The organism is Chitinophaga niabensis, assembly GCF_039545795.1.
GTDB classification, from domain to species: Bacteria; Bacteroidota; Bacteroidia; order Chitinophagales; family Chitinophagaceae; genus Chitinophaga; species Chitinophaga niabensis_B.
The window spans coordinates 6748348-6806018 of record NZ_CP154260.1 but is presented as its reverse complement, the minus strand read 5'-3'; the positions used below and the strand labels follow the sequence as shown (position 1 = coordinate 6806018).

54 protein-coding genes (2 of these 54 only partly in view) are annotated in these 57671 nt (G+C 45.6%); 19 read left to right on the top strand and 35 right to left on the bottom strand.

Annotation, left to right across the window (positions count from 1 at the left end; all coding sequences use genetic code 11):
• The 3 genes in view from AAHN97_RS27485 to AAHN97_RS27475 are tightly spaced (at most 42 nt apart) and all read right to left on the bottom strand, a layout consistent with a single transcriptional unit that may run on beyond the window.
• Positions 1 to 1414 carry the 5' portion of a RecQ family ATP-dependent DNA helicase gene (locus AAHN97_RS27485; RefSeq protein ID WP_343305270.1) on the bottom strand. It extends 500 nt beyond the left edge of the window, so 1414 of the gene's 1914 nt are visible here — the first part of the coding sequence; its start codon is at positions 1412 to 1414; its stop codon lies off the left edge, out of view.
• 2 nt (positions 1415 to 1416) lie between these two features.
• Complete coding sequence (locus AAHN97_RS27480; protein ID WP_074240913.1) at positions 1417 to 2022, bottom strand: trimeric intracellular cation channel family protein; 606 nt, start codon at positions 2020 to 2022, stop codon at positions 1417 to 1419.
• A gap of 42 nt (positions 2023 to 2064) precedes the next feature.
• A complete protein-coding gene (locus tag AAHN97_RS27475; RefSeq protein ID WP_343305269.1) occupies positions 2065 to 4170 on the bottom strand; it encodes a heavy metal translocating P-type ATPase in 2106 nt (701 codons plus the stop codon).
• A gap of 172 nt (positions 4171 to 4342) precedes the next feature.
• On the opposite strand from AAHN97_RS27475, the gene tsaE reads away from it, so the two are divergent.
• Together tsaE and AAHN97_RS27465 are read left to right on the top strand one after the other, a co-directional pair.
• Positions 4343 to 4804 (top strand): tRNA (adenosine(37)-N6)-threonylcarbamoyltransferase complex ATPase subunit type 1 TsaE, encoded by a 462-nt coding sequence (tsaE, locus tag AAHN97_RS27470; RefSeq protein ID WP_343305268.1) that lies wholly within the window; start codon positions 4343 to 4345, stop codon positions 4802 to 4804.
• Between the two features lie 43 nt (positions 4805 to 4847).
• A complete protein-coding gene (locus tag AAHN97_RS27465) occupies positions 4848 to 6065 on the top strand; it encodes an alanine dehydrogenase (RefSeq protein WP_343305267.1) in 1218 nt (405 codons plus the stop codon).
• Here the strand turns inward: AAHN97_RS27465 and AAHN97_RS27460 are convergent.
• From AAHN97_RS27460 to AAHN97_RS27445, 4 genes are all read right to left on the bottom strand, one after another.
• Positions 6062 to 6667, bottom strand: coding sequence for a hypothetical protein (locus AAHN97_RS27460; RefSeq protein ID WP_343305266.1), 606 nt, complete (start codon positions 6665 to 6667; stop codon positions 6062 to 6064). The two genes, AAHN97_RS27465 and AAHN97_RS27460, sit on opposite strands and share 4 nt — an antisense overlap.
• A gap of 37 nt (positions 6668 to 6704) precedes the next feature.
• Positions 6705 to 7499 (bottom strand): undecaprenyl-diphosphate phosphatase, encoded by a 795-nt coding sequence (locus AAHN97_RS27455; RefSeq protein ID WP_343305265.1) that lies wholly within the window; start codon positions 7497 to 7499, stop codon positions 6705 to 6707.
• A gap of 63 nt (positions 7500 to 7562) precedes the next feature.
• Positions 7563 to 7814, bottom strand: a complete 252-nt coding sequence (locus tag AAHN97_RS27450; RefSeq protein ID WP_074240919.1) for a DUF3098 domain-containing protein — start codon at positions 7812 to 7814, stop codon at positions 7563 to 7565.
• Between the two features lie 20 nt (positions 7815 to 7834).
• Entirely contained in the window at positions 7835 to 8707 is an 873-nt protein-coding gene (locus tag AAHN97_RS27445) for a cell division protein FtsX (RefSeq protein WP_074240920.1), read from the bottom strand.
• 167 nt (positions 8708 to 8874) lie between these two features.
• On the opposite strand from AAHN97_RS27445, the gene leuS reads away from it, so the two are divergent.
• Positions 8875 to 11652, top strand: a complete 2778-nt coding sequence (leuS, locus tag AAHN97_RS27440; RefSeq protein ID WP_343305264.1) for a leucine--tRNA ligase — start codon at positions 8875 to 8877, stop codon at positions 11650 to 11652.
• 129 nt (positions 11653 to 11781) lie between these two features.
• Here leuS and AAHN97_RS27435 read toward each other — a convergent pair whose 3' ends face one another.
• Entirely contained in the window at positions 11782 to 14172 is a 2391-nt protein-coding gene (locus AAHN97_RS27435; protein WP_343305263.1) for an outer membrane beta-barrel protein, read from the bottom strand.
• 171 nt (positions 14173 to 14343) lie between these two features.
• On the opposite strand from AAHN97_RS27435, the gene AAHN97_RS27430 reads away from it, so the two are divergent.
• From AAHN97_RS27430 to AAHN97_RS27420, 3 genes are all read left to right on the top strand, one after another.
• Entirely contained in the window at positions 14344 to 15369 is a 1026-nt protein-coding gene (locus tag AAHN97_RS27430; protein ID WP_343305262.1) for a sensor histidine kinase, read from the top strand.
• A gap of 4 nt (positions 15370 to 15373) precedes the next feature.
• Positions 15374 to 16099, top strand: a complete 726-nt coding sequence (locus AAHN97_RS27425) for a LytR/AlgR family response regulator transcription factor (protein WP_343305261.1) — start codon at positions 15374 to 15376, stop codon at positions 16097 to 16099.
• A gap of 142 nt (positions 16100 to 16241) precedes the next feature.
• On the top strand, positions 16242 to 19388 hold the full coding sequence (locus AAHN97_RS27420; RefSeq protein WP_343305260.1) for a S41 family peptidase: 3147 nt from the start codon (positions 16242 to 16244) through the stop codon (positions 19386 to 19388).
• Positions 19389 to 19392: 4 nt separating this feature from the next.
• Here the strand turns inward: AAHN97_RS27420 and AAHN97_RS27415 are convergent, their stop codons facing one another.
• On the bottom strand, positions 19393 to 19677 hold the full coding sequence (locus tag AAHN97_RS27415; protein ID WP_343305259.1) for a hypothetical protein: 285 nt from the start codon (positions 19675 to 19677) through the stop codon (positions 19393 to 19395).
• Between the two features lie 45 nt (positions 19678 to 19722).
• Positions 19723 to 20097: a type II toxin-antitoxin system HicB family antitoxin gene (locus tag AAHN97_RS27410; protein WP_343305258.1), complete on the bottom strand. Its 375-nt coding sequence runs from the start codon at positions 20095 to 20097 to the stop codon at positions 19723 to 19725.
• A 137-nt stretch (positions 20098 to 20234) separates the two neighbouring features.
• On the opposite strand from AAHN97_RS27410, the gene AAHN97_RS27405 reads away from it, so the two are divergent.
• Positions 20235 to 21098, top strand: a complete 864-nt coding sequence (locus AAHN97_RS27405) for an endonuclease/exonuclease/phosphatase family protein (protein ID WP_343305257.1) — start codon at positions 20235 to 20237, stop codon at positions 21096 to 21098.
• 52 nt (positions 21099 to 21150) lie between these two features.
• Here AAHN97_RS27405 and AAHN97_RS27400 read toward each other — a convergent pair whose 3' ends face one another.
• A complete protein-coding gene (locus tag AAHN97_RS27400) occupies positions 21151 to 22149 on the bottom strand; it encodes a M20/M25/M40 family metallo-hydrolase (protein ID WP_343305256.1) in 999 nt (332 codons plus the stop codon).
• 68 nt (positions 22150 to 22217) lie between these two features.
• Between AAHN97_RS27400 and ruvB the strand changes: the two genes are divergently transcribed.
• The gene (gene ruvB, locus AAHN97_RS27395; RefSeq protein ID WP_343305255.1) at positions 22218 to 23243 is read left to right on the top strand and encodes a Holliday junction branch migration DNA helicase RuvB; all 1026 of its coding nucleotides are present in this window, start codon (positions 22218 to 22220) and stop codon (positions 23241 to 23243) included.
• Between the two features lie 36 nt (positions 23244 to 23279).
• Here ruvB and AAHN97_RS27390 read toward each other — a convergent pair whose 3' ends face one another.
• From AAHN97_RS27390 to AAHN97_RS27380, 3 genes are read right to left on the bottom strand one after another with little or no spacing between them, the layout of a single operon-like run.
• Positions 23280 to 23981, bottom strand: a complete 702-nt coding sequence (locus AAHN97_RS27390) for a response regulator transcription factor (RefSeq protein WP_343305254.1) — start codon at positions 23979 to 23981, stop codon at positions 23280 to 23282.
• 33 nt (positions 23982 to 24014) lie between these two features.
• Positions 24015 to 24809, bottom strand: coding sequence for a DUF3108 domain-containing protein (locus AAHN97_RS27385; protein ID WP_343305253.1), 795 nt, complete (start codon positions 24807 to 24809; stop codon positions 24015 to 24017).
• Between the two features lie 10 nt (positions 24810 to 24819).
• Positions 24820 to 25872 carry a lysylphosphatidylglycerol synthase transmembrane domain-containing protein gene (locus AAHN97_RS27380; RefSeq protein ID WP_343305252.1) on the bottom strand — a complete coding sequence of 351 codons (1053 nt, stop codon included), beginning with the start codon at positions 25870 to 25872 and terminating at the stop codon, positions 24820 to 24822.
• Here AAHN97_RS27380 and ruvC point away from each other — a divergent pair.
• Together ruvC and AAHN97_RS27370 are read left to right on the top strand one after the other, a co-directional pair.
• On the top strand, positions 25841 to 26404 hold the full coding sequence (gene ruvC / locus AAHN97_RS27375) for a crossover junction endodeoxyribonuclease RuvC (protein ID WP_343305251.1): 564 nt from the start codon (positions 25841 to 25843) through the stop codon (positions 26402 to 26404). The genes AAHN97_RS27380 and ruvC overlap by 32 nt on opposite strands.
• Before the next feature lie 166 nt (positions 26405 to 26570).
• Positions 26571 to 27272 carry a response regulator transcription factor gene (locus AAHN97_RS27370; RefSeq protein WP_074240929.1) on the top strand — a complete coding sequence of 234 codons (702 nt, stop codon included), beginning with the start codon at positions 26571 to 26573 and terminating at the stop codon, positions 27270 to 27272.
• Here the strand turns inward: AAHN97_RS27370 and AAHN97_RS27365 are convergent.
• The 4 genes from AAHN97_RS27365 to rsmA all read right to left on the bottom strand — a co-directional run bounded on the left by AAHN97_RS27365 (position 27267) and on the right by rsmA (position 30020).
• Positions 27267 to 27656: an HIT family protein gene (locus AAHN97_RS27365; protein WP_343305250.1), complete on the bottom strand. Its 390-nt coding sequence runs from the start codon at positions 27654 to 27656 to the stop codon at positions 27267 to 27269. The two genes, AAHN97_RS27370 and AAHN97_RS27365, sit on opposite strands and share 6 nt — an antisense overlap.
• A 66-nt stretch (positions 27657 to 27722) precedes the next feature.
• A complete protein-coding gene (gene greA, locus AAHN97_RS27360; protein WP_074240931.1) occupies positions 27723 to 28199 on the bottom strand; it encodes a transcription elongation factor GreA in 477 nt (158 codons plus the stop codon).
• A 145-nt stretch (positions 28200 to 28344) separates the two neighbouring features.
• Positions 28345 to 29271 (bottom strand): NAD(P)-dependent oxidoreductase, encoded by a 927-nt coding sequence (locus tag AAHN97_RS27355; protein ID WP_343305249.1) that lies wholly within the window; start codon positions 29269 to 29271, stop codon positions 28345 to 28347.
• Positions 29268 to 30020, bottom strand: coding sequence for a 16S rRNA (adenine(1518)-N(6)/adenine(1519)-N(6))-dimethyltransferase RsmA (gene rsmA / locus AAHN97_RS27350; RefSeq protein ID WP_343305248.1), 753 nt, complete (start codon positions 30018 to 30020; stop codon positions 29268 to 29270). The genes AAHN97_RS27355 and rsmA overlap by 4 nt, the downstream gene beginning before the upstream one ends.
• Before the next feature lie 97 nt (positions 30021 to 30117).
• Here rsmA and pdxA point away from each other — a divergent pair, with 97 nt between their 5' ends.
• Positions 30118 to 31194, top strand: a complete 1077-nt coding sequence (gene pdxA / locus AAHN97_RS27345) for a 4-hydroxythreonine-4-phosphate dehydrogenase PdxA (RefSeq protein WP_343305247.1) — start codon at positions 30118 to 30120, stop codon at positions 31192 to 31194.
• Between the two features lie 2 nt (positions 31195 to 31196).
• On the opposite strand, the gene AAHN97_RS27340 is transcribed toward pdxA, so the two are convergent.
• The 11 genes from AAHN97_RS27340 to AAHN97_RS27290 form a co-directional block, all read right to left on the bottom strand.
• Complete coding sequence (locus tag AAHN97_RS27340; protein WP_343305246.1) at positions 31197 to 32042, bottom strand: class I SAM-dependent methyltransferase; 846 nt, start codon at positions 32040 to 32042, stop codon at positions 31197 to 31199.
• A gap of 59 nt (positions 32043 to 32101) precedes the next feature.
• Positions 32102 to 32398, bottom strand: coding sequence for a winged helix-turn-helix domain-containing protein (locus tag AAHN97_RS27335; protein WP_074240936.1), 297 nt, complete (start codon positions 32396 to 32398; stop codon positions 32102 to 32104).
• A gap of 68 nt (positions 32399 to 32466) precedes the next feature.
• Positions 32467 to 33114, bottom strand: coding sequence for a hypothetical protein (locus tag AAHN97_RS27330; protein WP_343305245.1), 648 nt, complete (start codon positions 33112 to 33114; stop codon positions 32467 to 32469).
• 34 nt (positions 33115 to 33148) lie between these two features.
• Positions 33149 to 35305, bottom strand: a complete 2157-nt coding sequence (locus AAHN97_RS27325; protein WP_343305244.1) for a TonB-dependent receptor — start codon at positions 35303 to 35305, stop codon at positions 33149 to 33151.
• A gap of 236 nt (positions 35306 to 35541) precedes the next feature.
• Positions 35542 to 37119, bottom strand: coding sequence for a F0F1 ATP synthase subunit alpha (gene atpA / locus AAHN97_RS27320; protein WP_343305243.1), 1578 nt, complete (start codon positions 37117 to 37119; stop codon positions 35542 to 35544).
• 88 nt (positions 37120 to 37207) lie between these two features.
• A complete protein-coding gene (atpH, locus tag AAHN97_RS27315) occupies positions 37208 to 37768 on the bottom strand; it encodes an ATP synthase F1 subunit delta (protein WP_343305242.1) in 561 nt (186 codons plus the stop codon).
• Positions 37769 to 37790: 22 nt separating this feature from the next.
• Positions 37791 to 38285, bottom strand: a complete 495-nt coding sequence (gene atpF, locus AAHN97_RS27310; protein ID WP_343305241.1) for a F0F1 ATP synthase subunit B — start codon at positions 38283 to 38285, stop codon at positions 37791 to 37793.
• 90 nt (positions 38286 to 38375) lie between these two features.
• A complete protein-coding gene (gene atpE, locus AAHN97_RS27305) occupies positions 38376 to 38621 on the bottom strand; it encodes an ATP synthase F0 subunit C (protein WP_343305240.1) in 246 nt (81 codons plus the stop codon).
• A gap of 99 nt (positions 38622 to 38720) precedes the next feature.
• Entirely contained in the window at positions 38721 to 39854 is a 1134-nt protein-coding gene (atpB, locus tag AAHN97_RS27300) for a F0F1 ATP synthase subunit A (RefSeq protein ID WP_343305239.1), read from the bottom strand.
• A 170-nt stretch (positions 39855 to 40024) separates the two neighbouring features.
• Positions 40025 to 41800 (bottom strand): ABC transporter ATP-binding protein, encoded by a 1776-nt coding sequence (locus AAHN97_RS27295; RefSeq protein ID WP_343305238.1) that lies wholly within the window; start codon positions 41798 to 41800, stop codon positions 40025 to 40027.
• A gap of 273 nt (positions 41801 to 42073) precedes the next feature.
• Positions 42074 to 44257 carry a hypothetical protein gene (locus tag AAHN97_RS27290; RefSeq protein WP_343305237.1) on the bottom strand — a complete coding sequence of 728 codons (2184 nt, stop codon included), beginning with the start codon at positions 44255 to 44257 and terminating at the stop codon, positions 42074 to 42076.
• A 270-nt stretch (positions 44258 to 44527) separates the two neighbouring features.
• Between AAHN97_RS27290 and AAHN97_RS27285 the strand changes: the two genes are divergently transcribed.
• From AAHN97_RS27285 to AAHN97_RS27255, 7 genes are all read left to right on the top strand, one after another.
• Positions 44528 to 45217 carry a response regulator transcription factor gene (locus AAHN97_RS27285; protein WP_343305236.1) on the top strand — a complete coding sequence of 230 codons (690 nt, stop codon included), beginning with the start codon at positions 44528 to 44530 and terminating at the stop codon, positions 45215 to 45217.
• Between the two features lie 129 nt (positions 45218 to 45346).
• Positions 45347 to 46399, top strand: a complete 1053-nt coding sequence (locus AAHN97_RS27280; RefSeq protein ID WP_343305235.1) for a sensor histidine kinase — start codon at positions 45347 to 45349, stop codon at positions 46397 to 46399.
• A gap of 60 nt (positions 46400 to 46459) precedes the next feature.
• Positions 46460 to 46912, top strand: coding sequence for a hypothetical protein (locus AAHN97_RS27275; protein ID WP_343305234.1), 453 nt, complete (start codon positions 46460 to 46462; stop codon positions 46910 to 46912).
• Between the two features lie 14 nt (positions 46913 to 46926).
• Positions 46927 to 47391: a hypothetical protein gene (locus AAHN97_RS27270; RefSeq protein ID WP_343305233.1), complete on the top strand. Its 465-nt coding sequence runs from the start codon at positions 46927 to 46929 to the stop codon at positions 47389 to 47391.
• A gap of 16 nt (positions 47392 to 47407) precedes the next feature.
• Entirely contained in the window at positions 47408 to 47794 is a 387-nt protein-coding gene (locus AAHN97_RS27265) for a hypothetical protein (RefSeq protein WP_343305232.1), read from the top strand.
• 20 nt (positions 47795 to 47814) lie between these two features.
• A complete protein-coding gene (locus AAHN97_RS27260) occupies positions 47815 to 48180 on the top strand; it encodes a hypothetical protein (RefSeq protein ID WP_343305231.1) in 366 nt (121 codons plus the stop codon).
• Between the two features lie 18 nt (positions 48181 to 48198).
• Positions 48199 to 48555: a hypothetical protein gene (locus tag AAHN97_RS27255; RefSeq protein ID WP_343305230.1), complete on the top strand. Its 357-nt coding sequence runs from the start codon at positions 48199 to 48201 to the stop codon at positions 48553 to 48555.
• 50 nt (positions 48556 to 48605) lie between these two features.
• On the opposite strand, the gene AAHN97_RS27250 is transcribed toward AAHN97_RS27255, so the two are convergent.
• From AAHN97_RS27250 to AAHN97_RS27225, 6 genes are all read right to left on the bottom strand, one after another.
• On the bottom strand, positions 48606 to 49910 hold the full coding sequence (locus AAHN97_RS27250; RefSeq protein ID WP_343305229.1) for a porin: 1305 nt from the start codon (positions 49908 to 49910) through the stop codon (positions 48606 to 48608).
• An 87-nt stretch (positions 49911 to 49997) separates the two neighbouring features.
• Positions 49998 to 51080 (bottom strand): M57 family metalloprotease, encoded by a 1083-nt coding sequence (locus tag AAHN97_RS27245; RefSeq protein WP_343305228.1) that lies wholly within the window; start codon positions 51078 to 51080, stop codon positions 49998 to 50000.
• A 200-nt stretch (positions 51081 to 51280) separates the two neighbouring features.
• Positions 51281 to 52681 carry a hypothetical protein gene (locus AAHN97_RS27240; protein ID WP_343305227.1) on the bottom strand — a complete coding sequence of 467 codons (1401 nt, stop codon included), beginning with the start codon at positions 52679 to 52681 and terminating at the stop codon, positions 51281 to 51283.
• Positions 52682 to 52797: 116 nt separating this feature from the next.
• Positions 52798 to 55632, bottom strand: a complete 2835-nt coding sequence (locus AAHN97_RS27235; RefSeq protein WP_343305226.1) for a TonB-dependent receptor — start codon at positions 55630 to 55632, stop codon at positions 52798 to 52800.
• A gap of 238 nt (positions 55633 to 55870) precedes the next feature.
• The gene (locus AAHN97_RS27230) at positions 55871 to 56269 is read right to left on the bottom strand and encodes a hypothetical protein (RefSeq protein ID WP_143197516.1); all 399 of its coding nucleotides are present in this window, start codon (positions 56267 to 56269) and stop codon (positions 55871 to 55873) included.
• A 163-nt stretch (positions 56270 to 56432) separates the two neighbouring features.
• The gene (locus AAHN97_RS27225) at positions 56433 to 57260 is read right to left on the bottom strand and encodes a UDP-2,3-diacylglucosamine diphosphatase (RefSeq protein WP_343305225.1); all 828 of its coding nucleotides are present in this window, start codon (positions 57258 to 57260) and stop codon (positions 56433 to 56435) included.
• A 254-nt stretch (positions 57261 to 57514) separates the two neighbouring features.
• Here AAHN97_RS27225 and AAHN97_RS27220 point away from each other — a divergent pair, with 254 nt between their 5' ends.
• A protein-coding gene (locus AAHN97_RS27220; protein ID WP_074240958.1) for a DUF47 domain-containing protein crosses the window boundary here: on the top strand, positions 57515 to 57671 show its beginning. 494 nt of this gene lie beyond the right edge of the window; the window shows 157 of its 651 coding nt (coding positions 1-157); its start codon is at positions 57515 to 57517; its stop codon lies off the right edge, out of view.

Here is a 57671-nt window from a genome sequence, read left to right as displayed (position 1 = left end):
GTTCATCTATCTGCATCAGCTTAGCCAGCTGCCGTTCAAAAATGGGCACTGCATCATCAAAGATGCCGCCATAAGTACGCAGTAATGTTTTAAGCAATGGTTCCATGGCTGGGTTCAGCTGCTCGTATTCATATAACCGGTCCCTGCCGGTTACAAATTCAAGCTTTGAAGGGATGAATATACTTTCACTGAGCTGCCATACACCTTCCTGTTCCAGTATACGTAATGTGCTGAATGCAACGGTGATATTGAGGGAAAAGCGTTTTACAAAATCATTGATGTCAAAATCATAGTACACCCCTTCTATACTGCCTACCGGTACCTGCAGGTAATTGACCACCCCCTGATAAACTTCTTTGATCTGCTCCAGCGAAGGGAATTGCAGGGCAATCCGTTCTTTCATTTCCGTAATATCCCTCTCCTTGTACAACAGTACGGCATAGGCTTTCTGTTCATCCCTTCCCGCACGGCCCGCTTCCTGGTAATAGGCTTCAATACTATCCGGTACATCCGCATGGATCACCATACGCACATCCGGTTTATCGATGCCCATGCCAAAAGCATTGGTACATACCATTACACGAATTTCATTATTGATCCAGGCTTCCTGCCTTGTATTACGTTCTGCAGATGATAAACCGGCATGATAATAACTGGCGGTGATCCCCTGGTTACTCAGTAATCCGGCGATCTCTTTTGTTTGCCTGCGGTTCCGGCAATAAATAATAGCGCTGCCGGGTACACGGTCCAGTATCTGGCGGATGCGGGTGAGTTTACCTTCTTCTTCCGCTACGCTGTAAGAGAGATTAGCACGTGCAAAGCTTTTCACAAAAATAGCCGGGTCATCCAGTTGCAAGCGCTCGCAAATATCTTCTTTTACTTTAGGTGTGGCCGTGGCCGTTAGTGCAAGAATAGGAGCTTCAGGGAAAAGCTCGCGGATAGTGGCCACCTGCAGATACGCAGGGCGAAAATCGTAACCCCATTGGGAGATGCAATGTGCTTCGTCAACAGCAATGAGCTTAACCGGCAGTACTTCACAGAACCATCTGAACCGCCTGCTCTGCAAACGTTCCGGGGAAACATAGAGGAACTTTATTTCTCCTTCCCGTGCCATGATCATCACTTTCTCCACATCCTTTGCATGCATGCCGGCATAGATGGCAAAAGCGGGAATACCTCTTTTGTTCAGATTCTCCACCTGATCTTTCATCAATGCAATGAGTGGCGTGATCACCATGCAAAGCCCATCGTTCATCATAGCCGGCACCTGGAAGCAAATGGATTTACCACCGCCGGTAGGTAAGAGCGCAAGTGTATCCCGGCCACTGGCCACAGATGCAATGATCTCTTCCTGCATGGGCCGGAATTGCTGGTGCCCCCAGAATTTTTGTAATATGGAAAGTGCGGACGACATGTTTATTCTTTCTGTAAATAGGGTAAAGACCAGCCTTTACGTAAGGCAGTTAACCGGATGGCGATCACCAGCAGAATGCTGGCCACCATGTTCCAGTCCTCATCCACACCTGCATAACGCAACCCGATATATAATGCTGCACCCGCCAAACAAGCAGTGGCATAGATCTGGCGGCTGAAGATCAAAGGTATTTCATTCACCATCATATCCCTGATCACCCCGCCAAAAATAGCAGAGATCATACCCAGGATCACAGCAGCCCAGGGATGTACTCCATAAAACAAGGCCTTCTGTAATCCTATCACGGTATAAAAACCAATACCAATGGTATCGAACACAAAGATAGACCGGCGGAAACGCAGCAGGCGTGCGCGAAAAAGGATGGTTACCAATACTCCCAGGGCAATGGCCACTATATAATTCTTATCTCCCACCCATACAGGTCTTACCCCCAGGATCAGGTCCCGCAGGGTACCACCACCAATGGAAGTCACAAAAGCGGTAAAGCTCACCCCAAAGATATCGTGGTACATTTTCTTATCCCAGGCTGCGAGTGCGCCGGATATGGCAAATACGAATGTGCCGATAAGGTCTAACCAGTATATCATTTCCTGAACGAATTATGATATACGAATTAACGATAAAAATCCTTACAGCACTTTTTTAAATCTCAAACGTACGGAGTTAATAGCCAGTACCACATCAGATAATCCCATAATGAGGGCGCCGATGATGGGATTGAGGTATCCTAGGGCTGCCACAGGAATGGCCACCACATTGTATATAAATGCCCAGAAGAGGTTTTGTTTGATGGTAAGATAGGTATGTTTACCCAGGCCCATCGCCAATGGCAAAGCCCCGAGATGGTTGTTCAGCAATATCACATTGGCACTTTGCATGGCCACTTGTGTGGAATCGCTGAGGGAAATACCAATGCTGGCTTTGGCTAGTGCAGGTGCATCATTGATGCCATCTCCTATCATAGCGGTAGGAGCTGTTTGCATGAGGCCGTCTATTTTATTCAGCTTTTGCTGTGGCGACTGTTCCGCATATACTTCATCAATACCCAACTCTTTCGCGATCTGTTCACATTTGCGTTTCATGTCACCGCTGAGCAGGATGGTGCGGATGCCATGCTGTTTCAGCTGTTCAATTACATTCTTTGCTTCAGGGCGCAGTTCGTCAATGAAATCTATCCAGCCTGCCAGCACACCATTCTTCAACAGGTAGATGTTATGTGCATCGTCTGTTGTAGCGTTCTTTGCCATGATATAAGAGCCCAGCTGCCATTCGTCCCCCTCTTTATCCACGGCTTTCATACCAATGCCCTTCTGTTCTCTGATCTGCTGCAAAGCCACTTCCGGCAGGCCTTTCCATAAAGCAGTAATGGAACGGGCAATAGGATGGGAAGAGAATTTTTCCAGGCTCAGTACAGTAGATCTAAAGACCGTTTCGTCCATATCGATCGCTTTCCATGCTCCTAATTGCAGTTTACCCGTAGTAAGTGTACCTGTTTTATCAAATACGATCTGGCGGATGTTGCGGAACATTTCCAGCGTATTTGCTCCTTTTATAAGGATGCCGTTTCTTGCGGCACGGCCAAGACCTACCATTACAGCCGCCGGTGTAGCCAATCCCATTGCACAGGGGCAGGCAATAACCAACACGGCTACACTTCGCATGATGGCAACATCCAGCGTAGTGTTTCCAACAAAGTACCAGACCAGGAAAGTGACCAATGCAATTCCCAGCACCAGGGGTACAAAAATGGCGCTGATCTTATCCGCCAGTTTCTGCATGGGCGGTTTATTGCTCTGGGCCTGTTTTACCAGGTCAATAATATAAGAGAGCACCGTATCCTTGCCAATGGCGGTGATATACATTTTGAGGCTGCCATCTTCCAGGATAGTGCCGCCTATTACTTTGTCCTTTTCATTTTTAGCCACCGGCTCGCTTTCCCCGGTGATCATAGATTCATTCACATGCCCGCTGCCCCAGTAAATGGTACCATCCATGGGAATTTTATCTCCGGTATTCACCAATACCCGGTCTCCCGTGCGGAGGTCATTATTGTCCACTTCATCTATATGCTCCACTCCTTCCGCATTGGTATGAATACGGCGGGCCATGGTATGCTGCATCTTTGCCAGTTCCGCAATGGCCGTGGTGGTAGATTTAACAGACCTTTCCTCCAGCAGGTTACCCAGAAAAACAAGGGTAAGGATGGCTGCCGTGGTTTCATAAAAGAGGTAGTCTGCTCCCAGATGCTGCAATGTACCGGTAAGGCTGTAGGCAAATGCTGCCGTAGCCCCGATAGTGATGAGTACATCCATATTGGCCATCCCGTTCCGCAGGGAGCGGAAAGCGCTGCGGCCAAAATGCGCCATGCCTACCAGGTATACCGGCGTGGTTAAAGCTAATTGTACCCATGCATTATGCAGCCAGTGCCAGTTCACCCACATATGCAACAGCAAAGGGGCTGTGAAGATGGCGCAGAATATGAATTTAAAAGTAAGTGTAGTATACACGGGGCGCTTTTTGGCCCCCTGGTTGGGAAGGATCACCTCATACCCCAGGTTATTGATCCCGTTGATCACATCCCCTGCATCTGTACCCTGGGGCACATTAAAGCTCAGCTCTTCCGTAGCCACGCTGATGGCTACATCTTCCATGCCTTTTTTTTCCAGGTATTTGGAGATGGTAAGCGCACAGCTGGAACAGTTCATTCCTTTTACTCTACAACTGATCGTTTCCATATCCCAAAATTACCACATAGCTGATCTTTTCATAATGAAATTAATGCAACGGAGGTGCTTTTTACCCATACTGGCAGCGGCATTCAGGGCCATGGCGGCCATTTAAGAGGAAGCAGGACTTTTAATGCAACGGAATTGCTAATTTTAGCCCCTTGATCAGGCATTATCGTTTATGAGACTGACGTTTTCACATGCAGAGCTTGCCCAGACGGCGGAACGCTTCTGGGAAACATTCCCACGCCAGCAGGTATTTGCCCTTAACGGAGAAATGGGCGCGGGAAAGACCACTTTCGTAAAAGCTTTATGCGCAGCCAAAGGGGTGGAAGATACCACCGGCAGCCCTACTTTTTCTATCATTAATGAATACCGTTTTAAAGATGGGGGCTCCCGGGAAAGGATCATTTATCACCTGGACCTCTACCGGCTAAAAAGCCTGCAAGAGGCTGTGGAGGCTGGCGTAGAAGATTGCCTTTATCATCCGGATGCCATTTGTTTTGTAGAATGGCCGGAGATGGTAGCCCCTCTTTTACCTGCAGACACGGTACACCTCTTCCTATCGGTTACACCTGACCATAAGCGGAAACTCATTGCCGGTTCTGCCAACCCGGGTGAATTTGATCTATCCCTTCAATAATAAATGTATCTTTGAAAGAGACCTAACACAATTGTCTACGATTATGGAGCAAAGGCAAAAACCTGTTGTGAGTGCCGGTTTTACTTATTCACCACTGGAAGAAACGCTGGATTATCCACAAAAAAATTCCCGTTTATTCATCGGAATTCCAAAGGAAATTTCTTTCCAGGAAAGCCGGATAGCCCTCACACCGGATGCCGTGAGCATACTTAGCAATAACGGCCATCACATTGTGGTAGAGCATAAAGCGGGGGATGGTTCCCACTTTTACGATACAGACTATTCGGAAGCAGGTGCGGAAATAGTGTATGATAAAAAAGAAGTGTTCAAAGCGGATATCATCGTTAAATCAGCCCCGCTGAATGATGAAGAGATAGAACTGCTACACCCTCACCAGATCGTTATTTCCCCCATCCATCTCTCCATGCTCAAAGTAGAGCAGTTGCAGCAGATGATGAATAAAAGGATCACCCTGCTTTCCTTCGAGAACCTGAAAGACGATTCAGGCACTTACCCCATTGTACGGGCCATGAGTGAAATTGCAGGAGGCGCTGTGATGCTCATCGCAGGCCAGTACCTCAGCAATAGTAATAAAGGCAAAGGCATCCTGCTGGGTGGTATCACCGGTATCCCTCCTACCAAAGTAGTGATCATAGGTGCAGGCATTGTTGGGGAGTTTGCTGCCCGCACGGCATTAGCCCTTGGTTCTTCCGTAAAGGTGTTCGACAATAACATCTATAAACTGAAAAGGCTGCAGAACAACATAGGGGTGCGGATCTTCACTTCCGTGATCCAGCCCCGTGCACTGGCAGAACAATTGCGCAATGCAGATGTAGCCGTGGGAGCCCTTTCTTCCCAAAGCGGGCGTACCCCCATTGTAGTAAGTGAATCCATGGTGAGCAATATGAAAGCCGGTGCCGTGATTGTAGATGTAAGTATTGACCGGGGGGGCTGCTTTGAAACCTCTGAGGTAACCACCCACGAAAATCCCATTTTCAAGAAATACGATGTGATCCACTATTGCGTGCCCAATATCCCTTCCGGATTTGCAGGTACCGCTTCCCAGGCCATCAGTAATGTACTGATGCCTTTGCTGCTGGAAGCTGCAGAGGATGGCGGATTTGAAAACCTGGTATGGATCAAGAGAGGTGTACGCAACGGTATCTATCTCTATAAAGGAGCGCTCACTAATTATCACCTGAGCGAGAAATTCAAACTGAAGTATACAGACCTGGAACTGCTGCTGGCTGTAAAAGGTTAGGGCGCCATTTCTTTCAGGTCCTTTTCCAGTTTCTGGAATACCTTATACATCTTCACATATGGGGATTGCCCTTCTGCGGCCTTGAGACATAACATGCTCCTGAAACGTGCATATAACTCCTTATAACGTGCATCCCCTTCCAGCCGCAGGATCACCAGTTCCCGCATAGTAGCGGTATTGCCATTATTGCCTATTAATTCCGGATGTAATGCTATGGGAGTAGCGGATAACCAGCTGTTCACCTCTTTTAAAGAAGGGAATTCTGCCAGTACCGGCAAGTGATCCTGTACAAATTGCTTCACCTCTTCAGGTGTGCTGAGCTGGATCATTTCCGGCTGCACACGCAGAAGGGTATAGAATTGCTCAGGGTCTCCACCCATAATTTCGATAAAGAACCTTTCTACCCGGGAAAAGCGTTTGAAGAAAGTCAGCCCCTGCAACAGGAAAGCCGTATCGTATTTGAAGAAAACACCTTCAGTTACTTCCTCCCCCTCTTTGATAAGCCTGATCTGCCCTTTTGCTGCCTGCAATTCATAACCTTCTTTCAGCTGAACAGCCTGCTTCAGGGATTCGAGGAATGCATCGTTTTTCATAGGATTCATCACCTGCAATATATAAAAATAATTTATATATCACTCCCTATACGCTCATTTTATAGCCGGCAAAAAAGCCCACTAGGATGATAACACCTACTATAATGCGGTAATAACCCCAGATTTTAAATCCGTATTTCTGTAAAGCACCGATGAAGAACTTGATAGCCAGCATGGCTACAATAAATGCCACCACATTGCCGATCAGCAGGAGTTTGATATTCTCGCTGGAACTCAGCAGCAGGTCGTGGTGTTTTAATATCTTATACCCTGTGGCAGCTGCCATGGTAGGTACGGCCAGGAAAAAGGAAAATTCTGCCGCGGCATGGCGGGTAAGTTTTTGCTGCATACCACCAATAATAGTGGCTGCACTTCTGCTAACGCCTGGGATTAATGCAATACACTGATAGAAACCAATGCGGATAGCCTTGAAATAATCCATCTTTTCATCTGAATCGATGGTAGGGTTCTGGAACCATTTATCCACGAACAGCAGCACAATCCCTCCCAGCAACAGGGCCAGCCCTACTACCTCCGGCTTTTCGAGCATACTATCTATCTGGTCCCCGAACAGGTAACCCAGGATCAATGCGGGTAAAACACCCAGGAACAATTTAAAATAGAAAGCAGGTTTGCTGAAGTTGAAGAACTTTTTCCAGTAAAGTACTACCACCGCCAGGATGGCTCCCAGCTGCACGCACACTTCAAATAATTTGGTGAATTCGTCTTTATTGATGCCCATCAGGCTGCTGACAATGATCATATGCCCGGTGGAAGACACCGGGATAAATTCCGTTAATCCTTCTACTATCGCAATGATAATGGCTTCTGTTGTGCTCATGGTGCTTACAAATAAGAAAAGCGATGAGGAACCCATCGCTATGTTTAAGTTATTTTTTTAACATTATTGTTTTGGCTTGCGCATGATGGCAAAGATCTCTACCACCAGGCCCAGCAGGATTACGATGGGAGCCAGGGTAATACGGCGGAAGCTGTATACTTCCTTAGGATCAAAACGGGTGGGATCATCTCCGCCGCCGCCCATCATCAACAGGAAACCGATCACGATCAGTACCACCCCTGCCAGCATCAGCTGATAATTGCTTTTGCCGAAAAGGCTGCGTTCTTCTGTTGTGTGTTTAATTTCTTTAGACATATCTGCAAATTAACTTTTAATCAATAAAGATCATCCAGTTTCAGTTTCAGGTATTTCATCACGGAGCGGTGTGTGCTTACCAGTGAAATACCAATACCTATCACAATCAGCCCCAGGAACAATAACCCGGTGATGAAGTAATCCCGCATCCCCCTTAAACCGATCAGGCTGGATTCCGCATAGTAGATCAGTACCACCAGGCCGGCAATAGCCAAAAGTGCGCTGAGACCGCCATTAATGATACTCCTTATATCAAAAGGTTTGGCAATAAACCAGCGGGTAGCCCCTACCATTTGCATGGTTTTGATGAGGAAACGGTTGCTGAACATCGCCAGGCGGATGGTGTTGTCGATCAGGAATAATACCACAATGGCCATTACGATACTGATCACCAGGATCACCAGTCCTATCTGTTTGGCCTTATCCAGCACCTCGCTCACCAGGGTACGCTGGTAATAAAGTTCCCGGACCATACTGCGGCCTGCTATATTTTGCTCGATCATCTTCAGACTGTCCGGATGTACATACCGGGCATACAGGCTGATATCGATGCTGGAATATAAAGGATTGAAACCCAGCACGGCGAAATTCTCGTCCGGGTTCTCTTTTTTGAATTTTTCAGCCGCCATCTCTTTGGACACGTACTGGATCTTTTTCACGGCTGGCAGAACGGCCAGTGAATCTTTTAGTAACAAGGCCTGGTTTTCCTTCACATTATCCCGCAGGATCACCTGCAGCTCAATGCTTTCCTTGTAATAATCGCTTAGGTTTTTGGCGTAGATCATGAACAGACCAAGAACCCCAAGCAACAGAAGCACGAGGGTGATGCCTATGATGGAATACAAATAAGAAGGCTTCGATTTCTTAGCTGACGATTTCCCTGATTGAGCCATTCATCTATAGTTTATGGGCGAAAATAATAAAAATTGGCAGTTATGTTTACTTTTGCCCTCCCAAACGGTATTTTAACATTTTTTATTATATAGGTTTTGCGCCGCTTTGGAAATTGAGGAACAAAGATTTAAATTACTGAAAGCGCGCGACAATCAAAGATTTTAGTATGGAATACAATTTCAGGCAAATAGAAAGGAAATGGCAGCAACGCTGGGTGGACACCCAGGCTTATCTTGTCAGCAACAGCAGTACCAAACCAAAGTGTTATGTGCTGGACATGTTCCCCTACCCCTCCGGGGCTGGTTTACATGTGGGGCATCCCCTGGGCTACATTGCCTCAGATATCTATGCCCGTTTTAAACGCCTGAAGGGCTTTAACGTGTTGCACCCCATGGGATATGACGCATTTGGCCTCCCTGCGGAACAATATGCCCTGGAAACCGGTCAGCATCCCGCGGTAACAACAGAAGAAAATATCCAGGCCTTCCGGAAACAACTGGATAATATCGGGTTTTGTTACGACTGGAGCCGGGAAATTCAGACCAGCCAGCCAGCTTATTATAAATGGACCCAGCATATCTTCCTCCAGCTGTTTGACAGCTGGTATAACCGCCATGCCGGAAAAGCAGAGCCAATAGACCTGCTGGTACGCATCTTTGAAGCCTCCGGTAACCATCATCATGAATGCCCCGGAGACCGCAGCATCCGTTTTAGTGCTGAAACCTGGAATGAATCCACTTACGAGCAGCAACAGGAGATCCTGATGCAATACCGCCTTGGCTATCTCGCCTATGCAGAAGTGAACTGGTGCCCTGCATTGGGAACCGTACTGGCTAATGACGAAGTGATCAACGGTGTAAGCGAACGCGGCGGCCATCCCGTACAGAAAAAGAAAATGCGTCAATGGTTCCTGCGCATCACAGAATATGCAGACCGTTTGCTGAAAGGCCTCGATGAGATCACTTTCAGCGATGCCATGAAAGATATGCAGCGCAACTGGATCGGCAAGAGCCAGGGCGCAGAGATCAAGTTCAACATAACTGGTTCCCTCGAAAGCGTGGTAGTATACACCACCCGCCCGGACACCATTTTTGGCGTAGACTTTATGGTAGTGGCCCCGGAACATGAGCTGGTAGACAGTATTACTACTGACGAACAAACAGAAGCAGTCACCGCTTATAAGGAATATGTGCAAAGCCGTTCTGAAAGAGAACGGATGGCAGAAGTGAAACAGATCACAGGTTGCTTTACCGGCGCTTATGCCGTAAACCCTTTTGATGGCCGTAAAATTCCCATCTGGATCTCTGAATACGTACTGGCCGGATATGGCACTGGTGCCATCATGGCTGTGCCATGTGGTGATCAGCGCGACTTCAACTTCGCCAACCACTTCTCCATTCCCATCACCAACATCCTGGGTGATGCGTTTGATGGTAAAGAAGCCAATCCAACAAAAGAAGGCAAACTCTTCAACAGCGATTTCATTACCGGTATGGAAATGAAAGAAGCCATGGAAGCAGTGATCACTAAAATAGAAAACCTGGGGATCGGTAAAAGGCAGATCAATTACAGGATGCGGGATGCCGGATTCAGCCGTCAGCGTTACTGGGGAGAACCTTTCCCCGTAGTATTCCGCAATGGTATTCCGGAAGCGATGGATGTAAAAGACCTTCCGCTGGAACTCCCCCACGTAGAACACTATACACCCGGAGAAGATGGAGAAGGCCCGCTGGCCAATATCAAAGAATGGGTAAACCTGCCTGCAGCACCCGGTTCTTCTTTACGCCGCGAAACCAATACCATGCCCGGTTATGCCGGCAGCAGCTGGTATTTCCTCCGGTATATGGACCCTCATAACACGGAAACTTTCTGCGACCGCAAGATCTCAGATTACTGGGGCCAGGTGGATCTTTATATCGGCGGTACAGAACACGCCGTAGGCCATTTGCTCTATTCCCGCATGTGGACGAAGGTATTGTATGACCTCGGGCATATCGGGTTTGATGAACCATACAAGAAACTGGTGAACCAGGGTATGATACAAGGCAGCTCCCGCCTGGTTTACAGGGTAAGGGGAACCAATCAGTACGTATCCGCAGGTTTGCGTGCACAATATGAAACAGATGAGATCCATGTGGATGTGAATATGGTGGATGGGCTGGAACTGGATACTACTGCCTTCAAAAACTGGCGGCAGGAACTAGCAACCGCGCAATTCATTTTAGAGAACGGCAAATACATCTGCGGAACGCTCACAGAGAAAATGAGCAAACGCCTTTACAATACCGTGAACCCTAACGTGATCGTGGAAAAATTCGGAGCAGATACTTTCCGGATGTATGAAATGTTCCTCGGCCCAGTAGAACAAAGCAAACCATGGGAAACCAAAGGGATTGAAGGGGTACACCGCTTCCTGAAAAAATTCTGGCGCCTTTTCGCAGATGAACAGAAAGGATTAGTAGTAAAGAATGATGCACCCACTGCAGAAGAACTGAAAGTATTGCATAACACCATCCGTAAGATAGAAGAGGATACAGAAAGACTTTCGTTCAACACAGCAGTGAGTACTTTCATGATCTGCGTGAATGAACTCACAGACCTTAAATGCAATAAGAAAGCGATTCTGGAACAATTATTGATCCTCCTTACACCCTACGCACCACATGTTAGCGAAGAGCTATGGTCTTTGATCGGTAACAGCGGCTCCATACTGGATGCACCATTCCCGGTATTTGAAGAAAAATATGTAACAGAAAGTGCGAAGGAATATCCTGTTTCCGTAAATGGTAAACTGCGTACAACCATCAATATTTCGCTGGATGCCAGTACAGAAGAAGTGGAAAAGATAGCCCTGGCAAATGAAGTGATACAAAGATGGCTGGAAGGTAAAACACCGAAGAAGATTATCTTTGTAAAAGGCAAGATGATCAACGTAGTAGTATAAATATATTTAGGGCAGATCGTTGGATCTGCCCTAATTTCAAATACTGATCAAGTCCACATTAAGTCCACGGCATCTCCACATCAAATCCACATTAAGTCCACGGTTCTCTCATGGTTCCTTCGTAGTAGGCTAAAGGTTCACCCTGTTCTCCTCCTCCCTTGACCCTGTACTCCTGCTCCTCGCCGCCTTGATCTTCTGATTCCCGAACTTCCAGGAGAACTGCACATTCACCTTCCTGTTTTCCCAGCGATTCACCCAATGCACCTGTGTGGCATTGTTGAAAATATCTGCATTGAACTGCCGGGTATTAAAAGGATCGGAAATATTCAGGCGGATAGATCCCTTTTCCTTCCACACTGTTTTTTGTATCCCAATGTCTGTACCCCAGTTGGCCCTGTTCTTAAACTGCCCGTCGGGGGAAGGTGTACTGTAATCGATGCTGAACTGCAGCTTGAATTTACGCGGAAGCATAAAAGTAAAATTAGTAGACATCTCAGCACCGGTACCTCTGTTATCAAATGCATTACCGGGTAACTCAGACAAATAACGAGCATACCCTGCCCCTATGCTTGTTTCAGATTCCCACCATTTTGTGATCGGCAGCACTGCAGCTACAGATATATACCCATATTCGGAATGCCCGATATTCTCCGTTTTAGAAATGATCATTTTTGTGGCGGTATCACTGTACAGTAACCCTCCTCTGTACCCTGTGGTATAGTTGAAATATGCGGTGGTGTACAGCCAGTCGTTATAACTATGCTTTAACTGGAACACATGACTGTATTGGGGCTGGAGATAAGGGTTACCAACAATATAGGTATAGGGATCAATCATCCTGATAAATGGGTCCAGCTGCTGATAGGAAGGGCGGCTGATACGTTCCCCGTAACTGAAAGTGAGTTGCTGCCCTTTTGTTAAACGGTATAATATAAACGCAGTAGGGAACAGATCGATGTAGCGGTTGCGCACCAATGAATCCAGCGTGATGCTCAAGCCTTCTGCATCTGTACGTTCTGCCCGCAGGCCGGCCTGGAAGCTCCATTTCTTTTTATCGTAGCTGAAGGTGGCATAAGCGGCCTGTATCCTTTCCGTATAACGGAAATGGCTGGACCGGAGTTTGTCAGGCGTCCATTTATCCTGTAACAATGAATCATACTGCATGTCGCTGTCTGTTTTTACATAACTGACTTTGGCACCTGTTTCCAATTTGGCGGAAGGAGAGAGATACTTTGTATAATCCATTTTTACAGATCCGATCCAGACCTTTGCCGGCGAAAAGTTCCGTATATGCGCTACCTGGTGTTGTGGTTCCAGCCCATCGTCCAGGTAATTAAGGATATACTGATCTGCATCTTTCCGGTAAGTGGCACCATCCACATCTATTACAAAAGAGCTGCCCAGGGTATCTATGTTCGTGAGCAGGTTAAGGTTCAGCCGGTAATTACCAAAACGGTCTTCGCGGTCAGTAAGGGCTGTGAGGAGTGAGGGTTGTATGAATTTATAATCGAAGTCTTTGGTGAGCGCATCTGTTTGGGCTGTGGTAGTATTGGCATTGATATTGGCAATAAGGCCCAACGTGGTTTTGGAAGTAACGGAATAATCAACACCGGCTTTCACTGCATGCCCCTGTGAAAACGGATGCCAGTAGTTCTCGCGGAACAATTTATTCTGATTGCCATTCCCTTTATCCGTTACGCTGTTAAACGTAAGCAGGTTATAAGATTCTGAATAATAGTAATTGTAATTCCCGTACAGGTTAAACTTCCCATGCCGGTAATTCATATTGGCACCTGTGCTTATTTTGCCGTATTTACCCATACCGCCGCCCAGGAATACATTGCCATTAAGCCCCTGTTGCAGGTTCTTCTTCAACCGGATATTGATGATCCCTGAAGAACCTGCTGCATCAAAACGGGAAGAGGGATTGGAAATGATCTCTATTTTGCTCACAATGTCTGCCGGCTGGCTTTTCAGCCACTGCGTAAGTGTTTCTCCGGTAAAGTTGGAGGGCCGGCCATCTATCCAGATCTCTACGCCGGGTACACCCATGAGAATGATATTGTCCTGATGGTCTGCTCTTATTCCCGGCGCCCTCCGCAGCACTTCAAAAATATTGTTACCCGTGGCAATCACACTGTTCTCTACATTCAGCACTGTTTTATCAGCCATCATTTCTATGTAGGGTTTGCGGGAGGTTACTTCCACTCCTTTGAGCGTGGTACCGGAACCCTGCAGTATTAATGTTTTCAGCACCACGTCTTTTTCTGCTGAGAAAACAGGACTGTATGCTTTGCCGCTATTAACCTGGGAAGCAGCCACCAGGTATCGCCCGGGAGTAATACCTTCCAACAGGTAAAAGCCAGCACTGTCGCACACCGTGCCTTTTACCAGCGAAGAATCTTTTGCATGCAACAGTACCACTGTAGCATAGGCGGCATCTTTAACCATTCCTGTCACTTTCACCTGTGCTTTCGCAGATGCTGTAAATAAGAGTACAAGGATGAGGATCTTTTTCATGTTGTAAAAATGTATCAGCGCCTGCAGGGAGAAGGCTACATTTATACCAACCGGCTAATAACTGCGATCAACAGGCAGCAGGGCGTTGGTCGTAAAAAATGGGCAGTTTGTCGAAGCAGGAGGAAATGGGCATTCTCCACGTGGTATTTTTGTTTATCTTAAATTGGTACAGTGAATGCACAAGCAACCATACTAAAACAAAAGCGCTGGCGGCTCCTCAAAGCGGTGATTTTTGTGCTGCTCCTCTTTATGGGGTTTCAGTACTACCTGGATTTTGATGCAGACCTTTCCCTGCTGAACCTCGATTTCACGGTTCTCAAAATGATGATCTTTTTTGTCAACTACTTATGGCTGTACCCAAAGCTCTTCCGTAAAAAACAATACCTGAAATGGGCCATTGGTATATTATTACTCCTTCTCTTTGGGTTGGCGCTGCGTTACACAGTGGAAGAAATTATCTATCCCGCCTACCTGGGGTTCAGGAATTACCATGAAGGCACTACGCTTATCTATTATGCTAAAGACGGTTTTTTCTTTTTAAGCCCCTGGATAATATTCAGTACTGTGTTTGGCCTCGTTGAAGACTGGACAAAAATGAAAAATGACAAACAAGCCCTGGAACAACAAAATACACAGGCAGAACTGGCATTGCTCAAGTCCCAGCTGAACCCTCATTTCCTGTTTAATACGCTGAACAGTATCTATTCACTCGCCTATCAGAAGTCCGATAAAGCACCTGATGCCATACTCAAGCTCTCCGAAGTAATGCGCTATATGTTATATGATTCGGAGGATAAGGTGGTATTGCTCGAAAAGGAATTGCAATACCTGCATAGTTTTGTTGATCTGCAAAAGGCCCGCTTCAAAGAGAATATTTATGTGGACCTGCTGGTGGAAGGCCCTGTTACCAATCAGCTGATCATGCCGGTACTACTCATTGCATTTGTAGAAAACGCTTTTAAACATGGGGTATTGAGTGATCCATCAGATCCGGTACTGATCCATGTTATTGTGGAAGGAAATCATCTGCAGCTGAATGTACAGAACAAGATCAATCATCAATTAAAAGATCAGACCGGGGGAATTGGCTTACCCAATATCCGTCGCCGTCTGGAGCTATTGTATCCAGGCCGGCATACCCTGAACATAAAGGAAAATGATACACACTATATTTGTGAACTGAGCCTGCAACTATAACCACATGCAAAAGATCCGGTGTATTGCGATAGATGATGAATTACTGGCGCTGGATGTAATGGCAGATTACATCCGGAAAATTCCTTTCCTGGAATTGACCGGCACATTTGATAATGTGCTGGAAGCACTACCCCTTGTAGAAAAAGGCCTGGCAGACCTTGTTTTCCTGGACATCCAGATGCCGCAGCTCACCGGCATGCAATTCATGAAGCTCATACAAGGCAAGGCCCGCACTATTCTTACAACAGCCTATTCCGAATATGCGCTGGACAGCTACGATCATGATGCCATAGATTACTTACTAAAACCTATTGCTTTCGACCGGTTCTATAAATCCATCCAAAAGGCTGTAGCCATTTTGCAGCCACAGCAGCAGGATGTTATCCCGGACCGGATGCAGTCTGTGGAAACACCTTCTTACATTTTTGTGAAAACAGATAGCAGGATGGTGAAAGTACTGTTATCTGAGATACTGTTCGTGGAAGGATTGAAGGATTATGTAGCCATCCATACACTTTCAGAGAAGATCATAACACTGCAGAATATGAAGCGTATGGAAGTGATCCTTCCCCTGCCACATTTTGCCAGGGTGCATAAATCCTACCTGGTGTCCATGGAAAAAATAGATGCCATTGAGCGCAGCCGCCTTTTCATCGGGCAGCATGTGATACCAGTGGGAGACACTTACCGGGAAGCCTTTTTCCAGCTGGTAGGCAACGGGCAGGGCTGAACCTTTCCGGAAAGTTTCCATGATCTATCGGAAAAGCTCCCGCAGCTGCGTCCCAAGAAAAACATTCCCTATTTATATGAATGGTTTCCGCAACCGCCAATTCCTTCTTAATTTACCCCCGCAACCAAACAAAACCCGTCTCATGAGATCTATACTTACCGGTTTGCTGGCCACAGCCTTAACCCTGCCAGCCAGCGCCCAAAGCACAGCAACCTATTTTACAACTTACCCTACCTTAACTCCCGATGGCAAAACCGTTGTGTTCAGCTATGAAGGAGACCTCTGGAAAGCAGATGTACAGAACCCTCAGGCAGTGCGCCTCACCGCCATGCAGGGAACTGAAATTGCGCCAAAAGTATCCCCGGATGGCAAATGGATTGCCTTCACTGCCTACCAATACGGCAATGCGGATGTTTTTCTGTTACCTATAGAAGGCGGGGAAGTAAAACAATTAACCGTTCATGAAAGCGGGGACCTGTTAGAGTCCTGGAGCTGGGATTCCAAATCGGTTTATATTTCTTCCAGCCGCGAGGGCAATACCACCAGCTTTAAAGTAAGTATAGAAGGAACTACCCCGGTAAGGGTGTTTGATCATTACTTCAATCTCATACACAATGTAACAGAACATCCCAGCAGTGGTGAACTGTTTTTTAATGACACCTGGGAAAGCAGCTTTGCCGCTAACCGCAAAAGGTATAAAGGAGAATTCAACCCGGATATCCAGTCTTATATTCCTGCTACAAAAGCTTATAAACGTTATACAACATATCTCGGTAAAGACCTCTGGCCTACCATCAACCGTAAAGGAGAGATCTTTTTTGCCTCTGACGAAGGCAATGGAGAATACAATCTCTATACTTTCGTGAATGGCCAGAAAAAAGCCCTGACCAATTTCCCCACCTCTATCAAACGTCCCTCTGCCTCTGCCAATGGCGGCAAAGTGGTTTTTGAAAAAGATTACCAGGTATGGATCTATGATATTGCATCCGGCAAATCAGAAAAGCTGGAGATCAATCTCTTCCGCAACCTTGTTCTGCCCAAAGAGCAGGTATTTGAGGTGCGTGACAAGATCTCTTATTATGATGTATCTCCTGACGGCAAAAAGCTCGCCTTCATTTCCAGGGGAGAGATCTTTGTTTCTGATATAGAAGGCAAATTCATCCGCCAGATCCCCCGCCCTGCAGAACGTGCTGTTCAGGTACAATGGCTGGCAGACAACCGTACGCTTCTTTTCAACCAAACTGTTGATGGTTACCTGAACTGGTTCACCGTTTCTGCAGATGGCAAAGGAACACCCAAACAACACACCAATGATAAAAGGAACAACCGCTCCCTGAATACCAACAAAGACCGTACACAGGCGGTATACCTCAGCGGCCGTGATGAAGTACGGGTAATGGACCTGAAAACACTGGAATCCAAAACCGTTGCAAAGGACGAAATATGGGCCTTCCAGAATGCAGAGCCCAGTTTTTCTCCTAATGGTGAGTATGTACTCTTCACCGCTTACCGCAACTTTGAACAAGACCTGCTGGTGCATAACCTGAAAAAGAATACCACTACCAATCTCACCAATACAGGGGTTACAGAAACATATCCGCTATGGTCTCCTGATGGGAAATATATCTATTTCAACTCTTCCCGCACCAAACCTGCTTATCCTTTTGGTTTGAGCAATGCCAAAGTATACCGCGTTGCATTGGATAAGTTCGATGATCCTTTCCGCGCGGATAAGTTTGATGAGCTCTTCAAAAAAGAAGAGAAGAAAGAGGATAAGAAAGACGAAAAGAAAGATTCCGCCAAACCTGCCCCGGTACCCAATACCATCAATATCAATACTGCCCGGATCATGGAACGGGTGGAAAGGATCAGTCCTGATTTTGGTACACAATATGGCCCGATGCATGTTTCACAAAAGGGAGACAAAACCACTGTTTTCTATATGTCTAACCATGATGGCAGGTTCAATGCCTGGAAAACAGTACTGGAACCATTTGAAGCACCTAAAACAGATAAGATCGCAGGCACGGAATCCGGTGCTGATGAAGTAAAAGAAGTGGACGGCAAATTCTTTGTTCTCGTAGGCGGCAACATTCACAAATTGAATGCAGATGCTAACAAGGTAGACAAAATTGATATCAGCCAATCCTTTTACCGCAATCTCAGCCAGGAATTCGATCAGATCTTCTACGAAACCTGGGCCAATGTGGAAGAGAACTTCTACAATGCAGAATTCCACGGTGCCAACTGGGCTAAACTCAGGGACCAATACAGCAAATATCTGCCTTATGTCAATAACCGGGCAGACCTCCGCACTATGCTGAACGACCTGCTGGGTGAACTGAACTCTTCCCACCTTGGCTTCAATTCTTACGGTGCAGAAGAAAACATTACCCTTAGTTACCGCACCATGGAAACGGGTATCCTCTTTGACCGGAAGCAACCTTACACCGTATCCCGCATCCTGGCAAACAGTAATGCAGATAAGCAAAATATAACTGTGCAAAGCGGTGATGTACTTACCAAAGTGAACGGTGTTGCGGTAGACAAAACCCGCAACAGGGATATCTACTTTACCCGTCCCGCGATGGAAAGAGAGATCACCCTTACATTTGAGCGTGGCGGTAAACCTTACGATGTAAGGCTGCATCCGCAAAGCCCCGGCGCCAATAATACACAGCTCTACGATGAATGGATCTACGGCAATGAGCAGCGGGTGAACAAACTCAGCAATAACAAGATCGCTTACACCTACATGAAGAACATGGGTAGTGGTGAGCTGGAAAAATTCCTCATCGATATGGCTGGTAAGCTCGGCAGCAAAGACGCGCTGATCCTTGACCTCCGTTACAATACCGGCGGAAATGTACACGATGAAGTATTGAAATTCCTTTCCCAACGCCCTTACCTCCAATGGCAATACCGCGAAGGAAAATTATCCCCGCAACCCAACTTTGCTCCTGCAGGCAAACCGATCGTATTACTCATCAATGAGCAATCACTCAGCGATGCGGAAATGACAGCCGCTGGTTTCAAAGCCCTGAAACTGGGTAAGATCATCGGTACGGAATCTTACCGCTGGATCATTTTCACTTCCGGCAAAGGCCTGGTGGACGGATCTTTCTATCGCTTACCATCCTGGGGATGTTATACCCTCGATGGCAAAAACCTGGAGAAAGAAGGCGTAGCACCAGACATCTATGTGAAGACCTCCTTCACCGACCGGTTGGAAGACAAAGACCCCCAGCTGGATAGAGCTGTACAGGAAATACTAAAAGATCTGAAATAAGATATCATGATGAAAGGGCCGGAATTTCCGGCTCTTTCTTTATACGCCAATGCCAGGCTTCAAGAAAATGCACTAAATCACTCACGGCCACTCCCATAGCTCTTAATGCATTCATAATAATATATGCAGGTACCGGATCTGCGGATATCCGTAAAACAATGGGCCGTAACTTTCCTTCTTTACACCACTTTTCATGCCCGCAGGGAATACATCCAAAACGATATCCCTGCTCCTGTAAGAAAGACCGGAAAGCATCCAGGGGAACATCTGATAAAGCAATAAAATTCATGAAGTAAATATTTAAGGTTAACAATACAATTGATCGCTATGCTCATCAGCCAAACAAACCTCCCTCCGGCCATTTGATCCGGCAACCGATCCGGTAAACACCACTGCCGCTTTCAATACACTTCTCCAAACCACCTAAACTACTCTTCAGCAGATCAGGCGGAACTACATCATGCGGCCCGATCATCCAGCCATGTAATTTCATATCTTTAATCAATCCACGCTCTTTCATCAACCGCTCAAAATAGATCTTCATCGCCAGCTGTAATGAAGCCTTTGCCTCCTCTTTTGTAATGCCATATCCTGTAATATCCAATGCAGGAACATGTGCATGATAATAGGCCTGATCATCTTTAAAAAGTATCCCCGGAAGATAAGTGCTGTTGCCAGGCATACCGGTCATTGAAATTATTTTTGGCATCTGATAATGATTTTATAACATCAAATCTATCTCAAAATGTATAGTATGCATTCAAAATACACGAACACTTTATCACTTTCAGACAACAATATCTCGGTATTGGAAAATCCAACGCAAAAACGCTATCTTGTTTTATCATGAAAAAATCCACCTCCACACTCCTGTTATGCCTCATCATTGCTGTATCAGCCATGGCACAGGACAACAGCCTGCAGGTAATGACCTTTAACATCCGTTATAATAATGCGGGAGACAGTATCAATGCATGGCCCAACCGTAAGGATAAAGTATCCTCACAGGTGCTGTTCCATCATCCGCATATCCTTGGCGTACAGGAAGCGCTCTGGGATCAGATCACAGATCTCTCCACCGCACTTACACAATATAAACACGTAGGTGTTGGCCGGGATGATGGCGATAAAAAAGGAGAATTCTCTGCTATCTTTTATGATACTACCCGCCTGCTATTATTAGATGCAAAAACCTTCTGGCTTTCTGAAACACCGGATAAAGCGGGTAGTAAAGGATGGGACGCGCAACTCCCGCGCATTGTTACCTATGCACGTTTTAAAGACAGGAAAACAAAAAAGGAATTCTATCATTTCAATACCCACTTTGATCACCGGGGAAGGATTGCCCGCCGTGAAAGCGCGAAACTGCTGCTGCAAAAAGTAAATGATATTGCAGGAAAAGTACCCGTTGTGGTCACCGGAGATTTCAATGCCAAACCAAATGATGAACCTATTCAAGTGATCGTGGATACTAAAAATCCCCTGCACCTGAAAGATGCCAAACTCCTGAGCAAAACGCCGCATTACGGGCCTGCCAGCACCTTCAATAGTTTCGGGCCAAAAGAGATCGGGAACGAACCGATCGATTATATCTTCCTGAAAGGCGGGAACTGGACGGTGTGGCAACATGCCTGCCTCACGCAAACATGGGGAGGCTTATTTGCTTCAGACCACTTTGCACAGCTCGCAAACATTACCTTAGCTAAATAAAAGAAGCGCGTTCTCTTCATAAGAAGAGAACGCGCTTCTCATATTCCAATAGCTATTGCGCTCTCACCGGGCGCGGCTCCTTCTCTTCTTCAATCCGCGTAGGCGCATCCTTGCCTCCTACAATACTTTTAGCACTCACCGCAATCGCTTCAATAATATCTGCGATGTTCTTCATATCCATGCTTTCTATTTCATCATTCACGGAATGATACAAAGTATCTTTATCTATCTGCGTGGTGGAAATAGTATGTGCAGGCACTCCCAGCCTGGCCAGTGTGGCATTATCTGAACGATAGAATAAACGCTGCTCCGGATAAGGGTCCGGATGGAATTGAAAACTGGAACCATCCAGGTTCTTCTGCAGGATCTTCCCAAAATCAGATCGCTCATACCCCGTGATGAATGCACTATTCCTGCCGAACTTCGATTCCTTCCCGATCATTTCGATATTGAACATCGCAATGATCTTAGCAGGGTCCAATTGTTTGGAGAAATAACGGGAACCAAAACCACCGATCTCTTCTGCTGTAAATGCAGTAAAGATCACACTACGCTCCGGGGGATGTTTCGCAAAATAGTCCGCCAGCAGTATCACGGCTGTAACGCCGGATGCATCATCATCCGCACCATTGGCAATACTATCTTCTTCCACTGCTTTGAGGATACCAATGTGATCGTAGTGTGCAGAAAAGATCACATATTCATCCGGTTTGCTGCTGCCTTTGATCATCCCTGTTACATTGTGCAGGAACTGAGGAGTTTGATCTGCAGGCACAGAATCCAGTGCATAAATTTTTCTGCCTATAGTGGCAAAACGCTGCCGGAAATCCTGCGCACCGGGCAGGGGGATCAATCCGGCTTTTGTAAATTCTGATTCTATAAACAGGGATGCTTTCTCAATACCGGGAGAATAGGTACCACGGCCTTGCAGACTGTCTGCAGCCAGTACGCTGATAATGCGGCTAACTTCCTGTTCATTGATCTGTTGTGCTTTTAAGGGTATAACCCCTGCCAGTAGCAGACCGAGCAGAGCGGGTTGTTTAATTTTCATGAGCAGATGCGTATTTGCTTAAAAATACTAGATTCTAACTACATTTGATGAATCCGAAAGGTGATCTAATGAGCAATTCAAACATAAGACCAGATGAGAACCGGCTAAGTGCCGCAGAGAAGGAGTTCGAAAATAGTATCCGGCCTAAAGAAATCCTTGATTTTTCCGGCCAGGAACAGATCATTGTGAACCTGAAGGTCTTTATCCAGGCTGCCAAACAGCGGGACGAAGCATTGGACCACATCCTTTTCCACGGCCCTCCGGGTTTAGGGAAAACTACACTTTCCCGGATTGTTGCCAATGAATTAGGCGTGAACATCCGCGAAACTTCAGGGCCTGTTATTGAAAAACCCGGCGATCTCGCAGGGCTGCTCACCAACCTTGAACCTAAAGACGTACTGTTCATAGATGAAATACACCGCCTGAGTACAGTGGTGGAGGAATACCTGTATTCCGCCATGGAGGATTACCGTATTGATATTATGATCGATTCCGGCCCTAATGCCCGCTCTGTACAGATCAACCTTCACCCTTTCACACTGATAGGCGCCACTACCCGTTCCGGATTACTCACATCACCACTTTTAAGCAGGTTCGGGATAAAATCCCGCTTGGAATATTATAACTCGGCAACCCTGCAGAAGATCCTCTGGCGTGCCGCAGGATTGCTGGGCACCAAAATCACTTCAGACGCTGCCATGGAAATTGCCCGCCGTTCCCGTGGCACCCCGCGTATTGCCAATGGACTCTTACGCCGTGTACGGGATTTTGCACAGGTGATCGGGAATGGCGTGATAGATATGGAGATCGCGCAATACAGCCTGAAAGCATTGAGTGTGGATGAATACGGACTGGATGAAATGGATAACCGCATCCTGAATGTGATCATTGAAAACTTTAAGGGAGGACCCGTTGGGCTCACCACTATTGCCACAGCTGTAGGAGAGGAAGCCGGTACGCTGGAAGAGGTGTATGAGCCATTCCTGATACAGGAAGGGTTTATCAAACGTACACCGCGGGGAAGGGAAGTTACAGAAAAAGCTTATACCCATATGGGCAAAACACCGCTACGCGGCCCTAATATGTTATTCTAAAAAAGGCGGGCTTAAAAGCCCGCCTTTTTTATATTGCTAGTCCTTTACAACGAGCCGGAACCCATTCCCATGGATATTCACGATCTCGATATTGGTATCTTCTTTCAGGTATTTCCTTAGTTTGGCAATATATACATCCATACTTCTGCCATTGAAATAAGTATCGCTACCCCAGATCTTCTTCAAAGCAACTTCACGTGGCAGCAGATCGTTCTTATGTTCACAAAGCATATGCAGCAGTTCATTCTCTTTAGGAGAAAGTGTATGGGATTCACCATCCTTTACCAGGGTACGGAGGCGTGAATTGAAAGAGTAGGAACCAATGCTGAACTCAAAAGTTTCTTCTTCTTTATTGTTCAACTCCTGGTTGCGTTTCAGGATGGCTTTTATTTTGAGCAACAGCAATTCACTGTCGAAAGGTTTGGAGATATAATCATCCGCGCCCAGTTTATAACCCTGGATAATATCCTCCTTCATGGTTTTGGCTGAAAGGAAGAAAAGCGGAATATCCGGGTCAACGTCCCTGATCTCTTCTGCCAGTTTAAACCCATCCATATTGGGCATCATGATATCCAGCAGGCATATATCAAATTTCTCTCTCCTGAAAGCAGCAAGGGCCAGAATGCCATCCCTGCAAAGTTCTACCTCATAATCGTTCAGCTCCAGGTAATTCTTCAGTACCATGCCAAGGTTGGTATCGTCTTCCGCCAACAGTATCTTAGGTTTACGTTCTTCCATAATTAAAAGCTTTTAGCCTGAAACAAATATAACTTATCTTTTCTTCACCAGAGAGGTCAGATCGTAGCGGAGGTTGGCATAGTTGATCATATCCACTTTAATGCTTCCCACGGAGATAGGGCTGTCTATCCGAAGGGGGATCTTGTTAGCATCGTCACTCACCCAAACGCTCATGTCCTCCCCTCCTTTGAATGTATTTCCCTTTATCAGCAGGGGTTTGAACTTGATAGCCCGGAACTTGCCATAACGGGTATCCACTTCTTCCTTACCCATGTAACGAATGTAAATTTCATACACCTCATCGTCCAGGAACATGCTGAAGGGAATCTTGTCTCCCGGTTTATATTTGGAGAAATCGATATTACGGGCATAGAAAATGGCGCTGATCACATCCTGAACACAGGGTGGCACCTTAAAAGTACCGTTGGTACTGGTAGCACTGGCTGTTTCCCGGTTAAAGCCAACGTTATTATAGATCTTATATCCTCCCTCATTCACATTCCGGATAAAGCGGATGGGCAGCATGGTAGCCGTATCGATATAAGTTTCGTAGCGGTCCCGCACTTTAAAGATCCAGTCGTAGGTACGATAGGTACGCCCATCTCCTACTATATGATAGGCATCTTTACCATTATACTTTTCAAGTGTACAATTTATAACGGCTTCGCCGGCGCCTACAAACATGCTGCCGAGGTTATAGAATACTTTCAGGGTGAAGGATTCGCCTGCTTTAAAGCTGGTATTCTTTATCCCGCAGAAGTTATCCTGCGCATGAGAGCGTTCAGAAGAAAGGGTTAACCCGATAAGTAACATTAAAAAATACTTCATCGATCAATCGCTATTTATCCTTGAAAATTTTTACGCCGAGGAGCAAAATACTGCCTATAACGGCGGGTAATACCAGGTTAATGAGCCAAATGGCTACGGTTGCGGCCAGAATTCCGGCCGCGTTAGCGCTTAACAGCCCCAGAAAGCTCACGCTCACTTTGCCTCGGATGCCTATTTCGGCAATAGCTATGGTAGGTACCATGGCCATTACAAGGTAGATAACATTGATCATAAAGAACCCCTGCCACCACACAAATGTTACACCCAACGCATATAATAAAATCAAATATTGTGCCGTAAAAACCACGTACCGTATGGCACTCAGGAGTAAAAGCTTCTCCAGTTCACGGGGCGAATAACGGGCTATTATTTGTACAAACACTTTCACTTTTCGCAGCCAGGGTATCTTTTCAAATATAGCTACGATGATCCGTAACCGAAAATAGAGCATTAACACCAATACTATAATCACCGGAAGAATTGCTAACAATAATTTCTCCTTGAAATGGGGAACGAACTGGTGATCGTTCTCATTCATGGCATAGCTATTAATATAGTAGATCAGCCCTATCATGCCAAATACGATGGTGGTGATCAGCTGCGAAAAGCTCCCTACGATGGTAGCAGCAATGGCTTTCAGCTTGTTACGATTATTCAGGTAAAGGATGCGGCCACCATACTCCCCCATCCTGTTGGGCGTGTTCACAGATAAGGAAACACCACTCAGGATAGCGCCAAAGGCTCTGTAAAAAGGCACTTCTTCCAGCGGCTGCACCAGCAACTGCCATTTCCGGGCTTCCAGCCCCCAGTTGGCAAACATGAGCACGGTCACTAACAGTAAAAGAAACAAACCTTTCTGTACCAGGGACTCTTTCATGTGCTGCCAGGCAGCGGGAAGATCTGGCTGATGCTGTATCTGCTGATACAAAGCAAAGGTTAACCAGATGAAGAGGGCTGCCCCCAGAACGTAATTGAGTATTAATTTGGTACTTTTGTTCAGACGTACAGATTTTGGCAAAAATAACTTTCGCTTGGCAAACAACACTAAAATAATTCTCGGCATCGATCCAGGTACTATTATCATGGGTTATGGTTTGATTGCCGTTACCGGCCAGAAAGTTCAGATCATTGAAATGAATGTTCTGAAGCTCAACCCCAAGAAAGATCATTACGAAAGGCTGCAAAAGATCCACCACTGCATGAATGAACTCATTCAGCAACACCGGCCTCACAGTTGCGCCATTGAAGCCCCCTTCTTTGGGAAGAATGTTCAGAGTATGCTAAAATTGGGCCGGGCTCAGGGAGTAGCCATTGCCACAGCCATGCAGGCCGGGGTACAGGTAGCAGAATATTCCCCTAAAAAAGTAAAGCAGTCTATCACCGGCAACGGTAATGCCAATAAAGAACAGGTCTGGCAAATGCTGCAAAGGATCCTCCTGTTCTCCGAGCAACCTGAGTACCTGGATGCTACAGATGCCCTGGCAGTGGCGGTTTGTCATCATTTTCAGGAAAATAATCCCCTCGCAGGTGTCGGAAAGGCAAAGGGTTGGGATAAATTCCTGCAACAGCACCCTGAAAGAGTATCAAAGGGTTAGCTAGCCTTTTGAACAAATAGACGATAGCTGCTGTTTGTTAATTGGGAAAATGTACTTATTTTGAACTAAATTATGGCTGAGTCACTTAAAGAACACGTATTAAGTGAATGTTACACATGTTAAAATGATTATTTATATCTTTTATCACCCCTAATATTTTTCGTAGATGGATACGAAGGCTAGAATATTACTAGTGGAGGATGATTATAACCTGGGTGCAATTACCAAAAAGCGGTTGGAAGAATCCGGATACGAGGTGACCCACTGTTCAGATGGAGAGATAGCTTGGAAAACGTTTCAGAAAAGCCTGTACGATATATGCCTGCTGGATGTTGTAATGCCTAAGAAAAACGGCTTCGAACTGGCTAAGCAGATCAGGCAACGGAACGACTTGATCCCTATACTGTTCCTTACATCCAAATCCCTGGATGAGGACAAGATCAGCGGATTCAAGCATGGTGCTGACGACTATGTTACCAAGCCTTTCAGCATGCAGGAATTATTACTCCGTATCGAAGTTTTCCTGAAACGTACCCGTCCGCTCAATGCAGATAAACGGACTACGTTCGCCGTAGGTAAAACCACCTTTGATTATGGAGAACTTAAACTGACGGACAAAAGCGGCAAATTAAAAGCCTCCCTCACACAAAAAGAAGCAGACCTGTTGAAGTTCTTTTGCGAGAACGCCAATAAAACGCTTAAACGCGAAGAGATCCTATACCACGTCTGGGGAAAGGACGATTATTTCCTCGGCCGGAGCATGGACGTTTTTATCACCAAGATCAGAAAGCACTTCAGTGACGATAAGGAAGTAAAACTCGAAACACTCCACGGGATCGGCTTCAAGTTCTATGTATCAACATTATAACTGAGCCAGGATAGATTCCTGTATTCCCCTGAATTCTTCCGGAGATAACTTCAGTTTGGAACGGGTAAAATTAAGGTCATCAGCAGAGTTGATGGGCACCAGGTGCATATGCGCATGTGGTACCTCCAGCCCTACTACACTCAATCCCACACGGTTACAGGGAATCGCTTTTTCTATGGCTCCGGCAATAGGTTTTGCAAACAACAACCATTCCTGCAGCAGATCGTCCGCCACATCAAAAAACTTATCGGTCTCCACTTTAGGCACAATCAACGTATGCCCCTTCACTAATGGAAAAATATCCAGGAAAGCATAGAACCGGTCGTTCTCAGCAATACGGTAACTGGGAATTTCGCCTTTGATGATTTTTGAAAAGATGGTCATAACGGGTTGAGTTAAAAAAGGCCCCCCGGTCTCACGGAAGGCCTTCATACTATAAAGTTATTTTACTTAGATAGAGATCTGCTCTATCTTGAATTTCATGTTATTCCCATTAGGCGCCAGGATATTGGCTTCCTCTCCTACTTTCTTGCCCAGCAATCCTTTTCCGATCGGGGAAGTCACAGAGATCTTACCCAGTTTCAGGTCCGCTTCGGATTCTGAAACCAGCTGATAAGTAAGGGTTTTCTTATTCGCGAGATTAGTGATGGTTACCTTGCAAAGCACAGATACTTTGGAAGTATCGATGGCATCTGCTGCCACGATCCTTGCAGTAGCGATCGCATTTTCCAGGACGGCGATCTTGGCTTCATGCATGCCTTGCGCTTCCTTTGCCGCATCGTATTCTGCATTCTCTTTCAAATCCCCTTTTTCACGTGCTTCGGAAATAGCTTTGGCAATCTCTGAGCGGCCTTTTGTTTTAAGCTGCGTAAGTTCATCCCTCATTGAATCAAGGGTTTCCTTGGTTACATAATTTACGCCTGACATAACCTTTATGATTTAGTATGAGAAAAAAAAATTAACGCCCCCGCTTGCGCAAAGACGTCATTAAGTAGTGATGTTTGCAAATATAACTAAAATTTATTCCGATCCCTAGCCCGTTTCACATATAAAATTCAATAATACAGAGAAGCTAAACGTTTAGCTTCTTAAGTACGATCTGCGCCATTTTTATGCTGGCTTCATGAGAATATCCCGCTATATGCGGGGTGAGGATCACGCGGTCATTTTGCAGTAAATACTGGAATTGTTCCTTTTCTGTTGCACTGAAAGTTTCCAGTTTTTCGTTTTCCAGCACATCAAGACAAGCACCTGCAACCTTACCGGATTCCAATGCCGCCACGAGGTCAGCCGTGCTTACTACTTTACCGCGGGAAGTATTCATCAGGCATACCGGTTTTGCAAATGAACCAAAGAAAGCAGTGTTCCCCAGGTGCCGGGTTTCCTCAGTAAGCGGCAGATGCAAACTCACCACATCCGCTTCCCGGAAGATGGTTTCCATATCTGATTCCGTTACAAAGTCATTCCCATAGCCTTTTTTGTATTTATCATAAGCCAGGATGCGCATATCAAACCCCCGGAGTTTACGGGCAAATGAACTTCCCGTGTGGCCATAGCCAATAATACCAATGGTTTTGCCTCCCAGCTCCCAGGCCCTGTTGCCATCCCGCTCCCAGATCCCCTCCCGCAACTGCAGGTTACTGCGCAGCAGGTTATGCTGCAACATAATGAGCATACCCACCGCCTGTTCTCCTACTGTATCCATATTTCCTTCAGGGCTGCTAGCGCAATGAATACCTTTACTTTCTGCATAAGGCACATCTATCAGTTCCATGCCGGAACCCAAACGCCCTATCCACTGTAACTCCGTCGCGCGGTCTATCATGGCCTTATCTACTTTAATGCGGGTGGTCACGATCATGCCTTTTACATCATGTATCGCCTGCATCACACCATCATAAGTAATGGAAGGCTGGTAATTAACGGTGTATCCTTTTGACTCAAGCTGATCGATCAGGTACTCGTGTACTTTGGCAGTAATTAAAACTTTCTGACTCATAACATGTGTTCGGACAGGGCCACGAAATCTGCTACAGTAAGCTCTTCGGCCCTTTTAGTAAATATTGGTTGCTGTAAATATTCCTTATCAAAAAATCCTTTCAGCGGATTGCGTAGTTGTTTACGGCGCTGGCCGAATGCCGTTTTCACCAGCAGGGTGAACTTCTTTTCATTCTTCACAGCCAGCGGAGATTCCAGCCTGGTAAGGCGGATCACACCTGATTTCACTTTCGGCGGAGGGTTGAAGGCATCCTCATGTACTTCAAAGAGGAATTCTATATCATAGAACCGTTGCAGGAATACGCTCAGTATCCCATAATCTTTATTTCCTTCTTTCGCTGCAATCCTTACTGCCACTTCTTTCTGGAACATGCCCACTACTACAGGCACCTGCGCCCTCCAGTCCAGGACCCGGAACATGATCTGCGTGGAGATATTGTAAGGGAAATTGCCGATCACGGAAAACTGGCCCTCATAAGGAACGGGCGTTTCCAGGAAACTATCCAGGATCAGCTTTCCCTGTATAGCCGGGAAGGTTTTCTCCAGGTATTGCACTTTCTCTGCATCCAGCTCTACCGCCTTAAAGTGAATATCCGGGATCTCCAGCAGGTATTTGGTGATGGCACCCGCTCCGGGACCCACTTCCAGTACCTGCATACCCTTTTCCACAGGCAGCGATCCCACGATCTGTTTACAGATGTTCTCGTCTTTCAGGAAATGCTGACCCAGTGATTTCTTTAGCGTATACATTCGGCAAAATTAAGGAATACTACCGAGTTTGGCCGCCTCTCCTAATCTGTCAACAATTCCACGTATATTTGTCAGCATACTTTATCAAGGAAAACGCATGAGTACAACAGCCTCCGCACAAATAAACCGGCCAGTGATCGGCATCTCCGTTGGAGATCTTAACAGCATTGGAACTGAAGTGATCATTAAAACCTTCGCTGACCCGCGCATGCTGGAATTATGTACGCCTGTGATATTCGCCTCCAACAAAACCATCAACTTCTACCGGAAGCTGCTCAACGAAAACAATTTCAATTACCAGAGCATCAAGGATTTTAACCGGCTGAACCCAAAGCAGGTGAGCGTTTTCAACTGCTGGGAAGAAGAAGTGCAGATCACACCCGGCATCCTGAACGAAACCGGCGGTAAATACGCAGCCCGTTCCCTGGCGGTTGCTATTGAATGCCTGAAGAATAAAGACATCGATGGCCTGGTAACAGCGCCAATCCATAAAAAGAATATTCAAAGCGCGGATTTCAATTTCACCGGCCACACACCTTACCTGCAAAATGCTTTCCAGAGCAAGGATGTGCTGATGTTCATGACCGCAGAGAACATGCGCGTGGGCCTGCTCACGGAACATGTACCCGTTACCGAGATAGCAAAGTATGTAACAAAAGAAAATATCCTGAGCAAGCTGAATATCATGAAAGACAGCCTGGTGAAGGATTTTGGTATAGATAAACCCCGCATTGCAGTATTAGGCCTCAACCCGCATGCCGGTGACGAAGGCCTCATTGGCGATGAAGAGATCAAACACATCGGCCCTGCCATCAAACAAGCCAAACACAACGGCCTGCTTTGTTTTGGCCCCTATAGCGCAGATGCCTTTTTTGCAAGGGAAATGTTCCGCAAGTTCGATGGCGTACTGGCCATGTATCACGACCAGGGCCTGATCCCCTTCAAATCCTTAGCTACAGGAGAAGGTATCAACTTCTCCGCAGGCCTTCCTATTGTACGCACTTCTCCTGATCACGGCACTGCATTTGACATTGCCGGTAAAAACGTTGCAGACGAATCTTCTTTCAGGCAGGCTGTATACACCTGCATAGACATTATTATGCAAAGGGAAGATTATGCAGAAGCTACCCGCAATCCGCTGAAGAAATCAGAACTGGCTTCGGAAGGTCTCTAAGCTTACAGGTAGAACGCTACTATTTCCAGCAAGCCATCCCCATCTTCATAGTACACCTCATTCCGGCCATTGAGCTTGAATTCTACATCCTGCATGGAATCCACGCTGGCTACATCGCCATGTAAAACAGCCGTCAGGTTAAAGATCTGCTGACGGTTGCAACTATACAGGCTGCCGCCTACAAATGCCTCTACGCCTTTTTTGATGGCATACCAGGCCGGTAACATGCTATCCGGCAGACATTCCTCCGGAAGGATATAATCCATCAGCACCACATTGGTTTTATTCACCGTTCTGAACAACTGCATGATGTTGAGGAACTGTTCATCGCCGATATAAGGCAGCACGCCTTCAAATATTACCAGGGTGGGGAAAGCAGGAGAATACCCCGCATCGCGTAGACGATCCAGCAAATGCAGGGTATCTGTGATATCCGCCTGAATAAAATGTAATTTCTTGTTGTTGGGCAACAAACGCTGGTAGAGCTGTTCTTTCAGAACCAGGTGGTCCGTATCCACTTCAAAAACATTAGCAACCGCCTGATCATATTGTTCCAGCAAATGCAGCGAAACAGGATCAAGCCCTGCCCCTAAAATGCAGATCTGCACCGGTGCATCTTCTGATAAATACTGGTCCAGCAGATAACGGAAAAAACGTTTGCGGCATAATACCGTATAGGCGAAGTCTTTATAGGATGCTTCCATCTTTTCAGACAGCTCCTTAATATCGCTGAAATCTATTTGGGAATAATACGTTCTTTCGGGGCCGCTTTCATATAGCGAGCGTGCATGATACAGCACAAGAGCGGCTGTAGGGGCCACTTTCAGGGTATGGTCAAGGAGTTCCATTATCTGTGTCTTTAAGATAATGAAGATAGGGATTAACGCTGCATTGATGTAACAGTGCGTTACTTTTTGCCGGTATGCAGATAAGATTGAATAGACTTTACATAACCCTGAAATGCCTTCACACCTTTAGGTGTGATCTTGCAGATCGTTTGCGGATAATTATCCTTGAATTGCTTGACAACTTCAATATATTCCACATCTTTCAATTTGTTGATCTGCACACTCAGGTTACCTGCTGTAGCATTTGTTTTTTCTTTCAGATGCGTAAATTCCGCTTCCTGTTCGCTGATCAATACAGACATCACTGCCAGCCTTAGCTGTGAATGTAACACCGGATCAAGTTCTTTAAAGTCCATTTAGTTCAGTTGCGTGTAAAGGATATGTAAACATACAGGCAGGCGGCTCCTGCCTGTATGCTGTTAATTTATTTGATCTGGGAAATGAGCATTTTTGTATAAGCTTCGCCCCAATGTGGCGTGATCTTATCTGCCGGTTTCTCAGCTGCGAATTTTTTCAAAGACTCTTCAAATTTTTCTTTTGCTTTTGTTTTGCTGCCACCAAAAGCTTCCGGCGTATACAATAAACTCTGACCTTCCAGCATGTAAACCCTTGGATTCTCAGGATTCATTCTTTTGGCCTCCTCCAGGTGCTGGCCGGATTCCATACCATATTTCATGCCCCTCGTCATTGGGTCCACACCTATACGGGCAGATGCGATCATGGACAAGATACAACTGATCTCCGAATCCTTTCCTTTCAATGCTGCAGCTTTTTCGATATTCACCAATGCCTTATCTGCTATCTCATCTACCTTCCCCTTATCCTGTGTAAAAAAGGCTTCATTCACCCGGCAATACGCTGCATAATAATACGGCAGCCATTGTGTTTTTTCTGCTTCTGCAATGCGCTCGAAAGTATTAGCTGCCTGTTGGATACCTGCCGGGGTAAATGTGCTCGCACTGTCCAGCAGCCCTACCTGCTGAGTCATCGCCTGCTGGTATTGTTCACTCTGAGCCCGGGCTGCAAAAGTGATCCCGGAAACCATTAAAAGAGAAAAAAGGATCTGTTTCATTTGATTGTAGATTTTATAAACGATGAATGAATGACTATTGTCTGTCTATTTGTTCCTGGCGGCGGTCAATACCAAAGCTCATGAACATACCCAGGTAAAAGAACCTTGGCGCCATTGGTCCTACCATGTTGCGGCGCAGTTTATCTGAAGAATAACGGAACCCATATTCCTGGTCGTTCCCCAGCACATTGGTCATGGTGAATACAAATACAGTGAATGCTTTACCAATAGAAGTCAGGTAGTTCACATTCACACTGAGTGTATTCAAATTACGCGTACGGTCCTTCAGGAACTCACTTTCCGGGCGGTTAGGATTGTAATAAGGCCGGCCGGTAGCAAATGAATACGTAGCGCCCAGGTTTAGTTGTGTGGATGGGATATAATGTTTGTACACCAGCGTGGCTGTATGTTTGGCCGCAAAATCCGGTTGTACTTCGTATGGATAGTTCAGGTAATCCCTCTTGGTATCGAGGAAAGAATAAGAGATCCAGTAATCCGCATTTTTTATACTCTTCCGGTCTCTCCAGAATAACTCTACGCCTTTTGCATAACCGGTACCGTTGTTATTATAGTCCGGTGTGGTTTTCAAAAGGTCGTGATACTTTTTATAGAATACTTCCGCACGTAAAGTATGGAACTGTGCGAGGCGCTGATAACTGGCAATGTAATGGGTAGCCCGCATGAAACCTAAGTCGTGTGTAAAACGCAGGTATTGCTGTTCCGGCTTCTGGTAAAATTCTCCGTAAGCAAACGCCACCTGGCTTTTATCGTCCAGCTTGTAAGCCAGGGAAGCACGCGGTGCAATATTGGATCTGCTGATCACGGAAGTATACTCATACCTTGTTCCAAAACGGCCAACAAAACGCGGTGTGAAATACACATCTGCTTCTGCAAAACCTGCTGCATAACTATCCACGTAATTAGCATCAAAGGTATTGAAGCGGGAGCGTTCATCGCCGTACTGGTATTCACTGCCTATACGCAATACAGAAAACCTTCCCAATCCTTTTGTGAGCATCAGCCTTACCTGGCTGAGATCCTGGCGGGCTTTGATGCGTGTAGGCGCCGGTACTTTATTGATCGTATCCATAAAGATCCTGTCGCGGTTGGTGCTGTAGGATGTTCCCAGGTTCATACGCCAGCCTTTACCCAGGTTTTCTTTATAGTTAATGTTGGTGTAGATATTATAACTCTCCAGTTCAAATGCTTCTTTAAAACCGGGGTATTCCAGGCTTTCTCCTTCAAATCCAAAACGCTGGTAACTACCGGTAACAAACACTTTCAGCATACCCGTTTTGGAAGTTTTTAAACGATAGTTGGCAGAACCATTTGTGCCTTGCGGCGCAATAGTAGGTTCCTGCTTTTGTTTCATGATCTTATAGTAGGGAGAGAGGTTGAAGTAATCCGCTTCAAAACCATAGGCCTTCTTTTTGTCTTTTGTGAGAATGTCTACTCCTACACTCGGGCCTACGCTGCCAATACCTAAAGAATAAGAAGACCTTTCCGGCAGGTCTGTAGATTCCAGTACCAGTGCGGAAGATAAACCCTGGCCATATTGTGCGGAATAACCACCGCTGCTGAAAGTGGTGCCTTTAAAAAGGAAAGGGGAGAACCTGCCGCGTGCTGCGAAATCAGGCATGCCGGAGAAGAAGGCATTCCGTACCATCATTCCATCAATAAAGGTTTGTGTTTCGTAACCGGTACCACCTCTTACAAAAAGACCTTCCTTCTCTCCTACCTGTTGTGCACCAGGTAATGTTTTCAGGGCGCTCACAATATCTGCGTTGGCGCCGGCAGTGGTAACAATATCCAATGGTTTCAGCACCGTGTTCTTCTTTTCATCGCTGGCTTCAAAACTCCCGGCGGAGATGGTCACCATCTTTAATTCATTGACTGTTTCTTTTAATACCAGGTTAAACTGTTGTGCTGTGCCCAGCTCTGCTTTTATTTCAAGGGTCTGGTAACCGCTGAGGCTGACTGTAATGATCCTTTCGCCGTTGGCGGTGCTGGAAAAAGAAAAGGTGCCGTCTTTTGCACTGGTGGCACCATCGTATGAGCCTTTAATACTGATGTTCACTCCGGCAAGGGGTCTCTTTTTGGCATCTGTCACCCTGCCGCTGATGACCGACTGGGCCTGTAGCAGCAGGGGGATGCTGATGAAAATGATCAGGGTTGAGAATAGCTTAAGCATATAGTTAGATTAGGTTTGTATATCAAAAGTAAAGTAGTTTATGATATAAACCAAATACCGTGGCAATTATTTCATTATCCATTGATTACAAGCTAATTAGTTTTCAATAATTTTAATATTTGATATGCCTATGCGGTGTATGCCTGTAGTACTTACCTTATAATAGTTATAGCCAAAAAAAATGGGCTGTTCCAAGGATCCGGAACAGCCCATTTTAAGTGTATTAATATTTGCTTTTACGCAAATCTTGGTTTCAATTCGTCAGCCAAAGCAACCATTTTCTTGATGCCATCTTCAGGCAGGTTACCTTTTTTGAATTCGCCTAAAACTTCAGGCAGTCTTACTTCCATTTCGTGTTGGAAAGCATCTTCAAAAGCTCTCACATTTTTCACGGGAACACCGCTGAGCAAACCATTTGTACCGAGGTAGATAATGGCTACTTGTTTTTCTACGGAGAATGGATTGAACTGCGCTTGTTTCAGGATTTCCACGTTACGTGCACCTTTATCCAGAACGGATTTAGTTGCAGCATCGAGGTCACCACCGAATTTAGAGAAGGCTTCCATTTCGCGGTACATCGCCTGATCCAGTTTCAAAGTACCGGATACTTTCTTCATGGATTTGATCTGCGCGTTACCACCTACACGGCTAACGGAGATACCTACGTTAATTGCGGGGCGGATACCTGCGTTGAACAGGTTATTTTCCAGGAAGATCTGACCATCCGTGATGGAGATCACGTTGGTAGGGATGTATGCAGATACGTCACCGGCTTGTGTTTCAATGATAGGCAAAGCTGTCAGGGAACCACCGCCTTTAACGAGGTGTTTGATAGAATCAGGGCAATCGTTCATTTGCTGAGCGATCTCATCCTTAGCGATGATCTTAGCCGCACGTTCCAGCAAACGGGAGTGCAAATAGAATACGTCACCAGGATATGCTTCACGTCCCGGAGGGCGGCGGAGCAACAGGGAAACCTCACGGTAAGCTACGGCTTGTTTGGAAAGATCATCATAAATGATCAGAGCAGGACGGCCGGTATCACGGAAGAATTCACCGATCGCAGCACCTGCAAACGGAGCGTAGAACTGCAAAGGAGCAGGGTCAGCAGCAGAAGCAGAAACGATAGTAGTGTAAGCCAGTGCACCATTTTCTTCCAGGGTTTTCATAACACCTGCAATAGTGGAAGCTTTCTGACCGATAGCTACATATATGCAATACACTGGTTTACCAGCATCGAAAAATTCTTTCTGATTGATGATGGCATCGATACAGATGGCAGTTTTACCGGTCTGACGGTCACCGATCACCAGCTCACGTTGACCACGGCCGATAGGGATCATCGCATCGATCGCTTTGATACCTGTTTGCAGTGGTTCTTTTACCGGCTCACGGTAGATAACACCAGGTGCTTTACGCTCCAGTGGCATTTCATACAGGTCACCTGTGATAGGGCCTTTACCATCGATAGGTTCGCCCAGGGTGTTCACAACACGCCCAACCAGACCTTCACCCACTTTAATGGAAGCGATCTGTTTAGTACGGCGAACAATTGCACCTTCTTTAATTCCGGCAGAAGGACCCATCAATACCACACCCACGTTATCTTCCTCAAGGTTCAGAACGATAGCTTTGATACCATTCTCAAATTCTACCAGCTCACCGGAGCGCACGTTGTTCAATCCGTAAACGCGGGCGATACCATCACCCACCTGCAACACGGTACCTACTTCTTCCAGATCGGCAGAAGCGTTGAAGTTGCTGAGTTGCTGGCGTAATATCGCCGAAATTTCATCTGGCTTAATGTCAACCATTTTTTATGCTTTTTAAAAGAGTCGTTAAGGTTTAAACTAAATATAACGACAACAGCTTTGCGATTACGCAGCGGCTGCTGTTAAGTACTTATCTGATCTCAGGAACGTAAATGTTCTTGAGGAATTGTTTTTTGATATCCTTCAGGTCGCGCAGTACGGAAGCATCAAAGAGTTCGTTACCGGTTTCCAGTACAAACCCGCCAATGATGTCAGGATTTACGGAAGTTTCGATCTCTACTTTACGGCCGGCGGAAGTTTCTACTTTCTCGCGGATCAATGCCAGCAGGCCTGATTCCAAAGGAGCAGCAGTAGTAAGTTTCACGCGGGTGATCTTCTTCAGCAGGTTGTATTGTTCTTCAAATGCCACAGCAATTTCATCCAGTATACCTTCACGGCCTTTCACTGTGAGCAGACGAATGAAACCGGAAGTGATGGCACTGATCTTACCATCCAGGATAGCACCCAGGATCTTTACCTTTTTATCGGCTTTAATAACAGGGCTCCTCAACAAAGCAACCACATCTGCATTACTGCGGGTGATGGCTTTTAATAACAGCATATCGCCATGAACTGCTTCCAGCTGGTTCTTTTCAACCGAGAGGTCTATCAGTGACTTAGCGTATCTGCCTGCTAAACGGGGATTTTGCATAATCTTTTATTCAGCCGGTTAATTAGTTCATTTTGATTTCAGCAGCCAGTTGCTTAATGTAAGCTTCCTGGTTCTGTTTGTCTGACAGTTCTTTACGCAACACTTTCTCTGCTACTTCTATCACGAGTGTACCTACCTGGTTCTTCACGTCTGTGAGCGCTGCCATCTTCTGGTTCTCGATAGCTACGGAAGCATCCTGGATGATCTTCTTCGCTTCAGCCTGTGCAGCAGCTTTAGCTTCGCTGATGATCCTATCTTTTGCTTCTTTTGCTTCTTTCAATATCATGCTGCGTTCCGCTTTAGCTTCAGCCAGTACATGCTCATGCTCAGCTTTCATCTGCGCCATTTCCTCTTTCACTCTTTCTGCAGTAGTAATGGAGTCAGTAATGGAATCTTCCCTTTCTTTCAAAGTAGCAAGGATAGGTTTCCAGGCAAATTTCTTCAGTATCAGGAAAACGATAATGAAGATCAGGAGTGAGATGGAAAACAGGCCAAAGGCCGGTAACAACAAATCCATATATCAGTGTTTATATATTGTATTATACTTTTCGAAAAAAGGATTACTGCATCCCTTGCCCTGTGCGCAGGATGCAGTAATAAGATGTTCTTAGAGAACTACTGCCAACAGGCCCGCAATAACACCGAACAGGGCAACACCCTCAACGAGTGCTGCAGCCAGGATCATGTTTGCACGGATGTCGTTTGCAGCTTCAGGCTGACGAGCGATAGATTCCAGTGCGCTCTTACCGATGTTACCAACACCGATACCAGCTGCGATAGCAGCGATACCAGCACCGATTGCACCACCAGCTTGTGCCAGTCCAGTTGAAGCAGCAGCTTCAGTAGCCTGCATTAAAACAGATAAAAGTGCCATAATGAAATGTGTATTTGAAATTAAAAATTAACGCGTTTGTTGTTCTGGCTGCAAAATTCGGTTACGAATTCCACATAATTAATGATGGTGATCACCTGTGTGCTCCATAGCCTGACCGATGAATACAGCGGTAAGGTTAGCAAAGATGAACGCCTGGATAAAAGCTACCAGCAATTCCAGCATCATCATTACAATGTTGAAGGCGATAGTGATCGGCAAAAATGCATACCCTGCGATCTGGTTCAGGGAACCAAAGATGAATACCAGGGATATAATGCTCAGGATGATAATGTGGCCCGCCAGGATGTTGGCAAACAACCGGATCATCAGGGAAACTGGTTTAGTAAATACACCAATCAGCTCCACAGGTGCCAGGATCACTTTAACACCACCCGGTACAGGAGGGTTAAAGATGTGGCCCCAGAAGTATTTATTGGTGCTGGCCATCATCACTACAAAACTGATCAGCGCCAATGCAGCAGTAACGGCAATATTACCCATTACGTTTGCAGAACCCGGTAATAGGCCCAACAGGTTGTTGATCAGGATGAAGAAGAAAATGGTTAATATGAAAGGAACGTATTTATCTCCTTTAACACCGGGAATGTTAGGTTTCACTACCTCATCACGCATAAAGATGATCACCGGCTCTATCAGGCTTTGGAAACCTTTAGGCGCCTGTTTTGCACCACGGATGCGGTAACTCTTGGCCACGTTCAACATCAGAATTACCAGCAGCACAGCTCCCAGTAACATAAAAGCAATATTCTTGGTAAAGGAAAGATCATAGATCTTTTCACCGGTAGGCGTATCATTTGCATCTACTGCAATGATGGTACCTTCTGTGTATTGTTTGGGGCTCAGTCCTTTTTCATGCAGGTAATGCGCTTCCACCAAACGGTAACCATCATGTGCATCATGACCATGGTTGAATTCAGAAGAAGAGAACATGGAGAAACCACGTGTTTTGCTGTAAATGATCACAGGCAAAGGCAGGGTTGCGTGAAACTCGCCAATACTGAACACATGCCAGTCGTGCGCATCTTTCACGTGCCCGAGAATTACTTCCTTGGCATTGAACTTCACCTTTTTTTCATGACCGCCAGCTGCATGAGGATCTTCATTGCCATTGGCAAATACACCCGTAACGGCTATTGAAAACACCATTATCAGGGCTACCAGCTTATATTTGAACCGATTGAAAGAAATCACAGTTTTCTGAAATTTTGTGCAAAGGTAGGCGATTTTAAATAAAATAGTAACGCAGAATGAAAAAACTGACGAGGATCATGTGGTATTTTTCAACGATGGGGGCTTATACTCTTTTCTATTGATTCATAACGTGTTAAGTCAGTCTTCCAATATGTCAATTGTACACAAAGCTAGCCGTTGACTACCGCACCAGCCTTCTGAAATTGCATCGTATATAATTTATAATAATATCCTTCCTGTTTCATCAGCACCTCATGATTGCCGATCTCTTTGATCTCTCCCTTATCCAGCACAATGATCTGATCTGCCTTACTGATAGTGCTCAGCCTGTGGGCAATCACAATTGCCGTACGCCCGGCAATGAGTTTATCTATCGCATGCTGGATCAGCATTTCCGATTCCGTATCTACGGAAGAGGTGGCTTCATCCAGGATCAGGATAGCGGGGTTATATAATAGCGCCCTGATAAAAGAGATCAGCTGGCGCTGTCCCAAACTGAGGGTGCTTCCTCTTTCCATCACCTGGTAATCATACCCGCCGGGTAAACGCAGAATGAAATCATGCACACCTATCAGTTTGGCTGCATGCTCCACCTGCTCTCTGCTGATGGCAGGATTCCTAAGGGTGATATTATCTATCACCGATCCGGAGAAAAGGAACACATCCTGCAATACCACTCCTACCCTGCTGCGTAATTCAGCCAGCTTATAATCCTGCAAAGGAATATTATCTATCATGATCCGGCCTTTCTGGATCTCATACAGGCGGTTGAGGATACTGATGATAGTGGTTTTGCCGGAACCGGTATGCCCTACGAGCGCAATCGTCTGACCCTGTGTTGCATGAAAAGTGATATCCTTCAGTACAAACCTGTCTTCCTTATACCCAAACCATACATGATCAAAACTGATCTCTCCTCTCATACCTGCGGCCGTATGGGTACCATGATCTGCAATATGTTCATCACTGTCCAGCACCTTGAACACCCGTTCACTGGCCACCATCCCCATTTGCAGGGTATTGAACTTATCTGCCAGGATGCGCAGCGGGCGGAACAACATGTTCAGGTACATGATAAAAGCAATCATCACCCCTTGCGTTACCTCATAGTTCAACACCTTGTTAGCACCCCACCAAACCATTAAGCCCAGTGAGATAGCCAGGATGATCTCCACTACGGGGAAAAACACAGAGTAAGCAAAAATGGCGTCTATATTGGCTTTGCGGTGATCTTTATTGATGGTACGGAACTTCCCGAACTCCCTGTTCTCCGCTGAAAAGGCCTGTACCACTACCATACCGGTGATATGCTCCTGCACAAATGCATTCAAAGCAGCCACGGCATTCCGTACGCGGTGGAAAGATTTATTCACGCTTTCCTTGAACCACCAGGTGGCCAGGATCAATACCGGGAAGGGAGACAGGCTGATCAGGGTCAGGCGCCAGTCCTCATACACCATTACCCCCAGTATAGCGAGGATCATGAGCAGATCTGCCACAATGGAAATGATACCTTCTGAAAAGATATCGTTGATGGCCTCAATATCATTGATGGTACGGGTAGTGAGTGTACCAATGGGTGTTTTGTCGAAATAAGCCAGGTTAAGGCGGGTGACCTTACGGTACACTGCCACGCGGAGGTCTTTGATCACAGACTGGCCCAGCCAGTTGGTCAGGAACGAAAAGAAGAAACGTACGGCTGTTTCCAGGAGCAGCATAACGATCTGAACGATCGTAATGATCACCAGCATCTGTGCCCATTGGTTAGTGATGTATTTGTCTACCGTCAGCTGGATAAGGTATGGCCGCACCGGTGAAAGCAGGGCCAACATTACCGTAAGGAACATGGAGAGATAAAAATAGCGCTTGTATGGCGCTGCAAAGGAAAATACCCGCTTTAGCAAACTGAAATCAAAAACCTGCTTTTTAGCCTTTACGTTGTCCATTCCTGTAAAATTAAAGGGATAAATCTAAAGCGCAAAGAAGTGGGTGCATAGTGGTACTATCTGAGCTTATTCCTATAACATTCCTATATCGCTCCTATAGCATTCCTATAGCATTGTAGGCACATAGGTATATCCAGACGATATAGGAATGCTATAAGAGTGCTATAGGAATGCGCCTTCAGCGATATAGGGATATACAACTATAGTACTTCTCATAACGAAAAATGGCCCGCCAACAGGCGAGCCATTATATTAATCAGTTGATTATCAGTATTAATCCTTCATTACCTGGCGGTAGGCCTTGATGAAGATAGCCCCGAGGTTCTTATGAGGGGGTACATAGTCATCAAACAGGGGTTTATTACGGGCATCCCCGGCGAATTTCTTACCTAAACCGGCCCACATCTGCACCCAGTCCACATTTTTACCGGCACGGATCAGGTCCTCCAGGCTGAGGATGATGGGTTCGTTCACCCAGCGGGTACCCACCTGTTTGGAAGAGATAATGTGTGCTTCCGGTGCTTTTTCCAAAACGGTTGCCAGGTTATGATAACCTCCGCAGGACCCCAGGATCACGATCCGGGCAGTACTTTGCAGGTTATCCAGCGTAGTGTTCACGTGGTAGCTATGGCCCCGGTGAATGAATACGGTGGGATGAATATCTTTTTCATCCAGGTATTCTGCCAGTTTCTCAATAGCCGTTTTATCTTCCGGCTCTTTCAGGGGAAGGTTGGCATATATGGTAGTAGGTTTCCCTTTGGTAGAAGTAATGGTGGTCCAGAAGGCATTTTTGCTGATGCTCCAGGACGAGCTGGGGAAGTTACCCATGAAGCTCTGGTAAGAACTAAGCCCGTCCTCATCCCCATAGAAGAACACCTGCTGGTATACACGGCCGCTGTCGCTGGGCAGCATACTGTATTCTACGTAATTGATGGGAGGCAGGGATAATTTAGATGCCATGTTAGAAGCCGCAGTAGAATCGTTCCCGCTTCCTTCCGTAAAGATGCTGTTCAGCAGTTCGTAGATAGTGATACCACGTTTATCCTTTTTGCCGGTCACGAATACCAGGTTCTTTTTCACTTCTGAACGAAGGAAGTCCAGCAGTTTGGGATCGCGGATACTGCCAAAGGAATTGGCCACATCCACCGCATCTTCCAGGTCTTCTGTTTTTTCCAGGCTCCGTACGAATTTCACCATCAGGTAGTTGGCATTCTCGGGGTCCATGGATTTCAGGAAATGATCGAGGGTATTGAAGCCCGCTGCCATGGCAATGAACTTCTTGAATTTATCAAAGCTCACCAGCATCAGCAGACTGTCGCCACGGGGAGGTTTCATACGCAGCATCATCTGGTCGTACAAGCCCATTTTAGCGGCGTTCGTGTAACTGGAGGTATACAATTCTTCCTGCCCGTTTACGATCAGGTAATACAGCTCTTCAGGGGTAAAATCCTTCACGATGCGGAAACGTACGGGATGCGGTTCATCATGCAGGTCGTTCATTTCCCGGATATACCGCATGGATTTAGCCCGCATGTTCTCACTCATGGATTTCAGCCCAAGGGGGTTCTGCCCTTCTGCTTTCTTCTTTTGCAGCAGGATGGAGGTTTTCACCATCTGGCGGAAATACGCATCATCATCCTCTACAGACTTTTCCAGTTCCGCTACCGTGGAAGAACCGTCCAGCAACTGATCGATAAAAGGCATCAGTTTGGTGGACTGGGAGGAACGGCCGATCTGCACGATCTGCTGCACCAGGTGGTCCGGATTACGGCGGATGGCACTGGCCGTTGGTGTATAGGAAGTGGCGTAAGTAAGCAGTTTATTGGGATAGAGGCGGGCTACCGCTGCTATCACAGAGTCCGTTACCGGGTAATCCAGGTATGGGCCCAGCTTTGGCATAATATCTTCGAGGTTCTTAAATGCATATTTGGCGAACATCTCCTGGCGGGCTTCCTTAAAGCCGGGATTGTCATTAAACACCTCCACCAGTTTATCGCCTGCTTCAAAGCTCAGTTTGCGGGCAATGGGATAGATACTCTTTCCCTTGATATCCGCCAACATCATATTGCGGTAAGCCTGTACAATAGCCGGGGCTTCTGCAGCATCTATCCTGCGGAAGGCGCGTTTGCTGTTATAGTCCTTGAGCACCTGCTGAAGTCCGGAAAGGTATTTCACTTTCAGCCTTTGGTCCAGGGCTGTATCTCTTTCTATTTCCAGCTGAATATCGTCTACCTGTTTGAGGAGGGCATTGGTCACCTGTAGATTCATGGCCTCATCATCCCCCACTTTGACGTAGTTATCCGTTTTACTATCGAACTTATCGGCAGTAACCTGTTCTTTATCAATGTTATCGTGGAAGATCTGCCGCTGGATAGGGATCTTTACCTGTTGTGGCTGCGCCGATACCCAGTTGCTGTGAACAATTCCCAAACATATAATCAGTAATAATTTTCTCATATAAGTGTATTACTCCTCGCTGTACTGCAAATTTACTACCAATTATGTGGAATTAGCAATGCCCTTGTAGTTATTAGATTTTCCTATCATTTAAAAACTCAAACATATCAGTGTTCTATGTTCACAAAAGCAGAAATCGGTTATGAATTCCGTATCTTGCAGACAGGCATTGAGAGTGCCAGGATGGCTTAACTTAACAATTTTATAATGTTATCATTCTATTAATCGGGAATATGCAAGTTAATTTTGTGCCATCTTAAAAACTCATTTATGTTGATGGAACCAGCAGTAGCAGTCGGAAAAATACTTGTAGTGGACGATGAAATGGATATCCTCGAAATCATCAGTTACAATCTCAAGAGCGCAGGTTACGAAACAGTGACTGCTAAGGATGGCCTGGAAGCTATTCAGAAAGCGAAGATCTTCAGACCGGACCTTATCATGCTGGACATTATGATGCCCAACAAGAACGGGATAGACACCTGCAAAGAGATCCGCAAACTACCAGAGTTTAAAGAAACCATGGTATTGTTCCTTACGGCCCTGAATGATGAGAAAAGTGAGATAGAGGGTTTGAATATGGGCGCAGATGATTATATCGCCAAACCCATTAAACCCAAGTTGCTGGTGAGCAGGATCAATGCATTGTTCCGCCGCCTCAACAAAGTGGAAGAGCAGCAGATGCAATTGGGCGACCTGATCATTGACCGCGAAAAGTTCACCGTTACTTATAAAGGCGTAGAGATCATCCTCGCTAAAAAAGAATTCGAACTATTACAATTACTGGCTTCCAAACCAGGCAGGGTATTCCTCCGCAACGAGATACTCAACCAGGTATGGGGTACAGAAGTGATCGTAGGAGACCGTACCATTGATGTGCATATCCGTAAGATCCGTCAGAAATTAGGTGTAGACCTGATCACAACCGTTAAAGGTGTAGGTTATAAGTTCGAGATGTAATACCCCTTTCTTCTTATTCTTTTTGTTCTTGTGTGCAGCTCTCCCGGGGCCGGGCGATAGTGTTTGATTATGGCAAATAAAAAATTTGAGTTAATTTCCCGGTATTACAATCTTTACTCACTCTGGAGTATGTTCAAAGCAAAAAACCTTTCACCGCAGAAGCTTGCTGCCTTTACAGCACTTGTGCTTTCGCTTATCATGGGATTAGGTTGCCTCATTTTAGAGGTAGGTGTACGGGAAACCCTGATCGCTTTCGGCCTTACCTTTCTGATAGCTTACTACTTGTATCTCTATACGTTACAGAACTTCATCTACCGTAAGATCAAGCTGATCTATAAATTTATTTACCAGACCAAGGCATCCAAACGGGAAGACTTCTTCAACAAAAACATCCTGCCCCTGAAAACGATAGACGAGGTAAGTGAAGACGTGGAAAAATGGGCCTCCCAAAAGAAGGAAGAACTGGAGAACCTGCGCAAGAACGAAGCCTTCCGCAAGGAATTCCTGCTGAACCTTTCCCACGAACTCAAAACCCCCATCTTTGCGGTACAGGGTTACATCCACACCTTGCTGGACGGCGCTATCGATGACCCCGCCGTGAACAAAATGTTCCTGAAGAACGCCACCAAGAATATCGACCGTTTATGCAGGCTGATAGACGACCTGGATGAGATCTCCAAGCTGGAAAGCGGGGAAATGACCATCAACAAGGAAGTGTTTGTGATCCAGGACCTGGTGAAGGATGTGTTTGACACCCTCTCCCTGAAAGCCAACCAGAAAGGGATTAAATTCAGTATCAAAAAAGGATGTGAAGCCCCCATACATGTTTCGGCAGATAAGGAAAAGATCCGCCAGGTGCTCATCAACCTGATTGAGAATTCCGTTAAATATGGCAAACAGGAAGGGCAGACCATTGCCAGTATCTACAATATGGACGGCAAACGCGTGCTGATAGAGATCTCGGATTCCGGCATCGGCATGGCAGAAGAACACCTCCCCCGTGTATTTGAACGTTTTTACCGTACGGACCGTGCCCGCAGCAGAGATATCGGCGGTACCGGTTTGGGCCTGGCCATCGTGAAACACATTGTAGAGGCACACGACCAGACCATCAATGTACGCAGCAAAATAGAAGTAGGCTCCACTTTTGGGTTTACGCTGGAACTGGGCAGGGAAAGTTAATTTCCCGGCGCCTGTAACTCCTTGGGGGCCTGATCCGTTTTATGGGACAACTCCAGCTGTATGAAAAGAATTTTATGCCTGGTGGCCCTGTCAACTGTATTGCTCGCAGCGTGTAAAAAAGATAAGAAAACAGACACACCTCCACCACTGCCCCCTACCATTTACGGTCAATGGATCCTGCACTTAACGGCACAGCCTTTTGCTGCGGACACTAATTGGAAGCCGGTTAAATTTCCGGTGGATGTTACGTCATTTGTGCTGATAAACAACGGTAAATACATTACGCAAAAATATCCTGACAAAATAACGGAAGGCACTTATACCATAGCTGATTCTGCAAATACCAATATAAAAGTACTGACCATCTCCAACGAAGGGGAACCCATCAAACTCTATATTCAACTGCTGCCTTCCGGGGAACTGCAAATGGACGATGAATCCATCAAAAACACGGCACCGGGGTACGTGCGCCGGAAATATGGAAGGATGATGGAATGCAGGGTAATTCTTTAAACGAAAAGACTTATATGAAAAGGATCTGTTATTTAGTGCTCGGCGCCCTGCTCTTTGCAGCCTGTAAAAAAGATAAAAAGGAGGCCGTTCCTGAGCCAATGATGAATAATACGATCTATGGCCAATGGGACCTGCTGGCTACCGCACAGCCTTTTTCACAGGATACCGCCTGGAAATACATCAAACGGGCAGAAGATCTGACCACTTATGTATTACTGCAGGACCATCGATATTATTCCTTTAAACATCCTGACACCATTATAGAGGGAACCTTTACCGTTGTGGATTCCGCAGGTACGAAGATCAAAAAAGTAACCCTCTCTAACCTGGGCACTCCTATTACCTTGTATTTTCAACTCCTTGATCCTAAGGTGTTAAAAGTAGATGATGAAGCAATAAGAAATCAGGCAGCAGGATATGTGAGCAAACGATTCGGGCGCAGGGCACCGTGGGACTGCATAGCAGTGAAAGAATACTAGTATAATCCCCTATTATATGAAACACATTGTACTATTTGCTACGCTACTCATTCTTGCCGGCACTGCCTGTAAGAAATCTAAAAAAGTTGAGCCCCTGGATATACTGCCGGGCAATTGGGAGCTGAGACAGGAATCATTACGTTCGGAACCGGGAGAGGCGTCTTTGAGTTTAAGGATGGACAAGTCTTTTACCAGTACAGTTAACGGAGTTGTAAAAAGTGGTACTTTCAAGGCGCATTATATCAATGATCAGAAAGGCATAGAAGTGATCCTCACCACTTATCAGGGTGATGTTATAGGTGTTTTCTACCTGGAGATGGTTTCTGTGCATGAGTTCAGGTACGGTACAATCAGTATAGGCCCCGGCCCCTCTCCAAAATACATACTGCTGCGTGTAAAATAATAATCCCCTAAACCGCTTATATGAAACACATTGTACTATTTGCTACGTTCCTGATCCTTGCCGGCACGGCCTGTAAGAAATCTAAAAAAGATCTGGACGCTAATTTTTCTCTGCCCGGCCAATGGACAGAGGCCACATCCTCCATGTGGATGCAACCGGGATATAAATTCAATGCAAATCTTAGCTATAGCTGGTTTGCCGGAGGAACTACCCCGGAGGAAACGGGTACTTACCAGCTTAAGACAACCAGCACTCCGAATGTTTTTGAGTTACGTTTAACAAAGACAGGCACAACAACACCAGATATTGGAACGCTGGAAAAGATTTCCAATACTATCATAAGGATAACGGTTAACGCTAAGACCAGAACATTGATGCGCATGTAATCTTACTATAATACCTATATGAAACGTTTTTTACTATTCATGCTGTTTATCGCAGTTGCTTCCTTTGCCTGTAAGAAATCTAAAAAGCCAGATGTGATAACACATGAAACTTTGCTAGGTACCTGGGTTAGCGGGTCAGTTGGATATATCTTCCGGGCGGACAGTTCTTATACAGAGAATCACGGAGGTTTTGTGGGATCAAGGTATGGGACCTTCAGCACTCGTTTTACGGACAGTTCTGCACACATAATGCAAACGATCGTTACCTGGAGAGGGAATGGTACTAAGGACACGTTCGTCATCAGGATCGCTTCCTCCAACAGACTGGTGGTCACTCATGGACCGTCAACCGCGGAGTATACCCGTTACCAGTAATGTTACGTTTAAAAATTATCCGCTAAGGAATCCAAAAATGAGAAGAAGAACTAGAACCGGTATTGCAGCCGGGCTGTGAATACATTATCATCCACATCTGAAGTGAAACCCTCCAGCGAGGTGCTTTCGTTCCACACCCTGTCGAACCAGAAAGTGGCTTTCATGTTCTCATTAAAATACAACACGTAACCAGCACCAAAAGTATCGTAACGGATATCTGAGGCACTGATGTGTGTACCGGGGTGGCCGATCAGTTTTCCTTTGATATGTGTATTGGGGTCATACCAGTCGTATTTCAATACCAGCTGGTGTTTGGAACTACCCAGGTGTTGCAGGAAGCTAAAATACGCACCATCGAAATCCCTGATATATATCGGCGCCAAAACGTTCCGTTCCATGGGTATTACACCCGGAGTTTCCGTAGTGCCATAGGTAGCAGTTTGTGTACCCCTGATATATTCCGCCCTGAATTGCGTAGAACCGTGTGTGTTAGGGATCAGCAATTGTGCATCTGCCCCATAATAATGCCGTGGTGCTATCCTGCCCACATTCGTTTCCGCAGAATCTACCGTAAAATCATCTTTTATATCCACCATGGTATATCTCACTTTCGTGAACTGCTCCATGCCGCCATACAATACAGAAGCACCTGCAGATAATAACCAGCCGCTGTGATTGATGTCCATCGGTTTCAGGGCCACTCTTGCTATCAGGTCTTTATGACTGTCAAAGTCCGCCGGGCCGGCAAGCCCCTGGCCGTTGAACATACCTATATCTACTTTCAGTAAATGTAATGGATGTGTTTTCTGGCGGGGTTCAAAAGTGAGCATTGCCCCCATGTCCCGTTCACTTCTCATGAGTATCTGGCTCATGCGGCCCCGTTCAGGAGCTTCCCGGTCCCCGGAAGAAAGGTTCACTTCATACCCGAAAGGCCGGGCAAACATACCCATGGTCAATGCCGCCACATCCCATTTTCCATCAAACACACGACCCCAGAAGTCCCGGATGTTCACTCCCCTTTCCGTACCATCAAACTGGAATACGAACTGTACGGTAGGGAGGTTCCTTTTATTGAAGTGGGCATAGTCGAAACGCACACGGCCGCGGCGTAACATGAAGCGGTTGCTCACCCGGTTGGGGAAATCTCCTCCGGCATAGCTTTCAAAACCTTTGCCGGAAGCGGCTTGGAATTGGGGTTGCATATACCCGCTGATCCTCAGATGGTCAAATTTCTTGTAGATGGAGATCATCCCTTTTCCCAGGTTGGTAGTGGTATCTATCATGTCCATGAGGAACTGCGCTTTCACTGCAGAAGCACACATTAATAAAATTATTGTTCCAAAAATAACGCGCATGCCGGCTGATTTATCCGGCAAAAGTACTATTCCTTGCTAAAATAAAAGAGGAACCTCACCCGGGTTCCTCTTTTTGCTATTATGAAGTTAATTCACCGTAACTGTTTTCTGTGCCCATGGAGTGGTACAGGTAGCTGTTGAAAAGCGGTGTTTTATCACATATGTACCTGGATTTAAGTACACCCCGTTCTCTCCATCGTTTGAATAGAAATAGAAGCCATTAGGTCCTGTAACTTCCCATTCGTAACTCTGCCCTCCCAGGTAAGGAGCCCATAAACCAGCTCCAAGATCGCTGCCGCTGATCACACTCGGATAATCTACAAAAGCAGTAGCATTGCAACCAGTGTTGGGATATAAGGCATTAATAGCTACGAGGTCGTTAGCTGTGAATATAGAATATCCATTATCAGAAAGGCTGAAGGCAGCTTTCATAAGGGAATTGGGATCGGAATAAGGAGTGCCTGGGATCTGAATAGCGCCAATATCTCCTGGAGTTTCTCCATTATAATAATCGCTGTGCCGGAATCCCAGTTGATGCCCTATTTCATGGGTAACGATCTTACCTATCTGCTGAGAAGTTAATTGCAGATAATCTATGAAGTCTTTATTGATAACAATATCATAGCCGGGAAACCCATTCGCATCCGGGTAACCGGGAAAATCTGCTACAGCCAGCAGCCCACCAAACTGATTCCATGGCAGGCTTCCTAAACGCACATCAATATCAAATGCGCTCTGTGTGGTACGATGAAAATACAAACCGCTGTTTACACCATTCCAGTTATACATGGCAATGGAGATAGCTGAATAGTATTTTGATTCCAAACGAACAGCATAAGGTACGTTAAACCTGATATTGTTATAATTCAGCAGCTGGGTGGTCTGGAACTGTTCTGTAGTAGCCCCCCTTCCTCCCCGGAGTTTAGGCGTTACCGTATCGAGGAATTTAGGAGAGAAAGCGTAATCATTCTCTGCATAGATCATTCCTTTATACGCAAATACATTGCTGGTGTCTACGCCCAGGCCATGTAATTTGAGCAGGTACTTTTCCGGTACAGCTTCTTTATAATCTTTGTTAGAAACATCCGTTTGGGGAGTTTGTTCTTTTTTACAAGCCGCAAGTAAAAGTGCTCCGGCAGATAAGCACAGGATAACATTTCTGATTTTCATGTCTATGGGATTTGGGTTAAGAATTTTATAAGCTAAAGGATTCCGGGGCACAACAGGGTTCAGCAGGTATTATGTAATATAAAACAAACAGTGTACAAGATTAAAAACGGGTTATTAAGGAATTATTAAATGCCTCAAAAAAAACTGCCCGGGCGAATAGCCCGGGCAGTGAAACAACTATTATAGACAGATGTAATAGCTTAGTAAGCCTGGTTCTGAGGATCAAAGTTAGTCCAGCCAGTCATCCAGTTAGTAGTACCAAATGCACCACGGTAAGTTACCGGTTCAACACCAGTAGCTGCTACGAATGTACCTTCCAGTGCTTTAGACCCTGCTTTAGGCAGGAAGTTAGGAGCAGTCAGGGAGAATGGAGCGGTTAAACCAACTTCATCAGCAGTAGCTAAAGTTACGCAACCATTAGCTTCAGCTTTGGTTTTCATAGCCAGTGCACCCAGGTTGAGCAGCGCGGTGAGGTCAGCAGCAGCAAGTGGGTTAGCAGGTGTAACGTTGTTCACATCAAAACCACGGGAAGCAGCTGAATCCGCTTTGTAAGGAGCTGCAACAGCGTGAACGATGTTATTCTTGAAGATAGATACATCCGTTCTGAAATCTTCTGCAGAAGCTTTGGATTCAATAGAGAAACCACCTTTCTGAGAACCCATGATGATAGAGTTTACAAACACGAAGTCTGTAGCTCTTCTCCATCTGTTACCAAAGTTATGCTGAGCGTGAGTTTCAGCTTGAGCGTTTGGTCCGATCAGGGTAAGGTTGGACAGTACAGGGCGGGTGCGTGGAGTGAAAGCAACAGTTGCATTCGCATCGTTATCGCACTCGATAGTGTTACTGGCATCCAAAGGATCAGCCAGTTTAGGATATCTCAGGGCTACTGCATATTGAATAGTACCAGAGAAACCATTGTCAAAGTCGAAATCATCATCTGCAGTTCCTACAGCAACCAGGTATTTTGCATTTACCGTACCACCAAAGAATTCAAATGCATCATCGTTACCGAAGATCACCTGAATGTGATCCAGCTGCGTTTTGCGGCCAACACCACCACAGGTAAGACCATTGATCTCACTGTTAGGTTGTGCAGCAATACCAGCATACTCAATACGTACATAGCTCATGATACCTGAGTTATCTTCAGGATCAGTTCCACCATATTGACGGCCAACACCACCTTCAATAGTTGGGTTAGCTAAGTTGGAAGGAGCTTTACCCAGGAGGATAATGCCACCCCAGTCGCCAGGAGTACGGGCACCGGTAGCTTTACCGGAAGTGAAAACGATAGGTTTGGCAGCAGTACCTGCAGCAATAATTTTTGCACCGCGCTCAATGATCAATGCACCTTTATCGCCGATATCACTTTTAATGATAGTACCAGGTTCAATGGTAAGGGTTGCTCCGGCAGTAACGTATGTATAACCTTTCAGGATCCAGATCCTGTCGGCAGTTAATCTTTTATCTGTGCTAACAGTACCAGTCAGTGTTTCTGGTGCAGGTGGAGTGTCGTCATCGTCATCATCACTGTTCTTGCGGCAAGCAGACATCAGTACAGATGCACCAAGTAAAAAAGCTAAGAATTTTGTTAGTTTCATCAGAGTTCGATTTAATTTTTTAGTTAGATCTGGTATTTCTGTGGTATGTTAAATTTTCACAAAGGTTACCGATGGATGTTACGCTTATTTTAACCTATCATTAATAAATCATTAAGCTATTTCTTCTTTCCTAAGCCAAACTGGTAGGCAAAAGTCAGGGATATATTTGTACCGAATTTTACGCTGTTGATGACCTGGTCTGTACCTTTTTGATAGCTTTTCTTATCATTATTATTCTGATAGAAAACAGAAGCCTGGTTCAACAGATCACTTACATTCAGGCGAAGCTCTCCTTTCTGTTTGATCACTTTTTTGCTGATCTGCAGGTCCAGAATGTCCCGTCCGTTCTCATAGATATCGCCATAACCAGGGAAGCCAAGCAGGTAGATACGTTGACCGATCCTGTTATACAGGACGCTCAGCGCATGGTCGTTATTTTCAGATACATATTGCAGCCCCGCATTGATCAGGTAAGGCGACTGGCCTTGCAAAGCCCTGCTGATATTATCAGAAGTAACCCCGGTAAGATCCACAGAGGAACGGATAACGGAGAAGTTGGTAAAGAAAGTGACATTTTGGAAGAACTGTTCCGCACTGATGAAGTCCAGCTTTTTCCTCACTTCAATTTCAAAACCATAGGAATCAGCTTTGGGTGCATTACTGAAGGTAACCTCACGGCGGTTGGGAGTAGAACCATCTACTACACGCTGCTCAATTGGATCTTTAAATGATTTATAGAATACAGATGCGGTAATGGCTTCACCAGCACCTGGATAGATCTCATAACGAAGGTCCGCGTTGGTGATCTTGGCCCTTTTCAGATCAGGGTTACCTATCATAGAACTGTAGGTAATGAAATCGTAGAAGGAGAAGTTGGATAATTCACGTAATTCCGGGCGGGATACGGTTTGTGAACCGGATAACCGCACATTGGAACTTTCATTTAAGGCGAAAGTAATGTTGGCAGATGGCAGAACATCAAACCATTCCTGGGTTGACTTCACTGTTTTACCAGACGGGTCTGCTGTTTTCACATATTGATAGTAAGACTCACCTCTTGCACCCCAAACAATCCTCAACTTGTCCGCGATCTTGTTATCAAATAATACAAACCCTGCAACAAGATCAGATTCCGCATCATATTTATCTGTTCTGTTGGTGATCTCATCTATAACAAAACCATTCTCACGCATATTCTCCGGGGCAAAGATCTTGTTGGTAGGCAAACTCAATAATGACTCATCAAACGTAAACGGATCTTCCTTTATATAACCTAATGCACGTGCATTGAACACACGGGTCTTAAACAGTTTCTGCCCTCCTATCTTTACCAGCTGTTTAGCGTTGGCAATAGTAAATGGTATACTCACCTGTGCAGAACCACCATAACTGTTATCCTGCAATACAGAGAAGAAACGGAATACGTTCCTGTTAGCTGTACCTACCGGCACCTGCGCATTGTAAGGTACTGCAGGGTTATCGATCTCAGAGATCGGTTTGCCATAAGTGAGTACTTTCAGGTCTGGCTGGTTACGGTCACTCAGGGAATAGTTCAGGTTCCAGTCTAATTTCCATTCTTTTTTATTCAGCCTGTGAGAACCTTCCAGCTGGGAGTTCACCAGCGTTTTTTCCGTCAGGTCCTGGCCATGGCCAATGATAGCCTGGGTGGCATCTACATTCACACCTTCCCGGTAGATATAGTTATTATCAAAGATCCTGTTAAAGATGTTTTTGAACGATACCTTGTTGTTACCCTTTACGTAAGTAAAGTTAGCAATAGCACCAATGCTGGTATTATACTTATAGATCTTGTCAGCATAAGTATAACTCTTCGTTTTTTCATTATCATAATCAAAACGATCAGAAGGATTGATGTTCTCTGCGTTTCGATAAGTAAGGGAGATAATGCTACCAAAGGAACCGTTGTTCTTTAAACGGCTGCGGTTGCCCCAGGTAAGCTGATAGTTCTGGTTGGGCAATGCATTTCCAAAAGATTCAACACCATAAGTATTCTTGAACTTCTTGGAGATCTCAAGCTGCTCAGGCCTTGTTTTATTCACATACTTGCTACGATTGGAAGGAAAAGCGGAAGGCAATGCCCTGTCTCCATCATCAAAACCTAACCAGTCTGTTTTACCACGGCCCATTCCCTGGATATCCTTGAAAGTGGATTGTGTATTATAACCTAACCCGATATTCACTGCAAAGAAATTCTCTGTAGGAATATCTTTTGTGAACACCTGGATCAGACCACCGGCGAAATCGGCCGGCAAGTCCGGAGAGGCGGTTTTATTAATAACGATATTGTCGATAAGGTTGGAAGGAATGATATCGAAAGAGAAAGCTTTCCTGTCCGGCTCTGTACTTGGCAGTATGGCGTTATTGACCAGGGCTGTATTATAACGGTCATTCAATCCTCTGATGATAATATATTTATTATCCTGGATGCTGGCGCCGCTCACACGTTTCAATACCTCGCCGGTATTACGGTCCGGAGAACGTTTGATACTTTCAGCAGAAATACCGCTGGAAATGCTGGGGCTGTTCTTTTGTGCAGCATATAAAGCGTTGATCGTTTCCTTTTTATAGGACCCTTTGATCACCACCTCTTGCAATTCTTTTGATTTAGGTTCGTCCAGCGCCATATCCAGGTTGGTTACCTGGCCGGCTTTTACTACTACATCTGCAATAGATTTAGTAGAATAACCCATGTATTTAAAATCCAGGATATAAGTACCTGGGTCCAGTTGTAATAAAAAGCGTCCCTCCACATCTGTTACGGCACCTTTGCCGGTATTTTGCACCAACACAGTTACACCGATTAAAATTTCACCTGTTTTCTTATCTGTGATCTTACCTGCTACTTTTCCTAAACCACCTTGTGCAAAGGCGCTGGAAAAGCCTAAGAATAAAAGTCCGATCAATTGTACAACGATAATATTACGTTTCACGTGCTATGATTTATGCCGCAAAACTACCGTGGAGCTATTACGCCAATGTTAAGCCAGTATTACCAGAATGTTAATTGTTAAGAAATCATTAAAGAATTATTAACAGTAGTACAAAGCAGAAAAAGCATGCTTTAGGGGAATGATATGGTGGGCAGCAGTATACTATAAATAATAAATTTATGAGAGATATGGTTTTTCAGATACGGATGGGCCACAAAACAATTTGGTAACATTGAAATTAAACGGCGCGGTTCTGCTGATTGGATCCCCTTGCCTGTTTAGCCAGTAACTCTAAAGAAATATCCAGTTGTTTGCCTGTTTCTCCTTCACTGCATGGTGTGATCTGGAACAAACGGATGCTTTTATTCGTAAATGGTTTGGAATCTTTATTGCACAGCTCCATAGAGAAGTTGAATTTTTCTTCCAACTCTTCTTCAAACTCCCGTAAACTGAGTGTTTCATCAATCGGGTGTTCAACCATGGCTTCATTTTCCAGTCCAGCTTCTTTTAAAGTATCAAACGTGTTGGCCAGGGAGTGGTGGATATAAACCGCCACATTACAATGGAGCAACCGCTGAATCTGCATCTGTAACAAGGAAATGGTCATTAATGGATGTAACTTGAGCGTTTTCATCATATATTCTTACTGGTTCCCCAAACTTACTGTATAACGGTTAATTAAACATTAATGAGAGGTTACGTTATTGTGAATTAAATATTAACAACTAATTGACTATTAAGGCATAGGACTGCGACAGGGTAGCATAGGTATACATTATAATATATATAACCAGCGAGAATTAAGTTGCAGGGAAAGTGATCACGCGGGCAGCAGCTCCCCAATCCAATACGCCTTCTTCCTCTTCTTCGGCAGCTGTTACCTTTTTATCTGCGTGCTGATAAAGCGTCCAGGCTCCCTGGCTGTATTCCAGTGAGGTAAGATTTTCCACCCAGTCTCCCGAGTTCAGGTAAGTAACGGTTTTACCATTCGCCGCCATCTCTTTAATGATCGGCTGATGGATATGCCCACAGCAAACCACATCAAATTCTTTATCTGCTGCAATGTCCGCTACGGTTTGTTCAAAATCCGATATGAATTTCACGGCCTGCTTCACACTGTCCTTCACTTTCTTTGAAAAAGACATCTTTTCCCTCCCCATTCTCTCCAGCAGGTGATTCACCAGGCGGTTGATGATGATCAGGATATCATATCCCTTTCCTCCCAGTTTGGCGAGCCATTTGGAGTTTTTCATGGTCACATCGTATACATCCCCATGGAAAAACCAGTGGCGTTTACCGTCCACATCCAGGATCAGTTTATTATCGATCACAAAATTGCTGAGGTTGAAACCGGCATATTTCCGCAAAGCTTCATCGTGGTTCCCGGTGAGGTAATACACTTCGGTACCCTTTCCGATCATTTTCAGGATGCGGCGGATCACCTTGGTATGGGATTTTGGGAAAAATCGCTTGCTGAATTGCCAGATATCGATGATATCACCGTTGAGGATGAGGATCCGGGGATCTATTGAATCCAGGTAATTGACCAGTTCCTTTGCGTGACAGCCGTAGATCCCAAGGTGTACATCGGAGATCACGACTATATCTAATGGGCGTTTGTCGGACATTTTTCTATTATAAGTGAACCACTTGCACCGTTTTCAAACTATTCTGATATATAATTGTTAGATTATATGAAAAAGCTAAATTTCACGGTATAGGAGGTGTTGCAGGCAATTGATTTCCTTATGCAAAGGAAAATTTGCTATATTACTTTTATATTAATACAGTGTTACCAAATTATTAATTCTCACTTTTTTTTGGCTCCTATACTTACTGAAGGCTATTTTTGCGGCAAATTTTTCAACTAACACACAAACATATGGGAGGCTTTAATTCTATCGTTAAGTTGTTCATGCCTAAAGACAGGGTATTCTATTCTCTTTTTGAGGATGTGGCAGCAAACCTTGTGGAGATGGGCAAAGTACTGGTAGAACTGGTGGAAACAAAGGACATGCAGGTCCGCAAGGATAAAGTGC

Coding starts and splice junctions, on each gene's coding strand:
- AAHN97_RS27480 (WP_074240913.1), bottom strand. CDS start 2,022: ATGATATACTGGTTAGACCTTATCGGCACATTCGTATTTGCCATATCC.
- AAHN97_RS27475 (WP_343305269.1), bottom strand. CDS start 4,170: ATGGAAACGATCAGTTGTAGAGTAAAAGGAATGAACTGTTCCAGCTGT.
- tsaE (WP_343305268.1), top strand. CDS start 4,343: ATGAGACTGACGTTTTCACATGCAGAGCTTGCCCAGACGGCGGAACGC.
- AAHN97_RS27465 (WP_343305267.1), top strand. CDS start 4,848: ATGGAGCAAAGGCAAAAACCTGTTGTGAGTGCCGGTTTTACTTATTCA.
- AAHN97_RS27460 (WP_343305266.1), bottom strand. CDS start 6,667: ATGAATCCTATGAAAAACGATGCATTCCTCGAATCCCTGAAGCAGGCT.
- AAHN97_RS27455 (WP_343305265.1), bottom strand. CDS start 7,499: ATGAGCACAACAGAAGCCATTATCATTGCGATAGTAGAAGGATTAACG.
- AAHN97_RS27450 (WP_074240919.1), bottom strand. CDS start 7,814: ATGTCTAAAGAAATTAAACACACAACAGAAGAACGCAGCCTTTTCGGC.
- AAHN97_RS27445 (WP_074240920.1), bottom strand. CDS start 8,707: ATGGCTCAATCAGGGAAATCGTCAGCTAAGAAATCGAAGCCTTCTTAT.
- leuS (WP_343305264.1), top strand. CDS start 8,875: ATGGAATACAATTTCAGGCAAATAGAAAGGAAATGGCAGCAACGCTGG.
- AAHN97_RS27435 (WP_343305263.1), bottom strand. CDS start 14,172: ATGAAAAAGATCCTCATCCTTGTACTCTTATTTACAGCATCTGCGAAA.
- AAHN97_RS27425 (WP_343305261.1), top strand. CDS start 15,374: ATGCAAAAGATCCGGTGTATTGCGATAGATGATGAATTACTGGCGCTG.
- AAHN97_RS27420 (WP_343305260.1), top strand. CDS start 16,242: ATGAGATCTATACTTACCGGTTTGCTGGCCACAGCCTTAACCCTGCCA.
- AAHN97_RS27415 (WP_343305259.1), bottom strand. CDS start 19,677: ATGAATTTTATTGCTTTATCAGATGTTCCCCTGGATGCTTTCCGGTCT.
- AAHN97_RS27410 (WP_343305258.1), bottom strand. CDS start 20,097: ATGCCAAAAATAATTTCAATGACCGGTATGCCTGGCAACAGCACTTAT.
- AAHN97_RS27405 (WP_343305257.1), top strand. CDS start 20,235: ATGAAAAAATCCACCTCCACACTCCTGTTATGCCTCATCATTGCTGTA.
- AAHN97_RS27400 (WP_343305256.1), bottom strand. CDS start 22,149: ATGAAAATTAAACAACCCGCTCTGCTCGGTCTGCTACTGGCAGGGGTT.
- ruvB (WP_343305255.1), top strand. CDS start 22,218: ATGAGCAATTCAAACATAAGACCAGATGAGAACCGGCTAAGTGCCGCA.
- AAHN97_RS27390 (WP_343305254.1), bottom strand. CDS start 23,981: ATGGAAGAACGTAAACCTAAGATACTGTTGGCGGAAGACGATACCAAC.
- AAHN97_RS27385 (WP_343305253.1), bottom strand. CDS start 24,809: ATGAAGTATTTTTTAATGTTACTTATCGGGTTAACCCTTTCTTCTGAA.
- AAHN97_RS27380 (WP_343305252.1), bottom strand. CDS start 25,872: ATGCCGAGAATTATTTTAGTGTTGTTTGCCAAGCGAAAGTTATTTTTG.
- AAHN97_RS27370 (WP_074240929.1), top strand. CDS start 26,571: ATGGATACGAAGGCTAGAATATTACTAGTGGAGGATGATTATAACCTG.
- AAHN97_RS27365 (WP_343305250.1), bottom strand. CDS start 27,656: ATGACCATCTTTTCAAAAATCATCAAAGGCGAAATTCCCAGTTACCGT.
- greA (WP_074240931.1), bottom strand. CDS start 28,199: ATGTCAGGCGTAAATTATGTAACCAAGGAAACCCTTGATTCAATGAGG.
- AAHN97_RS27355 (WP_343305249.1), bottom strand. CDS start 29,271: ATGAGTCAGAAAGTTTTAATTACTGCCAAAGTACACGAGTACCTGATC.
- rsmA (WP_343305248.1), bottom strand. CDS start 30,020: ATGTATACGCTAAAGAAATCACTGGGTCAGCATTTCCTGAAAGACGAG.
- pdxA (WP_343305247.1), top strand. CDS start 30,118: ATGAGTACAACAGCCTCCGCACAAATAAACCGGCCAGTGATCGGCATC.
- AAHN97_RS27340 (WP_343305246.1), bottom strand. CDS start 32,042: ATGGAACTCCTTGACCATACCCTGAAAGTGGCCCCTACAGCCGCTCTT.
- AAHN97_RS27335 (WP_074240936.1), bottom strand. CDS start 32,398: ATGGACTTTAAAGAACTTGATCCGGTGTTACATTCACAGCTAAGGCTG.
- AAHN97_RS27330 (WP_343305245.1), bottom strand. CDS start 33,114: ATGAAACAGATCCTTTTTTCTCTTTTAATGGTTTCCGGGATCACTTTT.
- AAHN97_RS27325 (WP_343305244.1), bottom strand. CDS start 35,305: ATGCTTAAGCTATTCTCAACCCTGATCATTTTCATCAGCATCCCCCTG.
- atpA (WP_343305243.1), bottom strand. CDS start 37,119: ATGGTTGACATTAAGCCAGATGAAATTTCGGCGATATTACGCCAGCAA.
- atpH (WP_343305242.1), bottom strand. CDS start 37,768: ATGCAAAATCCCCGTTTAGCAGGCAGATACGCTAAGTCACTGATAGAC.
- atpF (WP_343305241.1), bottom strand. CDS start 38,285: ATGGATTTGTTGTTACCGGCCTTTGGCCTGTTTTCCATCTCACTCCTG.
- atpE (WP_343305240.1), bottom strand. CDS start 38,621: ATGCAGGCTACTGAAGCTGCTGCTTCAACTGGACTGGCACAAGCTGGT.
- AAHN97_RS27295 (WP_343305238.1), bottom strand. CDS start 41,800: ATGGACAACGTAAAGGCTAAAAAGCAGGTTTTTGATTTCAGTTTGCTA.
- AAHN97_RS27290 (WP_343305237.1), bottom strand. CDS start 44,257: ATGAGAAAATTATTACTGATTATATGTTTGGGAATTGTTCACAGCAAC.
- AAHN97_RS27285 (WP_343305236.1), top strand. CDS start 44,528: ATGTTGATGGAACCAGCAGTAGCAGTCGGAAAAATACTTGTAGTGGAC.
- AAHN97_RS27280 (WP_343305235.1), top strand. CDS start 45,347: ATGTTCAAAGCAAAAAACCTTTCACCGCAGAAGCTTGCTGCCTTTACA.
- AAHN97_RS27275 (WP_343305234.1), top strand. CDS start 46,460: ATGAAAAGAATTTTATGCCTGGTGGCCCTGTCAACTGTATTGCTCGCA.
- AAHN97_RS27270 (WP_343305233.1), top strand. CDS start 46,927: ATGAAAAGGATCTGTTATTTAGTGCTCGGCGCCCTGCTCTTTGCAGCC.
- AAHN97_RS27265 (WP_343305232.1), top strand. CDS start 47,408: ATGAAACACATTGTACTATTTGCTACGCTACTCATTCTTGCCGGCACT.
- AAHN97_RS27260 (WP_343305231.1), top strand. CDS start 47,815: ATGAAACACATTGTACTATTTGCTACGTTCCTGATCCTTGCCGGCACG.
- AAHN97_RS27255 (WP_343305230.1), top strand. CDS start 48,199: ATGAAACGTTTTTTACTATTCATGCTGTTTATCGCAGTTGCTTCCTTT.
- AAHN97_RS27250 (WP_343305229.1), bottom strand. CDS start 49,910: ATGCGCGTTATTTTTGGAACAATAATTTTATTAATGTGTGCTTCTGCA.
- AAHN97_RS27245 (WP_343305228.1), bottom strand. CDS start 51,080: ATGAAAATCAGAAATGTTATCCTGTGCTTATCTGCCGGAGCACTTTTA.
- AAHN97_RS27240 (WP_343305227.1), bottom strand. CDS start 52,681: ATGAAACTAACAAAATTCTTAGCTTTTTTACTTGGTGCATCTGTACTG.
- AAHN97_RS27230 (WP_143197516.1), bottom strand. CDS start 56,269: ATGATGAAAACGCTCAAGTTACATCCATTAATGACCATTTCCTTGTTA.
- AAHN97_RS27225 (WP_343305225.1), bottom strand. CDS start 57,260: ATGTCCGACAAACGCCCATTAGATATAGTCGTGATCTCCGATGTACAC.